Annotated in this window: 49 protein-coding genes and 2 tRNA genes (1 of these 51 running past the window's edge); 33 read left to right on the top strand and 18 right to left on the bottom strand. The window is 59.2% G+C overall.

From position 1 onward, the window contains the following. Nucleotides 1-99: 99 nt before the first annotated feature. Nucleotides 100-174, bottom strand: a tRNA-Gly gene (locus tag HMPREF2920_RS09330). A gap of 563 nt (nt 175-737) precedes the next feature. Between HMPREF2920_RS09330 and HMPREF2920_RS09335 the strand changes: the two genes are divergently transcribed. From HMPREF2920_RS09335 to clpX, 5 genes are all read left to right on the top strand, one after another. Beyond that, nucleotides 738-814 (top strand) — tRNA-Pro (locus HMPREF2920_RS09335). After that, nucleotides 787-2,250 (top strand): trigger factor, encoded by a 1,464-nt coding sequence (tig, locus tag HMPREF2920_RS09340; RefSeq protein ID WP_083295680.1) that lies wholly within the window; start codon nt 787-789, stop codon nt 2,248-2,250. Before HMPREF2920_RS09335 ends, tig begins: the two co-directional genes overlap by 28 nt. Before the next feature lie 140 nt (nt 2,251-2,390). Further along, nucleotides 2,391-2,963 (top strand): ATP-dependent Clp protease proteolytic subunit, encoded by a 573-nt coding sequence (locus HMPREF2920_RS09345; protein ID WP_016422302.1) that lies wholly within the window; start codon nt 2,391-2,393, stop codon nt 2,961-2,963. A gap of 46 nt (nt 2,964-3,009) precedes the next feature. After that, nucleotides 3,010-3,633, top strand: a complete 624-nt coding sequence (locus tag HMPREF2920_RS09350) for an ATP-dependent Clp protease proteolytic subunit (protein ID WP_369707172.1) — start codon at nt 3,010-3,012, stop codon at nt 3,631-3,633. 173 nt (nt 3,634-3,806) lie between these two features. Continuing rightward, nucleotides 3,807-5,069 carry an ATP-dependent Clp protease ATP-binding subunit ClpX gene (gene clpX, locus HMPREF2920_RS09355; RefSeq protein WP_048735141.1) on the top strand — a complete coding sequence of 421 codons (1,263 nt, stop codon included), beginning with the start codon at nt 3,807-3,809 and terminating at the stop codon, nt 5,067-5,069. 62 nt (nt 5,070-5,131) lie between these two features. Here clpX and HMPREF2920_RS09360 read toward each other — a convergent pair whose 3' ends face one another. After that, on the bottom strand, nt 5,132-5,917 hold the full coding sequence (locus HMPREF2920_RS09360; protein WP_049190863.1) for a TetR/AcrR family transcriptional regulator: 786 nt from the start codon (nt 5,915-5,917) through the stop codon (nt 5,132-5,134). A 230-nt stretch (nt 5,918-6,147) separates the two neighbouring features. Here HMPREF2920_RS09360 and HMPREF2920_RS09365 point away from each other — a divergent pair, with 230 nt between their 5' ends. The 20 genes from HMPREF2920_RS09365 (at nt 6,148) to holA (ending at nt 31,343) form a co-directional block, all read left to right on the top strand. Next, complete coding sequence (locus HMPREF2920_RS09365) at nt 6,148-7,131, top strand: malate dehydrogenase (RefSeq protein ID WP_016422306.1); 984 nt, start codon at nt 6,148-6,150, stop codon at nt 7,129-7,131. A 213-nt stretch (nt 7,132-7,344) separates the two neighbouring features. Then, nucleotides 7,345-10,080 carry a valine--tRNA ligase gene (locus tag HMPREF2920_RS09370; protein WP_070595798.1) on the top strand — a complete coding sequence of 912 codons (2,736 nt, stop codon included), beginning with the start codon at nt 7,345-7,347 and terminating at the stop codon, nt 10,078-10,080. A gap of 209 nt (nt 10,081-10,289) precedes the next feature. Continuing rightward, nucleotides 10,290-11,795, top strand: a complete 1,506-nt coding sequence (locus HMPREF2920_RS09375; RefSeq protein WP_231367219.1) for a bifunctional tetrahydrofolate synthase/dihydrofolate synthase — start codon at nt 10,290-10,292, stop codon at nt 11,793-11,795. Next, nucleotides 11,792-12,307 (top strand): DUF4233 domain-containing protein, encoded by a 516-nt coding sequence (locus HMPREF2920_RS09380; RefSeq protein WP_070595796.1) that lies wholly within the window; start codon nt 11,792-11,794, stop codon nt 12,305-12,307. The genes HMPREF2920_RS09375 and HMPREF2920_RS09380 overlap by 4 nt, the downstream gene beginning before the upstream one ends. A gap of 84 nt (nt 12,308-12,391) precedes the next feature. Next, entirely contained in the window at nt 12,392-12,802 is a 411-nt protein-coding gene (ndk, locus tag HMPREF2920_RS09385) for a nucleoside-diphosphate kinase (protein WP_038629458.1), read from the top strand. A 571-nt stretch (nt 12,803-13,373) separates the two neighbouring features. Beyond that, nucleotides 13,374-17,459, top strand: coding sequence for a translation initiation factor IF-2 N-terminal domain-containing protein (locus HMPREF2920_RS09390; protein WP_070601628.1), 4,086 nt, complete (start codon nt 13,374-13,376; stop codon nt 17,457-17,459). Between the two features lie 383 nt (nt 17,460-17,842). Further along, the gene (gene rplU, locus HMPREF2920_RS09395) at nt 17,843-18,151 is read left to right on the top strand and encodes a 50S ribosomal protein L21 (protein WP_005511541.1); all 309 of its coding nucleotides are present in this window, start codon (nt 17,843-17,845) and stop codon (nt 18,149-18,151) included. Between the two features lie 40 nt (nt 18,152-18,191). Continuing rightward, the gene (gene rpmA, locus HMPREF2920_RS09400; protein ID WP_016422312.1) at nt 18,192-18,449 is read left to right on the top strand and encodes a 50S ribosomal protein L27; all 258 of its coding nucleotides are present in this window, start codon (nt 18,192-18,194) and stop codon (nt 18,447-18,449) included. Nucleotides 18,450-18,706: 257 nt separating this feature from the next. Further along, complete coding sequence (obgE, locus tag HMPREF2920_RS09405; RefSeq protein ID WP_069359626.1) at nt 18,707-20,221, top strand: GTPase ObgE; 1,515 nt, start codon at nt 18,707-18,709, stop codon at nt 20,219-20,221. Nucleotides 20,222-20,319: 98 nt separating this feature from the next. Beyond that, a complete protein-coding gene (proB, locus tag HMPREF2920_RS09410; RefSeq protein WP_016422314.1) occupies nt 20,320-21,669 on the top strand; it encodes a glutamate 5-kinase in 1,350 nt (449 codons plus the stop codon). Between the two features lie 174 nt (nt 21,670-21,843). Next, complete coding sequence (locus HMPREF2920_RS09415; protein ID WP_070601630.1) at nt 21,844-22,557, top strand: class E sortase; 714 nt, start codon at nt 21,844-21,846, stop codon at nt 22,555-22,557. Further along, nucleotides 22,558-22,710: a hypothetical protein gene (locus HMPREF2920_RS10815; RefSeq protein WP_049190848.1), complete on the top strand. Its 153-nt coding sequence runs from the start codon at nt 22,558-22,560 to the stop codon at nt 22,708-22,710. Nucleotides 22,711-22,724: 14 nt separating this feature from the next. Next, nucleotides 22,725-24,068: a glutamate-5-semialdehyde dehydrogenase gene (locus tag HMPREF2920_RS09420; RefSeq protein ID WP_246816333.1), complete on the top strand. Its 1,344-nt coding sequence runs from the start codon at nt 22,725-22,727 to the stop codon at nt 24,066-24,068. 21 nt (nt 24,069-24,089) lie between these two features. Continuing rightward, nucleotides 24,090-24,845, top strand: a complete 756-nt coding sequence (nadD, locus tag HMPREF2920_RS09425) for a nicotinate-nucleotide adenylyltransferase (RefSeq protein WP_049171017.1) — start codon at nt 24,090-24,092, stop codon at nt 24,843-24,845. An 87-nt stretch (nt 24,846-24,932) separates the two neighbouring features. Beyond that, nucleotides 24,933-25,391, top strand: a complete 459-nt coding sequence (gene rsfS, locus HMPREF2920_RS09430) for a ribosome silencing factor (RefSeq protein WP_005511538.1) — start codon at nt 24,933-24,935, stop codon at nt 25,389-25,391. Nucleotides 25,392-25,393: 2 nt separating this feature from the next. Then, nucleotides 25,394-26,101, top strand: a complete 708-nt coding sequence (locus tag HMPREF2920_RS09435; protein ID WP_069359622.1) for a histidine phosphatase family protein — start codon at nt 25,394-25,396, stop codon at nt 26,099-26,101. After that, on the top strand, nt 26,091-27,431 hold the full coding sequence (locus tag HMPREF2920_RS09440; protein ID WP_070546419.1) for a DegV family protein: 1,341 nt from the start codon (nt 26,091-26,093) through the stop codon (nt 27,429-27,431). Before HMPREF2920_RS09435 ends, HMPREF2920_RS09440 begins: the two co-directional genes overlap by 11 nt. Before the next feature lie 126 nt (nt 27,432-27,557). Further along, nucleotides 27,558-28,328 carry a ComEA family DNA-binding protein gene (locus tag HMPREF2920_RS09445; RefSeq protein ID WP_242451371.1) on the top strand — a complete coding sequence of 257 codons (771 nt, stop codon included), beginning with the start codon at nt 27,558-27,560 and terminating at the stop codon, nt 28,326-28,328. After that, entirely contained in the window at nt 28,312-30,288 is a 1,977-nt protein-coding gene (locus HMPREF2920_RS09450; RefSeq protein WP_070546423.1) for a ComEC/Rec2 family competence protein, read from the top strand. The genes HMPREF2920_RS09445 and HMPREF2920_RS09450 overlap by 17 nt, the downstream gene beginning before the upstream one ends. After that, nucleotides 30,285-31,343, top strand: coding sequence for a DNA polymerase III subunit delta (holA, locus tag HMPREF2920_RS09455; RefSeq protein WP_005511539.1), 1,059 nt, complete (start codon nt 30,285-30,287; stop codon nt 31,341-31,343). The genes HMPREF2920_RS09450 and holA overlap by 4 nt, the downstream gene beginning before the upstream one ends. Nucleotides 31,344-31,600: 257 nt before the next feature. Here the strand turns inward: holA and rpsT are convergent, their stop codons facing one another. Together rpsT and HMPREF2920_RS09465 are read right to left on the bottom strand one after the other, a co-directional pair. Then, nucleotides 31,601-31,867, bottom strand: coding sequence for a 30S ribosomal protein S20 (gene rpsT, locus HMPREF2920_RS09460; RefSeq protein ID WP_016422323.1), 267 nt, complete (start codon nt 31,865-31,867; stop codon nt 31,601-31,603). 273 nt (nt 31,868-32,140) lie between these two features. Beyond that, the gene (locus tag HMPREF2920_RS09465; RefSeq protein WP_049189284.1) at nt 32,141-32,755 is read right to left on the bottom strand and encodes a type II toxin-antitoxin system PemK/MazF family toxin; all 615 of its coding nucleotides are present in this window, start codon (nt 32,753-32,755) and stop codon (nt 32,141-32,143) included. 162 nt (nt 32,756-32,917) lie between these two features. Here HMPREF2920_RS09465 and lepA point away from each other — a divergent pair, with 162 nt between their 5' ends. From lepA to HMPREF2920_RS09485, 4 genes are all read left to right on the top strand, one after another. Continuing rightward, on the top strand, nt 32,918-34,765 hold the full coding sequence (gene lepA, locus HMPREF2920_RS09470; protein WP_070601633.1) for a translation elongation factor 4: 1,848 nt from the start codon (nt 32,918-32,920) through the stop codon (nt 34,763-34,765). A 12-nt stretch (nt 34,766-34,777) separates the two neighbouring features. After that, the gene (locus tag HMPREF2920_RS09475) at nt 34,778-35,794 is read left to right on the top strand and encodes an ankyrin repeat domain-containing protein (RefSeq protein ID WP_070601635.1); all 1,017 of its coding nucleotides are present in this window, start codon (nt 34,778-34,780) and stop codon (nt 35,792-35,794) included. A 91-nt stretch (nt 35,795-35,885) separates the two neighbouring features. Continuing rightward, nucleotides 35,886-37,469, top strand: a complete 1,584-nt coding sequence (locus tag HMPREF2920_RS09480) for a cation:proton antiporter family protein (RefSeq protein ID WP_049189287.1) — start codon at nt 35,886-35,888, stop codon at nt 37,467-37,469. A gap of 77 nt (nt 37,470-37,546) precedes the next feature. Next, nucleotides 37,547-38,119 carry a histidine phosphatase family protein gene (locus HMPREF2920_RS09485; protein WP_049189288.1) on the top strand — a complete coding sequence of 191 codons (573 nt, stop codon included), beginning with the start codon at nt 37,547-37,549 and terminating at the stop codon, nt 38,117-38,119. 279 nt (nt 38,120-38,398) lie between these two features. Here HMPREF2920_RS09485 and HMPREF2920_RS09490 read toward each other — a convergent pair whose 3' ends face one another. Continuing rightward, nucleotides 38,399-39,484: a lipoate--protein ligase family protein gene (locus tag HMPREF2920_RS09490; protein WP_070549440.1), complete on the bottom strand. Its 1,086-nt coding sequence runs from the start codon at nt 39,482-39,484 to the stop codon at nt 38,399-38,401. Between HMPREF2920_RS09490 and HMPREF2920_RS10960 the strand changes: the two genes are divergently transcribed. Then, on the top strand, nt 39,381-39,989 hold the full coding sequence (locus tag HMPREF2920_RS10960; protein WP_083308250.1) for a cation efflux transmembrane domain-containing protein: 609 nt from the start codon (nt 39,381-39,383) through the stop codon (nt 39,987-39,989). The two genes, HMPREF2920_RS09490 and HMPREF2920_RS10960, sit on opposite strands and share 104 nt — an antisense overlap. Before the next feature lie 58 nt (nt 39,990-40,047). On the opposite strand, the gene nagB is transcribed toward HMPREF2920_RS10960, so the two are convergent. The 4 genes from nagB to HMPREF2920_RS09515 all read right to left on the bottom strand — a co-directional run bounded on the left by nagB (nt 40,048) and on the right by HMPREF2920_RS09515 (nt 44,015). After that, nucleotides 40,048-40,833 (bottom strand): glucosamine-6-phosphate deaminase, encoded by a 786-nt coding sequence (nagB, locus tag HMPREF2920_RS09500; protein ID WP_049172635.1) that lies wholly within the window; start codon nt 40,831-40,833, stop codon nt 40,048-40,050. Nucleotides 40,834-40,994: 161 nt separating this feature from the next. After that, complete coding sequence (locus HMPREF2920_RS09505) at nt 40,995-41,306, bottom strand: hypothetical protein (protein ID WP_049172637.1); 312 nt, start codon at nt 41,304-41,306, stop codon at nt 40,995-40,997. Between the two features lie 65 nt (nt 41,307-41,371). Continuing rightward, the gene (locus tag HMPREF2920_RS09510; protein WP_049172640.1) at nt 41,372-42,160 is read right to left on the bottom strand and encodes a MerR family transcriptional regulator; all 789 of its coding nucleotides are present in this window, start codon (nt 42,158-42,160) and stop codon (nt 41,372-41,374) included. Between the two features lie 115 nt (nt 42,161-42,275). Continuing rightward, on the bottom strand, nt 42,276-44,015 hold the full coding sequence (locus HMPREF2920_RS09515; protein ID WP_070601637.1) for an ABC-ATPase domain-containing protein: 1,740 nt from the start codon (nt 44,013-44,015) through the stop codon (nt 42,276-42,278). Between the two features lie 142 nt (nt 44,016-44,157). Between HMPREF2920_RS09515 and HMPREF2920_RS09520 the strand changes: the two genes are divergently transcribed. Then, a complete protein-coding gene (locus HMPREF2920_RS09520) occupies nt 44,158-45,477 on the top strand; it encodes an MFS transporter (RefSeq protein WP_246816340.1) in 1,320 nt (439 codons plus the stop codon). Nucleotides 45,478-45,481: 4 nt separating this feature from the next. Here the strand turns inward: HMPREF2920_RS09520 and HMPREF2920_RS09525 are convergent, their stop codons facing one another. Continuing rightward, complete coding sequence (locus HMPREF2920_RS09525) at nt 45,482-46,516, bottom strand: NADP-dependent oxidoreductase (protein ID WP_187400067.1); 1,035 nt, start codon at nt 46,514-46,516, stop codon at nt 45,482-45,484. A 59-nt stretch (nt 46,517-46,575) separates the two neighbouring features. After that, entirely contained in the window at nt 46,576-47,172 is a 597-nt protein-coding gene (locus HMPREF2920_RS09530) for an HD domain-containing protein (RefSeq protein ID WP_070601639.1), read from the bottom strand. Between the two features lie 57 nt (nt 47,173-47,229). Between HMPREF2920_RS09530 and HMPREF2920_RS09535 the strand changes: the two genes are divergently transcribed. Further along, entirely contained in the window at nt 47,230-48,324 is a 1,095-nt protein-coding gene (locus HMPREF2920_RS09535) for a trimeric intracellular cation channel family protein (protein ID WP_049189315.1), read from the top strand. Nucleotides 48,325-48,339: 15 nt separating this feature from the next. Continuing rightward, complete coding sequence (locus HMPREF2920_RS09540; RefSeq protein ID WP_070601642.1) at nt 48,340-49,635, top strand: alpha/beta fold hydrolase; 1,296 nt, start codon at nt 48,340-48,342, stop codon at nt 49,633-49,635. Nucleotides 49,636-49,684: 49 nt separating this feature from the next. On the opposite strand, the gene HMPREF2920_RS09545 is transcribed toward HMPREF2920_RS09540, so the two are convergent. The 7 genes from HMPREF2920_RS09545 to HMPREF2920_RS09575 all read right to left on the bottom strand — a co-directional run. Then, nucleotides 49,685-51,511: an amino acid ABC transporter ATP-binding/permease protein gene (locus HMPREF2920_RS09545; protein ID WP_070601644.1), complete on the bottom strand. Its 1,827-nt coding sequence runs from the start codon at nt 51,509-51,511 to the stop codon at nt 49,685-49,687. A gap of 1 nt (nt 51,512) precedes the next feature. Beyond that, complete coding sequence (locus HMPREF2920_RS09550; RefSeq protein ID WP_246816342.1) at nt 51,513-53,231, bottom strand: ATP-binding cassette domain-containing protein; 1,719 nt, start codon at nt 53,229-53,231, stop codon at nt 51,513-51,515. A gap of 117 nt (nt 53,232-53,348) precedes the next feature. Then, nucleotides 53,349-54,374: an ABC transporter substrate-binding protein gene (locus HMPREF2920_RS09555; protein ID WP_016422345.1), complete on the bottom strand. Its 1,026-nt coding sequence runs from the start codon at nt 54,372-54,374 to the stop codon at nt 53,349-53,351. A 125-nt stretch (nt 54,375-54,499) separates the two neighbouring features. Further along, nucleotides 54,500-55,360 (bottom strand): ABC transporter ATP-binding protein, encoded by an 861-nt coding sequence (locus HMPREF2920_RS09560; protein ID WP_016422346.1) that lies wholly within the window; start codon nt 55,358-55,360, stop codon nt 54,500-54,502. Continuing rightward, on the bottom strand, nt 55,357-56,346 hold the full coding sequence (locus HMPREF2920_RS09565) for a FecCD family ABC transporter permease (RefSeq protein WP_231367182.1): 990 nt from the start codon (nt 56,344-56,346) through the stop codon (nt 55,357-55,359). The genes HMPREF2920_RS09560 and HMPREF2920_RS09565 overlap by 4 nt, the downstream gene beginning before the upstream one ends. A gap of 250 nt (nt 56,347-56,596) precedes the next feature. Beyond that, nucleotides 56,597-56,764, bottom strand: coding sequence for an antitoxin (locus HMPREF2920_RS09570; protein ID WP_016422348.1), 168 nt, complete (start codon nt 56,762-56,764; stop codon nt 56,597-56,599). A gap of 153 nt (nt 56,765-56,917) precedes the next feature. Then, nucleotides 56,918-57,671: the 3' portion of an MFS transporter gene (locus tag HMPREF2920_RS09575; RefSeq protein ID WP_070601649.1), read on the bottom strand. It continues 644 nt past the right edge of the window; 754 of the gene's 1,398 nt are visible here — the last part of the coding sequence; its start codon lies off the right edge, out of view; its stop codon occupies nt 56,918-56,920.

Below are 57,671 nucleotides of genomic sequence, written 5' to 3' on the forward strand. Positions count from 1 at the left end.
CGCCGAGCGGACACACTTTTTGCTACTTAACCCGATTTCGGGACGGATCCCGTCAAAAAGAAGAACACCCTCCGACGCTGGCCGGAGGGTGCTTTCACATGGAGGGGATGACGGGAATCGAACCCGCGTCTTCAGCTTGGAAGGCTGAGGTATTAGCCACTATACGACATCCCCATAGACAGAAATCCGGTTTAGATGCGCACTCGCCTCAACCAGACCGTGTCTTGGTACAAGGCATATTAACTCGTTAAAGCGCACATACAAAAATCGATGCCAGGTTTTTCTCGAAGGATTTAAAGAAAAGTGGCTGTGGCCGGGAAAAACAGAAAATGAAACTAAAGCAATATGGGGTATATGAAACAGGCGTATAGCCGTTGATTACACTGTCACACGACTCAACAAAGGGGCAGTCGTTTTAGGCGGCTTCTTTGGAGGGTCGGCCGACGAATGGAGTGTTTGCAGTAAACGAGGCCGCCAAAAGCAGTGCCGAGGTGATGCAAACGCCCTGTGATATGCATGGATTTCATGAAACCAGTAGTAGTTGGCAGGTTGGCTCTCGATGGCGTCGTAAAGCGTTTTCAGACAGAGTAATGGCCTGGTTGAACGCGTGGTTTTGTGATTTCGTTAATCGTCAGGTAAATCTATACGGGTCCGTTGTGGAAACGCGATTTCGCGACTATGAGGGCCCCGGTGCAGATGCTCCAAAGGGGTTTCTGCTAGGTTTCGAATGACGCATACGGGGTATGGCGCAGCTTGGTAGCGCGTCCGCTTTGGGAGCGGAAGGCCGTGGGTTCAAATCCCGCTACCCCGACCAGTATCACGGGCACTCCCGTGGTCTATGAATTAATCATCGAGTTGCAGGAGAGTGCACCAGTGAAGTCTTCCGTTGAGAAGCTCAATGAGACCCGAGTGAAGATTACCGTCGAGGTCCCGTTTGACGAGCTGAAGCCAGAGTTCGACAATGCCTACAAGGCACTGGCTCAGCAGGTCCAGATTCCGGGCTTCCGTAAGGGCAAGGCACCGGCAAAGCTGATTGAGGCCCGCTTCGGCCGCGGCCCAATCCTGGAGCAGGTGCTCAACGACATGGTTCCGTCCCGCTACGACGAGGTCGTTCGCGAGGAGGAGCTGAAGGTTATCGGTCAGCCTGAGGTTGACATCACCAAGCTGGAAGACGGCGAGCTCGTCGAGTTCACCGCTGAGGTCGACGTCCGTCCGGAGATTGGGCTGCCGAAGTTCGAGGACATCGCAGTTGAGGTTGACCCGCTGGTCGCCGACGAGGAAGCTGTTGAGGCTGAGCTGCAGAACCTGCTCGCTCGCTTCGGCACCCTGACCGGCGTTGAGCGCGCAGTTGAGAAGGATGACTTCGTCTCCATCGACCTGTCCGCCACTATCGACGGTGAAGAGCTGGAAGAGGCTTCCACCGAGGGACTGTCCTACCAGGTTGGCTCCGACGATCTGATTGACGGCCTGGATGAGGCTGTTGTTGGCCTGTCCCAGGGCGAGTCCAAGGAATTCACCACCAAGCTGGTTGCTGGCGAGCACGAGGGCGAGGACGCTCAGGTCACCGTTACCGTTCAGTCCGTCAAGGTCCGCGAGCTGCCGGAAGCTGACGACGACTTCGCTCAGATGGCTTCCGAGTTCGACACCATCGAGGAGCTGAAGGAAGACCTGGCACGCCAGGTCGAGAACACCAAGAAGGGCGAACAGGCTCAGCAGGTCCGCGACAAGGTCCTGGCTGCCGCAATGGAGCAGACCACAATCGCTCTTCCGGAGGGTGTTGTCAAGGAGCAGGTCGAGGGCCAGCTGCAGCAGCTGCTGGGTCAGTTCGGCGGCGACGAGAAGGTTCTGAACTCCATGCTGGAGGCCCAGGGCACCACTCGTGAGCAGTTCGACGAGGACTCCAAGAAGTCCGCTGAGGAAGCTGTTCGCACCCAGCTGTTCCTGGATGCACTGGCTGAGGAGATCCAGCCGGACGTTTCCCAGCAGGAGCTCACCGACCACATCCTGTTCACTGCTCAGTCCTACGGCATGGACCCGAACCAGTTCATCCAGCAGATTCAGCAGTCCGGCCAGCTCGGCAACCTGTTTGCAGACGTTCGCCGCGGCAAGGCTCTGGCCACCTCGATCCTGAAGGCTTCCGCCAAGGACACTGAGGGCAACGAAATCGATCTGAACGAGTACTTCGGTGAGGTCGAAGCTGAGGCTGAGAAGGCTGAGTCCGACAAGGCTGAGGACAACTCGGCTGAGTAAGCCCCGCCGTTAGCGCGACGCATTCCTTATGCTGCAACGCTTATAGCGAACAAGGGCCGTTCCTGAAACAAAGGGACGGCCCTTTTCGTTACCCTCTAGTGAACGACAAACTCGCACACGTACGAAGAAGGAGTACACAGATGAGCGATAACGCCCAGATGTCGACGAACACGGTTTTCGACAAGCTGCTCAAGGAGCGCATTATTTGGCTGGGTGAGCAGGTCGACGACGAGATTGCCAACAAGCTCTGCGGTCAGATGCTGCTCCTGGCAGCTGAGGACCCGGAGGCGGATATCTCGCTGTACATTAACTCCCCGGGTGGCTCCGTCACCGCCGGCATGGCCATTTACGACACCATGCAGTTTGTTCCGTGCGACGTGGCTACCTACGGCATGGGCTTGGCAGCTTCCATGGGTCAGTTCCTGCTCGCCGCAGGTGCTAAGGGCAAGCGTTACGCACTGCCGCACGCCCGCATTATGATGCACCAACCATCTGCAGGTATTGGCGGTACCGCATCCGACATCACCATTCAGGCTGAGCAGTTCGCTGCCACCAAGAAGGAGATGGCTCGTCTGATTGCGCAGCACACCGGTCAGCCGGTCGAGCGCATTGAGGAAGACTCGGACCGCGACCGCTGGTTTACCGCAGCTGAGGCTAAGGAATACGGCCTGGTTGACCACGTCGTGACCGCTCTCAAGGACACCGCACGCTAAAAGCGGACAGTAGCGAATAATTAGAGGCGATTTAATCAACATGGAGATGAACAATATGCAGATGCCGCAGTCGCGCTACGTGCTTCCTTCTTTCGTGGAGCACTCCAGCTTTGGTGCTAAGGAATCCAACCCATACAACAAGCTCTTCGAAGAGCGCATTATCTTCCTCGGCTCCCAGGTCGATGACACCGCCGCTAACGACATCATGGCGCAGTTGCTGGTGCTTGAGGGCCTGGACCCGGATCGTGACATCACGATGTACATCAATTCCCCAGGCGGCTCCTTCACCTCGCTGATGGCCATCTACGACACGATGCAGTACGTGCGTCCCGACGTGCAGACCGTGTGCCTGGGCCAGGCTGCCTCCGCGGCAGCCGTGCTGCTCGCTGCGGGTGCACCGGGTAAGCGTGCAGCTCTGCCGAATGCGCGCGTTCTCATTCATCAGCCGGCTACCCAGGGAATCCAGGGCCAGGTTTCCGACCTGGAGATTCAGGCGAACGAAATCGAGCGCATGCGCAAGCTGATGGAGGAGACGTTGGCTCGCCACTCCGGTCGCACTGCAGAGCAGATCCGCAAGGACACCGACCGTGACAAGATCCTGACCGCTGAAGAGGCCGTCGAGTACGGCATCATCGACCAGGTCTTCGAGTACCGCAAGCACAACGCCTAAATGGGGACATGGTCTCTTTGGAGTGCTGCGCACTGGCCGTCGTAAAGCACCGGGCGAGATCGCGTGAAATTCGCCTCGCCCCTGGCGTGGAAGCCGGTATTTGCGCACACTCACGGTAGGCTGGTCTGAAGCAGTTATTGGCAACGAAGCGGAAAGGCGGCGGCGGGAGCCTCATGGCGCGTATGCAAGAAAGTGCGGATTTGCTGAAGTGCTCTTTCTGTGGAAAGAGTCAGAAGCAGGTCAAAAAGCTGATTGCCGGACCTGGTGTGTACATCTGTAATGAGTGCATCGAGCTCTGCAACGAGATTATTGAAGAGGAGCTCAACACCGGCGGCGAGGCAACTGGCAACGACGACCGCCTGCCGCGTCCGATGGAAATTCGCGACTTCCTCGATGAGTACGTCATCGGCCAGGACATGGCAAAGCGCACCCTAGCCGTCGCGGTCTACAACCACTACAAGCGCCTTCGTGCTGCAGAGACCAAGTCGGACAACGACGTCGAGCTACAGAAGTCGAACATTCTCTTGCTGGGGCCGACAGGCTGTGGCAAGACCTACCTGGCACAGACGCTGGCTCGCAAGCTGGATGTGCCGTTCGCAATCGCTGACGCCACCAGCCTGACCGAGGCCGGCTATGTCGGTGAGGATGTGGAGAACATCCTGCTGAAGTTGCTGCAGGCTACTGATTTCGACGTCGAGAAGGCGCAGCGCGGCATCATTTACGTCGATGAGATTGACAAGATCTCGCGTAAGTCTGAAAACACCTCTATCACTCGCGATGTCTCCGGTGAAGGTGTGCAGCAGGCGCTGCTGAAGATTCTCGAGGGAACCGTAGCCGCCGTGCCCCCGCAGGGTGGGCGCAAGCTGCCAAACCAGGAGTTCATTCAGTTCGACACCTCCAATGTCCTGTTCATCGTCGCCGGTGCGTTTGCCGGTCTGGAGAAGGTCGTGCAGGAGCGTGTCGGTAAGAAGGGGCTGGGCTTCGGCGCAGATGTCACCTCGGCTAACGACGCGGATATGAAGGATCCATTCCGCGACGTGCTGCCGGAGGACCTCGTTCGATTCGGCCTGATCCCTGAGTTCATTGGTCGCCTGCCCGTCATCGCATCGGTCACCAACCTCGATGAGGACGCGCTGGTTCGCGTACTCACCGAGCCCAAGAACTCCCTGGTCCGCCAATACCAGCACCTGTTCGACATGGATGGTGTGCGCCTCACCATCGACGACGAGGCACTGCGCGCCATTGCTGCCAAGGCGATTAGCCGCAATACCGGCGCCCGTGGTCTGCGCGGCATCATGGAAGAAATCTTGGTTCCCGTGATGTTCGACGTACCAGAGCGTGACGACGTTGCGGAGGTCATTGTCCACAAGGAATGCATCACGGACGGTGCAGCGCCAGAACTCGTTGAACGCAGCGCGGACAAGAAGACTGCGTAAAGGTAGCTGAAAACCCGGTTAGAGCGCCTGCTCTAACCGGGTTTTGATGTCTGTGTGGAGCCCTAGTCGTCCATGCCGTAGATGTCGCGGTAATCCGGGGCATCATCAGCAGCCAAGTCCTGAGTCTCTGGGTTGGGCTGATCGCCATAGACCTCTGCGCCAAGCGCGGACGAGTTCGCGCCATGGGAGGCCAGCAAGGAAGTGTACGAGCTTCCCGGTTCGTTGCGAGGCGAGGATGTCAACAGGCTGGTCACGGTGTCCTGTGCGAACTCACGCAGCTTGTCCGACAGCACCGTCGACTGCATTTCAATGCCGTAGAGGTTTTCAAAAGTCCGTTGGTGCAGGGTGGGGAAGGTGGCCAGTGAGAGCACGAGAATATAAAGATCAAGTGCGGAAATGTCAGTGCGGAATGCACCGTAATCGCGGCCGAGCAACAAGATGCGGTCAAACTCCAAAACAATTGGGCTCTGACCACCAAGCCCAGTCACGCCTTCTAGCGGCAGGACCGGATGTAGGTTTTCCTGGATGATGAACCGCACGGCGAGCGGGTTCGCCGAGAAGTAGTCATAGATAACACCGACCACATGCTGCAGGGCTTCCACCGGCACATTGGAGTGCGGGCGCAGGTCGTCGTCGTCAGGCCTTACGGTCTCCAGCACATGTGCCCACGTCGCCCTGTAGAGTCCCAACTTGTCACCACAGTGGTAGTGAAGCATGCGCTTAGAGACACCAGAGGCGGCAGCAATGGCATCCAAACGGGCATCTGCATACCCCTTTGCGGTGAATTCTTGAAGTGCTGCCACCAAGACTGCATGGGGGATTGCATCAGAGGAGCCTGGAGACTTCATGAAAATCCTTTGCTTGGACTAGAGAGAGACTAAGGGGTTTTGGCTATCTAACGGGGGTGAAATTGGTCAGTCGCGGACTTCTTTCTAGTGAAATGAGTACACGACCGTAAGTCATGCCTAATGCTATCCGTTTTTCAGAAATGGCCTGAGCGCATCGCCCCCGTCTGCGCCAATTCTGTAGTCGCATTAGAGTGGGCAGCGAATTGATTCTCTCTCGAGAAAGGCCTGAAGTGAACAAGACTCCCGTAAAGGTTGCAGTTACCGGCGCCGCCGGACAGATCGCTTACTCCCTGCTCTTCCGCATTGCCAGCGGTTCGGTTTTCGGCCCTGAGACCCCGGTTGAGTTGAACCTGCTGGAGATCACTCCGGCGCTGCACGCCACCGAAGGCGTCGCCATGGAGCTGTTTGACTCCGCCTTCCCGCTTCTGACTGGCATCAACATCACCGATGATCCGGCAAAGGCATTCGACGGTGCCAACGCCGCCTTCCTGGTCGGTGCAAAGCCGCGCGGCAAGGGCGAGGAGCGCTCCGCACTGCTGGGCGCCAACGGCAAGATCTTCGGCCCGCAGGGTGCTGCACTGAATGATCACGCAGCAGACGACATCAAGGTTCTGGTTGTCGGCAACCCGGCCAACACCAACACCATGATTGCCGCATCCCACGCTAAGGACATCCCGGCAGAGCGCTTCACCGCCATGATGCGCCTGGACCACAACCGTTCCCTGTCTCAGCTGTCGGAAAAGATTGGTGTTCCGACCACTGAGATCAAGAACATGATTGTCTGGGGTAACCACTCCGCAGACCAGTTCCCGGACATCACCTACGCCACCATTGCAGGCGAGAAGGTCTCCGACAAGGTGGACGCTGCGTGGGTCGAGCAGGACTTCATCCCGCGTGTCGCGAAGCGTGGCGCAGAAATCATCGAGGTCCGCGGTTCTTCCTCCGCAGCTTCCGCTGCAGCTGCCGCAGTTGACCACATGCGTGACTGGGTCACGGGTACCCCAGAGGGCGAGTGGGTCTCTGTCGCACTTCCGTCCGACGGCTCCTACGGCATCGACGAGGGCCTGGTCGCTGGTGTTCCGTGCTACGCCAAGGACGGCGAGTGGGTTCGCGTTGAGGGCCTGGATCTCTCCGAGGTTCAGCGCGCTGGCATCGAGCGCAACGTCAAGGCACTGCGCGAAGAGCGCGAGGCTGTTAAGGACCTGCTGGTCTAAGAGCTGTTCAACGGCCGTTTAGAGGCGCTCTCTTGTGATGATTTCACAAGAGAGCGCTTTTATTTTGCGCGGTAATCACGGTTTGGTTCGGAGCGAGAATAAGGCTTGAATTCGGCGGTGCATAAGTCGCTGATAGCAGATATGGGTGGGGCGCAAGGGCCGTCGTAAAGCCCCTGGAAAACCAAATCCGGGCAAGGCGCTAAGATGTGACGCGTGACTGAGAACAACGTGGACCTAAACAGAGCAGATAAGTTGCCCAAGTCGTGGAACCCGGCTGACGTGGAGTCGGACCTGTACCAGGGCTGGGTAGACGCTGGCTATTTCGAGGCTGATCCGTCTAGCTCCAAGCCGGCTTACTCTATTGTGCTGCCCCCGCCGAATGTGACGGGTCAGCTGCACATGGGCCACGCACTGGACCACACTTTGATGGATGCGCTGGTGCGCCGTAAGCGCATGCAGGGCTACGAGGTGCTGTGGCTGCCGGGTATGGACCACGCGGGTATCGCAACTCAGACCAAGGTCGAGGCGATGCTGAAGGAGTCCGAAGGTAAGGACCGCTTCGATTACGGCCGCGAGGAATTCGTGGAGAAGGTCTGGGAGTGGAAGCACGATTACGGCGGACGTATCGGCAACCAGATGCGCCAGATTGGTGACTCCCTGGATTGGTCACGTGAGCGCTTCACTCTGGACGAGGGCCTGTCCCGTGCGGTTCAGACGATTTTTAAGGAACTGTTTGACCGCGGCCTGATTTACCGCGCCAAGCGCATGGTCAACTGGTCGCCAGTGCTGCAGACTGCAATCTCGGATATTGAGGTCAAGTACGAGGACGCTGAAGGCGAGCTCGTGTCTTTCCGCTACGGCGATGGGGAGGACTCCATTGTTGTGGCGACGACTCGTGTGGAGACGATGCTGGGTGACGTGGCAATTGCCGTGCACCCGGAGGATGAGCGCTACACGCACCTGGTGGGCAAGGTTCTGGACCACCCGTTCCGCGAGGACCTGAAGATTCAGGTCATCGCCGATGACTACGTGGACCGCGAGTTCGGTACCGGCGCGGTGAAGATCACGCCGGCGCACGATCCGAATGACTTCGCTATGGGCCAGCGCCACGACCTGGATATGCCGGAGGTCATCGACACCACTGGCCGTATCTTCAACACTGGCACGCGTTTCGACGGCATGGATCGTGCGGAAGCCCGTACTGCGCTGACGGAGGCGCTGCGTGAGCAGGGGCGCATTGTCAAGGAGGTCCGCCCGTACGTTCACTCGGTCGGCCACTCGGAGCGCTCGGGTGAGCCGATTGAGCCGCTGCTGAGCCTGCAGTGGTTCGTTAAGGTCGATGAGCTGGCCAAGATGTCCGGCGATGCTGTTCGCGAGGGCGACACGGTTATTCACCCAGCTTCGCAGGAGCCGCGCTGGTTCGATTGGGTCGATGACATGCACGACTGGTGTATTTCCCGCCAGCTGTGGTGGGGCCACCGCATCCCGATTTGGTACGGCCCGAATGGCGAGGTCGTCTGTGTCGGCCCGGATGATGAGGTTCCGACGGGCGAGGGCTGGACGCAGGATCCGGACGTGCTGGATACCTGGTTCTCGTCTGCGCTGTGGCCGTTTTCCACGATGGGTTGGCCGGAAGCCACCCCAGAGCTGGAGAAGTTCTACCCGACATCCGTACTGGTTACCGGCTATGACATTCTGTTCTTCTGGGTCGCGCGCATGATGATGTTCTCGACCTTTGCTGCCACCCTGGCTGATTCACCGCTGGGTAAGGGGCGCGACGGTCGTCCGCAGGTGCCGTTTAAGGATGTCTTCCTGCACGGTCTGGTCCGCGATGAGCAGGGTCGCAAGATGTCGAAGTCCCTCGGCAATGGCATTGACCCGCTGGACTGGGTCCGTGACTACGGTGCGGACGCACTTCGCTTCACGCTGGCGCGTGGCGCTAACCCAGGCTCTGACCTGCCGGTCGGTAATGACGCCGCTCAGAGCTCCCGTAACTTCGCCACCAAGCTGTTCAACGCCACCCGCTTTGCGCTGATGAACGGGGCCCACGTGGGCGAGCTGCCGGACCGCGACCAGCTCACCGACACCGACCGCTGGATCCTGGACCGCCTGGAACAGGTCCGCGCCGAGGTTGACGCTGCGCTGGATAAGTACGAGTTCTCCAAGGCCAACGAGGCCCTCTACCACTTCGCATGGGACGAGGTCTGTGACTGGTACCTGGAGATGACCAAGGTTGACTTCCCGCGCCTGAACGACGGCGAGACCATGACCGAGGAGCAGGCCGCCCGCGCCGCCTCCACTCGTCTGGTTCTCGGCCGCGTGCTGGATACGCTGCTGCGTCTGCTGCACCCGTCCATGCCGTTCGTCACGGAGACGCTGTGGAAGGCGCTTACCGACGGCGCGGAGGGCTTCGAGGATTCTCTGGTTATTTCCGCCTGGCCGGATGCAACCATGACCACCGACAGCGCTGCTGTCGACGAGGTTGCCGCACGTCGTATTGCCGATGCCCAGAAGTTGGTCACCGAGCTGCGTCGTTTCCGCAATGACCAGGGTGTGAAGCCGTCGCAGCGCGTGCCGGCACGCATGAACCTGGCGGATGCTGATCTGACTGCTCAGGAAGAGATGATTCGTTCGCTGGCTCGTGCTGAGGCGCCGGAGGATGGATTCACCGCTACCGCTTCCATTGAGGTGCGCCTGTCTCAGGCCACTGTCCTGATCGAGCTGGATACCTCCGGCACCGTCGACGTGGCCGCTGAACGCAAGCGCCTGGAAAAGGACCTGGCCAAGGCAGAGAAGGAACTGGCCGGCACCGAGAAGAAGCTCGGCAACGAGGCCTTCCTGTCCAAGGCTCCGGAGCAGGTCGTGGAGAAGATTAAGACTCGCCACCAGTTCGCACTGGAGGAGATTGACCGTATTAAGGCTCGTTTGGAGGGACTTCCGCAGGCATGACCGATCCACGGGATGCTGAACCACGTGATGAGGCCGCAGGCGAGATTCGTTTGAATCTTGGCGGCGGCGACGATTCGGTGACGCAGGAAGAGTCTGCGATGCGAGAAGAGTCCACCGCAGCGCGTGAGTTCGAATTCGATCCGGCTGACTCTCAGATCGTCGAGGACCTCGAACCTCGTGAAATCGCCGGTGTGATGGCTGATGGCCGCATGCCCGATGACATGCGCCTCGGTGAGGTCTCCGTGTCCGAGGAAGGCCTGAGCCTGCCGGTGGATGTGGATCGCCCAGTCAACGAGCCGGCTCCGCTGGAGGCCACCGCAGAGGAACTGCGCGAACTCGCAGAGGTGGAAGCCGAGCTGGATCAGCGCTGGCCGGAGACCAAGATTGACCCGTCGCTCGAGCGAATCGAGATGCTGATGGACATCCTTGGCCATCCTGAGCGTGCCACTCCGGTCATTCACGTTGCCGGCACGAATGGCAAGACTTCCACTGTGCGCATGATTGAGTCGCTGGTGCGCGCTCTCGGTCGTCGCACCGGCCGCACCACCAGTCCGCATCTGCAGCTGGTTACCGAGCGCATCGCCATCGATGGCCAGCCCATTCATCCACGCGATTACGTGCGCATCTGGCGCGAGATTCAGCCCTACGTGGAAATGGTTGACGCCAAGTCCGCCGAAAAGGGCGGCCCGCAGATGAGTAAGTTCGAGGTCCTCACGGCCATGGCCTACGCTGCCTTCGCCGACGCTCCTGTTGATGTCGCCGTGGTGGAAGTCGGCATGGGCGGCACATGGGATGCGACCAACGTGGTGGAGGCCGACGTGGCAGTCATCTGCCCAATCGGTCTCGATCACACGGAGTACCTCGGCGATACCCTGGCTGAAATCGCTTCTGAGAAGGCCGGCATCATCAAGTCGCGGTGGAACAAGGACGACTTGCTCACGCCACCGGACAATGTCGCCATTGTCGGCGAGCAAGAGCCGGAAGCAATGGACGTCGTTTTGCGCCGTGCCGTGGAAATGGACGCCTCCGTCGCCCGCGCTGGAGTTGAGTACGGCGTCGTCAGTCATCAGCTGGCGGTCGGCGGGCAGAACCTGACGCTCAAGGGCCTGGCCGGCGAGTATGACGACATCCATCTGCCGCTGCACGGTCCGCATCAGGCGCGTAACGCAGCCACAGCACTGGCTGCGGTGGAGGCGTTCTTCGGCGCAGGTCCGGGGCGTCCGCTCAACATTGATGCGGTTCGCGAAGGCTTTGCGACGGTCGCATCGCCCGGCCGCCTGGAGCGCGTGCGCTCGACCCCGACGGTGTTCATCGATGCCGCCCACAATCCGCACGGTGCCCGTGCGCTACGCACGGCCCTCTCCGCTGAGTTCGACTTCCGCCGTGTCATCGGTGTGCTGTCGGTGCTGGGGGAGAAGGATGCTCGTGGGCTGCTGGTTGAGCTGGAGCCCTACTTCGAAGAAGTGGTTATCACCCAGAACACCTCGCCGCGTGCGCTGCACTACGACGACCTGGCTGACCTCGCGGAGGAGATTTTCGGCGAGGAGCGCGTGCATCGCGTGCCAACTCTGCCGTCCGCCGTTGAGCTAGCTGTCGCACTGGCTGAGGAAACCGACACCGGAGACGGTATTGTCTCTGGTTCCGGTGTGATCGTCACTGGATCTGTTGTCACTGCGGGCGAAGCCCGGACACTATTTGGAAAGGACCCGCAATGAGCGAATCTCAGGCGAGCCAGCCACAGGGCAATAGCGCGGAGGACTACACCGCTGCCGACCGCGAGGCCCTGCGCGCCTACCGCGAGGGGCGTGACCTGAGTGAGGGCGGCAAGTATGGTCCGCTCGGTGCGGGACACGATCCGGCTAAGGACCCGCTGAAGGGTCTGCGTGGTGTTATGTCCGGCACGCTGATTATGCAGGCTATTTCGGTGCTGCTTGGTCTGACTGTGGTCACGCGCATTCCCGACGGCCAGATCAACCAGACCTTTTCGGTTACGTACATCACCATCCTGGGCCTGGCTCTGATTGCGATGGCCTTCCTGCAGAAGCAGCCCTGGGCCCTGAAAGCCAACATTGTGCTGCAGGTCTTTGGTGTGCTGGCTATCTTCACGCATGTGTCCATGGGCGTGGTGGGTATCTTCTTCGCACTAGTGTGGGCCTACATTCTGCACCTGCGGAAGAACCTCCTCCAGCGTATGGAGCGCGGTCTGTTGACCACCCAGCACTCGTAAGTCTCCCGCGCTCGTAGTCGCGACTTTCACCCCGCTGCACCACCACTCCGGTGTAGCGGGGTTTGTCATAGTAAGATGCTCACCATGACTGAACGTACTCTTATTCTGATCAAGCCGGACGGCGTTTCCCGCGGTCTGGTCGGCGAAGTTATCTCCCGCATCGAGCGCAAGGGCCTGAAGCTGGTCGCGCTTGACCTCCGTGTTGCTGACGAGGCAACTGCGAAGGAGCACTACGCAGAGCACGTCGATAAGCCGTTCTTTGGTGAGCTGGTTGATTTCATCACCTCTGCACCGCTGGTCGCTGGTGTTATCGAGGGCCCGAACGCAATCGCTGCTTGGCGTCAGCTCGCTGGCGGCACTAACCCGGTTGAGGCCGCAACTCCGGGCTCCATCCGCGGTGACTTCGCACTTGAGGTTGCTAACAACGTTGTTCACGGTTCCGATTCCCCGGAGTCCGCTGAGCGCGAGATTGGTATTTGGTTCCCGAACCTCTAAACGTTGACGGTTCAGCATTGACCCGTGAGCGTTGAACTGGCGCCGAACTGAGCAAGCAATTGTTTGCCGGTTCGGCGCTTTTTGCTTGTCGACGACCGTGGGGCGGCCCTTCAGCGGGCTGCACGTGTGAATGCGGGCACGGGCTGCAAATGTGAAACTGTAGGAGTTTATGACACTTTCCGGCAATTTTTCAGGCCATTTCTGTCATAAACGCAGTCAGTAACTCGGATTGGCCCGCCGCCACCAATGTCGGTGCGCGCCACCTGCTCGATATGTGCGACAATGGACAGCAGCAGTAGTGCCCGGGAGTTCGCTCCGGCGGATGAAATATGCCGCATGTGATCGCTGAATCCCCGAGTCAGCCGGTAGGCCTGCCAATAAGACTTTCATAATTGTTCATCGTTTTCGGCCCTCTATCTGCGCATTTGGCGCAAATGAAGTGGCTGTCGCAACATCGTTGCTCCGCCTGGTTTCCAAGGCCACAACGGATGTAGGCGCACATGGAATGACAAAGAGTGTGCTTCCTGTTGTCGGGTTTTGCGTGGTGGGGTGTCAAGGAGAAACAAATACAGTGGCAAATTTCAGCCAGGATGTTGTCGCTAAGGCACGCGAATTTGATCGTGAGTCAGCGGCTCTGAAAACCCGAGTCCACCACCTGGCCAAGAGCTTGGGGTTGACCTCGAAGGAAACCATCGAAGCACTGGGGCACGCGGGGATCGTCGTAAAGTCCGCTGCGTCCACCATTAATCAAAATCAGCTCGACGCAGTGCTGAATTTCATCGGTGATCATCCAGAGGATGCCTCGCTTGACGACGGATCCGCTGCGACCAAGCCAACCGGCGAAAAGCCAGCCGCGAAGGAAAAACAGTCGGCAGGTAAGCCGAACGCGGCAGATGAGAAGTCGGACGAGCAAACTGCAGCTAAGTCCGAGAAGAAGCCAGCTGCGAAGAAGAGCGGCAAGAAGTCGGCTGCGAAGAAGGACACAAAGAAGGCTGCGCCGAAGGCAGAAAAGAAGGCCGACCAGAAGGCAGCTCAGAGCGAAGCGGAGTCGGACGCAGCGCCTGCCGAGGAAGTGACCGAGAAGAAGGACACCAAGAAGTCCTCGGCTAAGAAATCCTCGGCAAACCAGAGCGCAGAGAAGCAGGCTGAAGAGAAGCAGAGCGCAGAGAAGAAGAGCACGACTAAGAAGCGAGCAACGCGTAAGCGGGCTGTGAAGAAGACCGCTGGCGCTCCGGAAGAAACCGCTGCGAAGGACGAGCAGAAGGACTCGAACTCGGTCGTCGAGGAAGCTGTTGAGGCTGTCGTTCAGTCGTCGTCGAAGAAGGCTGCAGACAAGAATGCTTCCGATAAGAAGGCTGCCGACACCGTAGCCGAGACCGCTGAGAAAACCTCCGCTGAGGAAGCTTCCGCCGAAGCACCTGCTGCAAAGAGCGCTGCAGTGACCACACGTCGTGGTCGCCGAGTTCGCCGTGCGGTCCGCACGACCAGCGCTCCAGTGGCAGAGGAAGCTCAGGAAGCGCAAGAGCCGCAGAAAACGCAAGAGCCGCAGGATACGCAGGCAACTCAGAGCGAAGCCCTGCAAGACATCGAGCCGCCGGTAGTCCCGGAGCCGCCGGTTGCGGAAGAGCAGACCGCGTTTGCGCCTATCTTCCTGGCGCCGCAGGCTGTCCCGGCTACGGCCAAGAATTCGGCCACCGAGGATGCAGCTTCAGCTGACAACGGGGCCTCCAACCAGGGCACCGATGACAACGCGGGGGAGGGGCAGGACGGCTCGTCGTCAAGCGAAACGGAGCGTCAGCCGCGCCCGCGTCGTCGCCGTCGTGGACGTGGGCGTCGTAATGATGACGCGCAACAGGCGGAGAAGACCACCGAAAACACAGAGCGCGAGGAAGAGGAAACCCGCGAAGAGGTCGAGGAACCGCAGGCGATTAAGGGATCGACTCGCCTGGAGGCGCAGCGACGTCGCCGTATCGAGCGTCGTGAGGAATCGCGCAAGCGCCATGTAATCTCGGAGGCGGAATTCCTGGCTCGTCGTGAGTCGGTGGAGCGCACGATGGTGGTGCGTGAGCGCAAGCGCCATGACCACGCGGGCATTGTCACTGAGGTGGGTGTGCTGGAAGATGACCTGCTGGTCGAGCACTTCGTTACCTCTGACACGCAGACCACGCAGATCGGCAATATCTACCTCGGTCGCGTGCAGAACGTCCTGCCCAGCATGGAAGCGGCGTTCATCGATATCGGAACCGACCGCAACGGTGTCATTTACGTAGGTGACCTGAACTGGAAGCTGCTGGGCACGAAGTCGCGTTCGCGCAAGATTGAACATGCGCTGAAGGCCGGCGACCAGATTTTGGTCCAGGTGTCCAAGGACCCGATTGGTCACAAGGGTGCGCGTCTGACCACCCACATTTCGATGGCTGGTCGATTCCTGGTGTACGTGCCGGGCGGCCGGAGCGCGGGTATTTCCCGCAAGCTGCCGGAGCCGGAGCGCAAGCGCCTGAAGTCGATTCTGAGCGAGGTTACGCCGGAGGGCTCGGGCACGATTATCCGTACCGCAGCCGAGGGTGTGTCCAAGGAGGCCATCGAGGCCGACATCAAGCGCTTGGAGTCGCAGTGGCAGGAGATCTGGGAAGCCTCCGAGGCAGCGAAGGCGAAGCGTGGAGCAAAGCCGATTGCGCTGTACGAAGAGCCAGACATGCTGGTCAAGGTCGTCCGCGACGTCTTCAACGAGGACTTCTCGCGTCTCGTGGTGGAGGGCGATCGCCCGTGGAACACAGTGACGGACTACATCGGCGACCTGGCACCAGAGCTGGAGCCGCGACTGCAGCGCTACTTCGCCAAGGAGCACGGCGGCGCTGATGTCTTCGAGCACTTCCGCATCGATGAGCAGCTGGCCAAGGCACTCGACCGCAAGGTCTGGCTGCCTTCGGGCGGCACGCTGGTCATCGACCGCACCGAGGCCATGACGGTCATCGACGTCAACACCGGTAAGTTCACCGGCGCTGGCGGAAACCTGGAAGAGACGGTCACTCGCAACAACCTGGAGGCCGCTGAGGAAATCGTCCGCCAGATGCGTCTGCGCGATCTGGGCGGCATGATTGTCGTCGATTTTATCGACATGGTGCTGCCGGAAAACCAGGACTTGGTGCTGCGCCGTCTGAAGGAGGCCCTGGGCCGCGACCGCTCGCGTCACGAGGTCTCCGAGGTCACCTCGCTCGGCCTCGTCCAGATGACTCGCAAGCGTCTGGGCACAGGCCTGCTGGAGACCTTCTCCACGCCGTGTAGCTGCTGCAATGGCCGCGGTCTGATTATCCACATCGATCCGGTTGAGCAGGACAATCAGGGCCGTGGCCACAAGAATGGCCGTCGCAACGACGAGCAGGACAAGTCCAAGCGCCGCAACAAGTCGCGCTCGGAGCACAATCCGGCCAACCACCCGGCCGCGCTAGCCATGCACCGCGATCAGGGCGACCAGGCAGGCTCTTCCAAGGCAACGCGTGACGACGACGCGGAGACCAACCAGCGCGACAAAGACGCAGCCGACAAGCGTGTCGCAGCTGCTGTCGAAGCTGTCATTGTCTCTTCTGAGAACGATGAGCCGAAGCCGCCGCGTCGTCGCCGGGTTCGTAAGAGCCAGGGCCGAAACGATGAGCAGCGACAGAACGGCCGTGGCCGTCAGGAGCGCCGCGAGCGTACTGAGCAATCGGAGAACTCCAATGACCTAGCTGCTCTGGCTGCCGCAGCTGTTGCGGAAGCCCGTGAGAAGGACCCAGAGGAGCCGTCGGATGACCGTTACATGCCGCAGGAGGGGCAGCGCCGCCGCCGTCGGGCTACGCGTCGCAGGGTAGCGGAGCATGTTGCCGTTGATTCGGCTGCACGCGACGCTGATGACCGCGACGAAGAATATGGTGATCGTCGCAAGCGTTCGGAGCGCCCGACCCGTGCTGAGCGTGCCGAGCGCACCGATAACGGTGGCTCCGGTGGAGGCCGTGGCGAGGCTGAACGCTCCAGCAGCGCTAGCGCTCGACGTCGCCGTCGTCGCGCTGTGCGTCGTAGTGCTGTGGATGAAACCACTGCGCCTCAGGCTGAGTCTCAGGCAGCTTCCACCACAGATGTGAGGGAGCCAGCCAAGGATGGCAAGAGCGGCAACGCTAACAAGACCGGTAAGGCTGTGGCCGAGGAGTCCCAGACCTATGAGGAGGCGAAGGAGGCGTTCGAGCGTTCTCCACGCCGTCGTCGTCCGACGCGCGGTAACTCCCGCTCGGATCGCGCACCGCGTCGCGAGGACTTCGAGTCCACTAAGCCAAAGGCGGACGCTGAAGGCAGCAAGGGTGGAGATCGTGCGAAAGACAACCGCGATGACAGCAACCGCAGCGCCAACCGCAGTGGCGGTGGACGCCGCTCGGGCAAGTCACGGGTTGAGGTCGTAGCAGTCCAGGGCACGGGAGCTCGCCGTAATCGCCGTCGGGCGGTGCGCAGGGTCTCGTCGCAAAGCGATGCCGAAGCGACTGCGCCGAAGCAGCGACAGGGCGCTTCAAACCGCGCTACTAAGCCAGAGCAGAAGCAGGCTAATTGCGGTGCTGCGGCGCCGGAGACGAAACCGGCCAATCGTCGTCGCCGCGTGCGTCGTGCGGTGCGCCGAAGTGGCCAGAACTAGAGATTGGAAATCTGAAATAAGGCCAGATAGAAGGTTGTTTTCCGTTCCCTAAAGCAGGGGGTGGAAAGTGGCTTCGGAAACTGCCCGGGAAGACCGTGAAAACCGATGGGGGACAGGGTCTTACTCGGGCAGTTTGTAATTTAGGGGGATTTTTCGCTACTCTTGACCAGTCGCTGATTAGTAGGCGTATCTGGTCATGCCCACTGGTGCTTGAGGTGCTGGTGGTAAGGAAACGGCCAGAGCGGGGAAATCTACTCGGATTTGGCTTTCGGGTATGTCCCTGAAGTGTTCTGCACACGCAACTAATCGCAATTCCATTGTCCAGTCAAGGAATTACAAAGATTCCTTGAGTCGAGTTTCTCAGATAAAGGGGTAGCCCTCCTATGTACGCGATCGTCAAGACCGGCGGCAAGCAGTACAAGGTTGCCGAAGGTGACCTCGTCAAGGTCGAGAAGATCGAGGGTGAGCCGGGTTCGTCCGTGGCTCTCACCCCGGTTCTGCTCGTCGATGGCGCAGATGTCATTGCGGATGCCGACAAGCTTGCCAACGTTACCGTTAACGCAGAGATCGTCGAGGCCGCTAAGGGCCCGAAGATCCGCGGCATGCACTACAAGAACAAGACTGGCTACAAGCGCCGCTACGGCCACCGTCAGCCGCTCACTGTTCTGAAGATTACCGGCGTCTCCAAGTAAACCGCCGAAATTCCAATTAGCTTTTCCCTAGGAGAAAATCATGGCTACTAAGAAGGGTGCATCCAGCACCAGCAACGGCCGCGACTCCGAAGCTAAGCGCCTCGGCGTGAAGCGCTTCGGCGGCCAGCAGGTTAAGGCAGGCGAGATTCTCGTTCGTCAGCGCGGTACCTCGTTCCACCCGGGTGAGAACGTTGGCCGTGGCGGCGACGACACTCTCTTCGCTCTGAAGGCAGGCGCAGTCGAGTTCGGTACCCGCCGTAACCGCCGCATTGTCAGCATCGTTGAGAATAACTCCTAAGAACAACCCTCGGTTGTCCACATAGGATTACTGCAACGTTGAATTTGAGGCAGGTTTAACTGCCTTGCAGAAGAGCCGATTCCTTTCCCACTGCGAAAGGTAATCGGCTCTTTTGTTGTTTATGTACTGTTTCGCGCTTTTAGGTTGCGAGGCAGCGTTTTGTTACCGCCTAGACTTCTGCCCGTCGGCTCGCTTAAATTAGGGCATTACTCCAGGCACTAGATGATGGCTCTCCGCTCGGAAGTGTGTGTGATTTTATGTCTCGTTTTGTAGATCGTGTCGTACTGCATTTGCAGGCCGGCGACGGTGGTCACGGCTGTAACTCGGTGCTGCGTGAAAAGTTCAAGCCACTCGGCGGTCCCGATGGCGGTAACGGCGGCCACGGTGGCGACATTGTGCTGGTCGTCGACCCGCAGATTCACACTCTGATGGACTTCCACTTCCACCCCCATATCAAGGCTGCCAACGGTAAGCCGGGCGCGGGCGATCACCGCAACGGTGCTCGTGGTGAGGACCTGGTTCTCGGAGTGCCGGAGGGCACGGTTGTCATGACCGAGGATGGGGAAGTGCTCGCGGACATGACAGGTAAGGGTGCCCGCTTCATTGCCGCTGAGGGCGGTTACGGTGGCCTGGGCAACGCAGCGCTGGCGAACAAGAACCGCCGTGCGCCGGGCTTCGCTCTCCTCGGTGAGCCGGGTGAGGCCAAGGACCTTGTCTTGGAGCTCAAATCCATGGCAGACGTTGGACTGGTGGGCTTCCCGTCAGCCGGAAAGTCCTCGCTGGTCAGCACCATGAGCGCTGCTAAGCCGAAGATTGGTGACTACCCATTTACCACGCTGCAGCCGAACCTGGGTGTAGTCAACGTTGGCTACGAGTCCTTCACCATCGCAGATGTGCCGGGTCTTATCCCGGGGGCATCTGAAGGCCGTGGTCTTGGGTTGGACTTCCTGCGTCACATTGAGCGCTGCGCTGTGCTGGTTCATGTGGTTGACGCTGCTGCGCTGGAGGGCGACCGCGATCCGGTCTCTGACATCAGGGCGTTGGAGACGGAACTCGCCAACTACCAGTCGGTGCTGAAGGCCGACGTGGGGCTTGGGGATCTCGCAGAGCGTCCGCGCGTCATCGTGCTGAACAAGATTGACCTGCCCGATGCTCGCGAGATGATTGACATGCAGCGCGAGGAGCTGGAGAAGTTCGGCTGGCCGATTTATGAGATCTCTACGGTGACGCACGAGGGGCTCAAGGAGCTGACCTACGGTCTGAAGGATCAGATTGCCGCCTATCGCAAGGCGCATCCGTTGCCAACAGAGCAGGAGCCCCGTGCGGTCATCCGTCTGGAAGGTGTGCGTGGCAAGAAGCGCGAAGGTGCGGACTTCACTATCGAGCGCGATCCGAATACCCCAGATGGGTTCATTGTGCGTGGCCGTAAGCCGGAGCGCTGGATTAACCAGACGGACTTCGAAAACGACGAGGCAGTCGGCTACTTGGCTGACCGCCTGGCCAAGCTTGGTGTCGAAGATGCCCTGGCAAAGGCTGGGGCAACGGTTGGCTGCCCGGTGACGATTTCCTATCTCACCTTCGAGTGGTACCCGCAGCAGGTCGCGGGCACCGATGACTTCGTGCCGAGTGGCCGTGGTACCGACGATCGTCTCTACGTCAACGAGCGCACTAGCGCCGAGCAGCGTAAGCGTGCATCGCAGGCCCGCCGTGGTCTGATTGACGAGTACGATTTCGGGGATGGCGAAGAGGCTATTCGCGACCGGTACTCATAGTCGCGGGCGACAGCGTCGTCGGCAAGCGAAGACTTCAAACTTGCATTTTGCCATTGATTGTTTAAACAATTATATAGTCAGAATTACGTTAGACCGTCGTGTTTTCCATTAGTGAAATGAGTGAGTCAGTTATCCCTTCCGACACCGTTGCCAACGATGTTGACGTCACTGGAGCAGATGCATTAGATGCCCCGGTAGCTACCGCGCCGAAGTCTGAATCGGACGCGCCGATTTCCCGTGAGGAGGTCGACGAGCTGCTTCACAACAATCCTGAGTCCACCGTCGCTGAGATTGAAAAGGCGACTGAGAATTTATCTCCGGGAACCAAAGGCGGTTTCGATTCCGAGACTCGTGAGGCAATTCGGACCGCGAAGCGTGTCGTGGTGAAGATTGGTTCTTCCTCGTTGACCGGATCTGACGGTCGTACCGATCCCGAACGCATCGACTTCATTGCCGATGCCCTGGAAAAGCGTATGGGCTTTAGCGATGTCATTGTCGTGTCCTCCGGCGCGGTGGCATCCGGAATGGGGCCGCTGGGGCTGACTTCGCGTCCCACTGATTTGGCGACCAAGCAGGCGGCTGCAGCTGTGGGGCAGGTGCGCCTGGCACAGGAGTGGGGACGCTCCTTCCTGCGGTATGGTCGCACTTCTGCGCAGGTGCTTTTGACCTCGGACGATGCAGGTGTGCGTTCGCGTGCCCGCAACGCTCAGCGCACTATCGACCGCCTGCGCCAGCTGGGTGCAGTGCCAATTGTCAACGAAAATGACACGGTCGCGACCTCGGAGTTCCGCTTCGGCGACAACGACCGCCTGGCCGCCCTGGTCAGTCACCTGGCGTACTGCGATGCACTGATTCTGCTTTCCGACGTCGACGGCCTCTACGACCGTAACCCGGCCGATCCAGGTGCAACCTTTGTGCCAGAGGTGCGCAGCGGTAACGACTTGCGTGGTGTTATCGCCGGTGACGGTGGAGCACTGGGCACCGGTGGAATGGCCTCGAAGGTGTCTGCCGCACGCCTGGCTTCGCGTGCTGGGGTGCCGGTGCTGCTGACTTCGGCGTCCAACATTGAGCGAGCACTTGACCAGGCAGACGTGGGAACCGCTTTCGCCGCGAAGGACAACCGCTTGAGCGCCTGGAAGTTCTGGATGCTCTACGCAGCGGATAGCTCGGGCCTGCTTCGCCTGGATGCCGGTGCGGTTGACGCCGTAACACGCATGCGTAAGTCGCTGCTCCCGGTCGGTATTACCTCGGTTGACGGTGAGTTCTCCGCTGGTGACATCGTTGACCTGATTGGCCCGAGCGGTGAGGTCATCGGACGCGGCGAGGTCAACTATGACTCTGAGGAGCTGCTGGGCATGATCGGCTACCACACCGAGGAATTGCCGAATGACATGCAGAAGCCTGTCGTCCATGCCGACTACCTGTCGGATTTCGCCTCCCGCGCTTAGGAGAGCGTTGCGCTGAGAGCTGCAGCGCTTAAAGACGCGCACCTGGGCGCCCCCGGACAGAGGTGCCTCGGCAAAGACCGGCTGAGTGGGGACTAGCTGAGTGCGGACTGGCTGGGGGAGGAGTGCCTGAGCGCGGACTGCCTGGATGAGGAACTTTCGGGCATAATCCTAAGTGTGTTATCGAAAATTATTGGCGTCATCGGCGAGTTGCTCTTGACCGCTGGAGTGCTGGTGGCGCTCTTCGCCTTTTATCTGCTGTACTGGTCTGGTCTTGAAACCGGGAAAGCTCAGCAGCAGGCTCGTGATGAGCTGCGGCAGGCATGGTCCGCACCGGCATCGGCCCCAGCTCAGGCGCCAGAAGGCACGGAGCCAGCTGTTGAGGGCTCCTGGGTGCCTGGCTCTGCGGTGGCGATGATTTCCGCTCCTAAGGCCGGTTTTAGCGACTTGGTCGTATTCGAAGGTGTCTCTCAGGAAGTTTTGCGCGGTGGCCCCGGCCATTATCCGAGCACAGCCCTTCCGGGGCAGGTGGGCAACAGCTCTTATGCCGCCCATCGTGACGGCCACGGAGCTCCCTTTGACAACATTGACCGCCTGCAGACGTGCGATGACATCACTGTAGAGACGCGTGATGCTATTTACCGCTACAAGGTATTGCCGGTCGACGGTATGGCTGGCGCAGGGGAAAGCTTCGACTGCGTGCCAGAAGGAACTAACGTCCCCGAGATTCCCGGCCAGCACATTGTCACTCCAGACCGCGCCGATGTCCTCAATCCGGTCGGTGACGCGACTCTACTTACGCTGACTACCTGCCATCCGCAGTGGGACAACACTCATCGGCTCATTATTCACGCGGTTCTCGCCGGTGTTGAGACCAAGGAGGTCAACTAGATGTACGCAGCTTTTTGGCGATCCCTGCCGGGTCCGTGGTGGGTGAAAGCGACCATCACCATCGTGATTGCCGTCATCGTGTTCCTGCTGTTGATGAATTACATCTTTCCTTGGGTTGCTGAGCTAATTCCCTCAAATGATGTCTCACTCTAGTTATGCTGGTAGGCATGACTGCTCAAACGAACGAAACTGCTAACACCAATCAACAGGGCATTGCCGAGGATTCGGCTCTTAGTCCGGAGCGTGCTGCTGAGCGCGCCGAGGTTTTAGATAAGGCACAGCGTGCCAAGGCTGTCGCGGGAGAGCTGGCTCGCTTTACGTCGGCACGCAAGAACGGGCTCCTGCTGGCCGCAGCAGATGCGCTGGTCGCCCGTACTGAAGAGATTCTGGTAGCCAACGCCAAGGACATCGAGGCCGGTAAGGCCCGTGGTTTTAGTGACTCCCTGCTGGATCGCCTGCGTCTTGACGCCGATCGTGTTGAGGGTATTGCCGGTGGGCTGCGCCAGGTTGCGGCCCTGCCGGATCCGGTAGGCGAGGTGCTGCGGGGCAGCACTCTTCCTAACGGCATTAAGCTTTCCCAGGTCAGCGTTCCGCTGGGCGTGATGGGCATGGTCTACGAGGCTCGCCCGAACGTTACTGTCGATGCCTTTGGTCTGGCGCTGAAGTCGGGCAACGTGGCCTTGCTGCGTGGCTCCAAGTCCGCCGTCCACTCCAACACGCAGCTGGTCGCGGTTTTGCGTGAGGTGCTGGCCAACCACGATGCACCGGAGGACCTTGTTCAGCTGCTGCCGTGTGAGACCCACGATTCCGTGCAGGATCTCATCACTGCCCGCGGCCTGGTTGACGTAGTGATTCCGCGCGGCGGTGCCGGTCTGATTGAGGCCGTCGTGACGAAGGCAACGGTGCCGACCATTGAGACCGGTACCGGTAACTGCCATATCTACATCGATGCTTCCGCCGATATCGACGAGGCGATTGCGCTGATGATTAACGGCAAGACCCGCCGTCCGAGCGTCTGTAACGCCACTGAAACGGTTCTCATTGACTCGGCGCTGTCCGCGCAGGATCAGGTCCGCATTTTGGACGCGCTTGCCGACGCGGGCATTGCGGTCCACGGCGATGTCGATAATCTGGCGGCCTCTGGGTGGACCGGTGAGGTCATTCCTGCGACGGAAGAAGACTGGTCGGATGAGTACCTTTCGCTAGACATTGCCGCACGCATTGTCGACGGTGTGGTGGCCGCGACGGATCACATCACTGAGTACTCCTCGGGTCACACGGAAGCTATCTCTGCACGTGACTGGGGCGTGTGCCAGGAGTTCGTCGACCGTGTTGATGCTGCCGCTGTCAGCGTCAATACCTCCACTGCGTTCACCGATGGTGAGCAGTACGGTTTCGGCGCAGAGATTGGTATTTCCACCCAGAAGCTGCACGCCCGTGGGCCCATGGGGCTGCCGGAGTTGACCAGCAGCAAGTGGGTTCTGGCTGGTCGTGGACAGACTCGTCCGTAGTGCCCGGGTAAAGTGCCAGTCATGATTAAGCGCAAGAAAAGTGTGCGGTCGCGAGTACACGCCGCGTTGACAGCGAAGTCGGCGGAAGCGCCCCGGCAGCGCATTGGCGTAATGGGTGGCACTTTTGACCCCATTCACAATGGTCACCTGGTTGCCGCGAGCGAAGTGGCAGACCGTTTTGACCTCGACTTTGTGCTTTTCGTGCCCACGGGTGAACCGTGGCAAAAACGCGGCCGGAAGGTCTCTCACAGCGAAGACCGCTACCTGATGACGGTCATTGCCACTGCGTCGAACCCGCAGTTTTCGGTCTCGCGGGTTGATATTGATCGGCCGGGTGCGACCTATACCGTCGATACGCTGCGGGATTTGAAGGTCATCTATCCCAACGCGGATCTGTTCTTCATTACCGGTGCCGATGCGCTGCAGAAGATTATGACGTGGCGGGACTGGGAGGAGATGTTCGACGCAGCAACGTTCGTCGGTGTCACTCGTCCAGGGGTTCACCTGCGGGCAGAGGACCTGGAAGGAATCGACGCTTCACGGTTGCACCTCATCGAGATTCCCGCCATGGCTATTTCTTCTACCGATTGTCGAAAGCGTGCGGAGGCAGGACGCCCTGTTTGGTACTTGGTGCCGGATGGCGTGGTGCAGTACATCGCTAAGCGGGGTCTGTACCAGTCTGCTGAGGGCACGGTTGGTTCTGTGGGCCCCGCATCGGTGAACTCGACCTCCGAGGATGCGGCATCGGTGGATGCGAAGTCCGATACCGCGGACTGAAAGTTAGCAGAATCCCGCTGAGACGGTAAGTTACAAGTACAAACGCTGTTTTTCACGACTTTTAATCACAAGGAGCTGAAGTCTTTCGTGACTGCACAACCACGCGCCATTGAGCTGGCGACCGCCGCGGCGAAGGCCGCCGATAGCAAAAAGGGTGAGGACGTCGTTGTTCTCGATGTCTCTGGCCCGGTGGTGATTACGGACGCATTCGTCCTGGTCAGTGCTGACAATGAGCGTCTGGTTGCCGCAATCGTCGACGAAATTGAGGACGATCTGCGTGACCTCGGCGCAAAGCCGGTTCGCCGCGAAGGTGTCCGTGAGGGACGTTGGGCGCTGCTGGATTACGGCGACATTGTCGTGCATGTCTTCCGCAGTGAAGAACGCGACTTCTACGGCCTGGATCGACTGTGGCGCGATTGCCCGCGCATCGAGGTCGAGGGCATCGAGCAGCCGAGCAACGAGGACGGCGAAGATTCCGCCCGCAATGCTCGTTCTATCGACGAGATTCCGCTGGCTGCCGAAAACCCGGACACGGACGAGTTTTAATTGTGGCGGGCTCACGCGAGGCACATGTTGCCGCTCGACGTCGCCTGATTATGCTGCGGCACGGGCAGACCTCGTATAACGCTACCGGCCGCATTCAGGGACAGCTGGACACGCAGCTTTCCGACGTTGGTCGCGAGCAAGCCCGTACTGCGGCGCAGTACCTGGCGGAGGCTGAACCGCGAATCACAAAAATCGTGTCCTCTGACCTGACCCGGGCAGCCGACACCGCCCGCGCGCTAGCCGAGGCCACCGGTGCAGAGTTGAGTTTTGATAAGCGCCTGCGTGAGACCAACCTCGGTGAATGGCAAGAGCGTACCTACGACGAGATTGACTCCGCGTTTCCCGGTATGCGTGACCACTGGCGCCATAATCTCAACTGGGCACCCAAGGGTGGCGAGACCCGCTTTGAGGTCTCCAACCGAATGCTGGCGGTCATTGCTGAGCTAGCGGCCAACCCCGATTGGGAGTCGGATACCTTTGTGCTCGTGTCCCACGGTGGTGCCATTGCTGCCGCTACCGCAGCCCTGCTGCAGATGCCGCGCGACTACTTCAGCACGTTCAACGGCCTGGGCAACACTGCGTGGGTCGAAATGGAGCAGCGCACGCGCGTCAATGGTGAGACCTCCTGGTACCTGAATGCTTTTAACGCGAAGGTCCGCGAGCGGGAGTCGCAGGTTTCTGATTCTTCAGGAGGCCGCCATGCCCGGTGACGGTCGCGTTCGCATTGTTGTTGATGACACCGCGTGCTTGATGCCCGAGGTTGCCCGCAAGCTCGACATCACCGTGGTTCCCATCGGCCATGACATCAATGAAGACGCCGTCACCACGTCGGCAGTCAGTCCACTGAAGCTGTGCGCCGCATATGCGCGTGCGCTGGAACGCTCCAACAAGGATGGTTCTGACGCTGGCGTTGTCGCCCTGCATCTTGGCAAGGGAATGTCCGCTACCTGGTCTAACGCTGTCACCGCTGCTGGTGCGCTGGACCGTGTGACCGTCATCGATACCGACACCGTCGGAGCTGGAGTCGGTGCCGCTGCCATCGCGGCGGCCAAGGCTGCGAGGGCCGGGGCCAGTCGTGATGAGGTTGCCGATGTAGCGCGTGATGTGCTGCAGCGCTATCGACTCTGGTTGTTTGTACCAAAGCTTGATTCGCTACGTCGTGGCGGTCGCATCTCCGCGGGCCAAGCGATGCTTTCTACGGCTCTCGCTATCAAGCCCATCGTCGGCATCAAAGATGGCTCACTAGCGCTGGTCGCCAAGTGTCGGACAGAGGCGAAGGTCAAGCAGCGCATGGTGGATTTTGCCACGAAGATGGTGCGGTCCGCGTCATCGGCGAACCGTCCGCCTGCGGTATTGCTGCATCATTCCGATGCGCTTGACGACGTTCACGAGCTCCAGGCCATGCTTGCCGAAGAGCTACCCGACGATACCCGGTTTAGAATCCTGGATTTGCCGGAGTCTCTTACCGCTCATGTCGGGCAGGGAGCCTATGCAGTTGGCATGGTCTCCGGTGGCTCGATTGATTCGAATGCCATGGATTTTGAAACAGAGATGGGCGTGACAGCGCTGCTCCACAGTGTGGAGGAGAGTGACGCGCCTGCTGTTGATGCTGTGGCTGCAGACGCGGTAGACGACGATTCCGGGAACATAGACAATTCCGGTGACTCTGCTGACACGGACGGTTCGGCTGAAAACGCTGGCACCACAGACCCAGGTGAGCCGATCACCGATCAGGCTGCGGTGAAGGTAGTTGAGAATCCGGCTGCCAGTCGCAACCGCAATAAACGAATCCATCGCACAGTAGTGACTAATGAACAGGGAATTCCGCTTTTCACCACGGCGGTTTCTAAATTGCCAACGTGGAGTGAGAATCGCCAAGCAGCTCTGGATAAAGCTGAGCGTCTGGCGAAGGCTATCTCTGATTTGGCGCTGCGCGATAAGTCCGATCCCGAGGGAGCTGTATTTGGCACCGATGGGGAGAAATCGCGGGAGTCGTCGTCAAGCGACAAGCGTGATGATGACGGCGACGAGAAGAAGTAGCGGCTGAACTGCGAAGATGATCTGGCCTGTGGATAACCTCCACAGGTCATTTTTTATCCACAGATGACGCCTTGATGAGTGCTTTCGTCAAGGTGGGGTGTGGTGCGGGGCGCTAGGGTGCGCATCGTGACGAATTTGCGGAATCGGCTGGCGGACTATCTGGAACCGATTGATCAAGACAAGCGCATGGCGGTGGACTTTTCCACGCGCCGGGCGGTGGTGACGCCGCGGGTGGCGATGGCTGCGTGCCTTGTGATTGCGGTGTTGGCTGTTGGAGCAATCGCTGCGGTGGTGTGGCCGTCGACGCCGCAGGTGGAGATGCCTGCGGTGCAGGACGCGGCTGTCGCGGGGACGACACCGGAGACGACCGAAACCCCAGCGGAGGCGCCTGGCGGTCCGGGGCAGGAGACTAACGCTCAGGCACAGGTGGGGCCGTTGATTGTGTCGGTGGTGGGGTTGGTTGTGAATCCTGGCGTGGTGGAGGTGCCAGTGGGTGCGCGGGTGGTGGAGGCAATTGAGCGTGCGGGTGGGCTTTTGCCGGAGGCTAATCCTGCCAGCGTGAACCTGGCGGCACCGTTGGTAGATGGTCAACAGATTGTGGTCGGGACAGAGGCGCTGCCAGCAGGGACGGCGGAGGGCGGTTCCGATGTTTCTGGCGGTTCTGGCGCCGGTGCTGCAGGCGGGGCTGACCCGGGTGGCTCTGACGGAAAGATCAACATCAACACCGCCACTGCTACGCAGCTGGAGGAATTGCCCGGAATTGGACCCGCAACAGCGACCAAAATCATTGACTTTCGTGAAAAGAACGGGCCTTTTGCGAGTATCGACGCACTTGAGGAGGTACCGGGAATCGGCCCGGCGAAGGTAGAGGCTCTGCGCGATGCCACCACCGTCTGACCTGCGCGCTCGTGCTGGGCTCGATGTGCGGCTAGTGCCAGCAGCGGTGTTGGCGTGGGCGACTGCGGTGGCGGTGATCATGCGCCCAGAATGGGCGATAGTTGTGGTACCGAGCTCAATCGCGACTGCGGTGGCGTTGCCGTGGGCGTGGCAGCGTTGGTCGTGGCGATGGGGCAGAGGTGCGGTGACCTCCGGCTGGCGAGCAATCGCCACTATCGTGGTGCCAGCTGTGGCGGTGGCCAGCGTTGCGGTGGCCACGCGAATCCGCATAGCGCAAGCCCGAGCCCATGAGCTCTATGAGGACATTGGTGGGATGGCGAAAGTGCAATTGCGCCTCGTCACCGAGCCGAAAGCAACCGAGTTTGGGGCCAGTGCGAAGGCCCGCATCGAAGGTCTTCCGGGGCAGGTGACGGCTTTCGGCGACGAGTCACTGTTGGCTATCACGAGAGACACCGTAATTGAATCCACAGCCGGTATACGTGTGGCCAGCAAGCCCTGCATTAGTGGTATCCAGCTGAATCTGCGCGGTGATGTTGAGGTCATCGCGCCACCACAGGGGCTGGCAGCTGACGTGAGGCAGCAGCTCTTTGACTCGGCGCAGAATCTCCCCGTTGGTCCCGACCGCCTGATTCCCGCCATGGCCATCGGCGATGAGCGCGGCTTTAGCCTCACCGATGGCGATGTGATGACTGCTTCTGGGCTTTCACATCTATCAGCGGTCTCTGGAGCGAACGTTGCGCTTGTTGTCGGGGCTGTTGTAGCCGTGTTTTCGTGGGCTGGACCGCGGGTGCGCGTCGCAGTCGCCGCGCTTGCCCTGTATGGCTTTGTGGCAATTGTGGGTACAGAACCGTCAGTGCTACGCGCGGTGGTCACCGGCTGCATTGGGCTGTTGGCGATTCTTGTAGGACGAGCTGGCCAGGCCATCGCGGCGCTGTCGGCTGGCATTATTGGGTTGATTCTCCTGGCTCCAGACCTATCGGTATCAGTGGGCTTCGCCCTCTCGGTCGCAGCCACCGCCGGGTTAGTCCTTCTTGCCGAGCCCCTTGCCAGACGCCTGTCCGCCACCACCGTTATGGGTACCTGGCCCGCCCCAGTAGTCCGCGCCGTCGCCGTATCGATTGCCGCACACGTGGTCACCATGCCCGTGTTGGCGCTCCTTATCGGCGAAATTAGTCACGTCTCACTGCTCGCCAATCTCCTCGCCGCGCCCGCCGTCGCACCGGTTACTATCGCTGGTTCGCTCGCTGCCGTTGCCGCCGCACTGCATCTCAATTGGCTGGTCAGTGCGCTGCTCTGGTGCGCCGCGCCGTGCGCATGGTGGATTCATCAGGTCGCACGCCTCGCTGCGGGAATCGTCGCGCCCGCCACTGGGACGGTCACGTTGGTCATCTCCTGCACGCTCACGTTCGCATGCTTGACGGCGCTCTGGGCGTGGCCCCGTCTTGCGCTCCGCGCTGGTTGCTTCGCAGTGGTACTTGCCGTCTGTAGTTACGCGGTTATTTGGGTGTTCGGGCTGGACATTGCGCGTGCCCCACAGGGGTGGAAGGTTGCGGCCTGTGCGGAGAAGAACCAGGTTGTTCTCATTCACGCGGAGGCTGTCGGAGAACCCGCCAACCATGTGGCATCGGTTGGTTACCCTGCACCGACCTCGCTCAGCCGGCAGTGCCGAATTGCACTCGGACTCACCGAGGAAGAGGCGGGGTACGTCCAGGTGCTCGATGACACCACCAATAACCCCACGACAGAAACCGTGGCGGTGGAGTCCCCGTCGTACATCGCTGAATCCGTGAGCGGCCAACCGTCCCAATCAGGCCGCTCACCCCAGTGGTTTATCGCTCGCGAGTGTGGTCCGCGCGTGCGAGAAACCGTAATGACACCCGAGCAGATTCCTGTGGTGTGCCCGCAGCGAGATGGGCCGCAAGCCCTGTATTCCAATGGTGAAGTCTGGCGAGGAAGGTGAAATCCGGGCTGTCCCGTAGGCTAGAAACAACAGTCGCAGGAATTAACGCGGAAAAGAGGTCGGGATTGAGCGCCGTCGCACCCGTGAATTTGATTGTGGGCAAAGAGGAGCTGCTGAAAGACCGCGCCCGCCTCGCCATTGTCGCTGCCGTCCGCGCGCAGGCAGCAACGGAGTCCGATCCGGGTGGACGCTCGGTGCCTGTGACCACCATCCGCGCAGGGGACATGACCACTGTCGATGCCGTGGAGCTCTTCAGCCCTTCGTTGTTTGGAGATGACCGGATCGTGGTTGTCACCGACTGCCAAGACGCCGGCAAAGAGCCTGCCAAGCTGTTGATGGATTCGGTTAAGGATCCCGCGCCGGGCATCACGTTGATTCTCCTTCACAGCGGTGAGGGGCGTCAGAAAAAGATGGTCGCTGACCTGCGCAAGTTGGGGGTCCGCTTTTTCGAAGCTCAACCGCTCAAGCGAAACGACTTGCCCGGTTTTGTTGGCGAAGAGTTCGCCTCACACGGGGTTAAGGTGCGTCGCGACGTCATCGATACCGTCCTGGATGCGGTCGGTTCAGACCTCCGCGAACTGGCGACCGCCATTTCCCAGCTGTGTGCGGATACAGCGGGCAAGGTCACCTCGGAAGCAGTGCGCACCTACTACGGTGCTTCGGCGGAGGTCTCGGGCTTTGAGATTGCCGAGCTCGCACTGCGCGGTCGGGGCGGGGAAGCGTTGGCCAAGATGCGCCGTGCCTTGCAGCTGGGAATGGCACCGGCACTGCTGTCGGCTGCAATCACGGGAATGGTTGGTGATGTAGCTCGGCTCCACGGTGCACGTGGTGTCAATGCGCGTAGAGATGCCCACCGCTATGGCATGCCGCCGTGGAAGTTGGAGAAAACTCAGCGGTTGGCATCTGCCTGGTCAACCCCGGCGGTTGCTCGCGCTGTGGTTGTCGCGGCACAGCTGGATGCAGACACCAAGGGAGCCTCATCGACGCCGGAACTATCGCTGGAACAGTCGGTGCTTCGTATCGCGGAGCTGGCCCATTCGTCCCATCGGCGTTAAAATTTCCGGGCTGCAAATGTGAAACTGTGTGAGTTTATGACACTTTCAAGCCATTTTTCGGGCCATTTTTGTCATAAACGTAGTCAGTAACTCGCATCGCCCCACCGCCGCCAGCCATAAACGCAGCCACTAACTCGCGTTGGGGTTAAATAATAAAAACCGCCTCCCGCCACATCCGAAATGAAATCGGAAAATAGCAGGAAGCGGTTAATTTCACGGCACAAGCGCCACAAGAACGGCACAGCGCCAAAAGGGAATTAGCCCTCCAGCTTGTTGAAAGCCTTAGCCATACCGGACTTCTTGTTAGCCGCAGTGTTGCGGTGGAAGACGCCCTTGGTGACAGCCTTGTCCAGCTTGCGGGAAGCAACGCGCAGCTGAGCCTCAGCAGCAGCCTTGTCGCCAGCCTCAACAGCAGCCTGGAACTTGCGGATCTCGGTGCGGACTGCAGAGCGGATAGCCTGGTTACGCAGGCGAGCCTTCTCGTTGGTCTTGTTGCGCTTGATCTGGGACTTGATGTTTGCCATCGTGAATACCTCTTGTATCCGTAGTAGTTGGAATTGCTACCGCCCGCCACCAAGAAAACTCCTGATCACAGTGCAAATTTCGGGGTCGAACCTCTGCTGGTTAAAACTCTTTAACCAGCGAGTTAAAACCACCCACTGCGCTTATGCGACGATGAAAACGCGAACCCAAGGTCCTGTCCGCGCTCGCCGCAAAGGAACGCAACGGTAAACAACTTGCAGAATCTTAGCAAACAGCGCTGCCTAATACCAGCCGCTGCCTAGTTCCAGCTGCGGCTAATTCCAGCCGTAATCTCCGCGCAACCGGGCGGCGATGAGCTCGAAGCGCCTGCGGGGCATCATTGCGCCTGCGCGGCGAATACCCGATTCTGGAATGAGCAAGATACGGTCCATGCGAACCCACGATGGCTTGGGGTCTTCATTCCAGAACCCACTACCGATAAACAGCCACTCCGGGTGCTCACTGTGCTCGGTGCGTGTGGAAATCAGCATGCCCAGAAGATACTGGTCGTGGCGACCAACCACGACCACAGCGCGCTCACGCAAAGCGGCATTTTCACCTTCGAGCTGCAGCGGAATCCACACCACTTCGCCGGGGTCGGCCTGGCCATCCATGTCGGGGCTGTAGACGATTGTGCGGGCCAGCTCCGCGGTTGGGCGCGCGATGGTCACCGAATCTCGCAGTCGAAGTAGGGCCTCCTTGGACTCGTCGGAAAGCGAGGTGTCCTGGGCGAGTCCTAGCTGCATGTTGAGCTTAAACAGCGCCTCGTCGAGTGTGTCGGGGCCACGGAACCACTCGGTACCGGCGAAAAGACGCGCGCTGATGCGATTACGCAGGCGGCGTGGCCAGCTTTCGCGTTCATTTTGATCGGTGGACGAAGTGGAGCTCATAGAAACTAAGTCTAGAGGTTTAGTGCGGAGGGAATCGATAGGTAAGATTGTGCGTGATTGTATTTAAGCCCGGCTGGTCGGTTTTCGAGGCCGGCGCATATGGGTCGGCCAACGCCGCGCCCCAATGCCCATAACGTCTTTATTTTTCGGAGTAGACCCAACGTGACCAAGAATTTTGCGGAGCAGACTTTTACGGACCCCTCACGGATTCGAAATTTCTGCATTATTGCGCACATTGACCACGGTAAGTCCACCCTGGCGGACCGAATTCTGCAGCTCTCGGGCGTTGTTGAAGCACGCGATATGCGCGATCAGTACCTCGACAACATGGATATTGAGCGCGAGCGCGGCATCACCATTAAGGCTCAGAACGTGCGCCTGCCGTGGGTTCCGCGCACCGGCGAGCACGCGGGCGAAGAGATTGTCCTGCATCTGATTGATACGCCTGGTCACGTCGACTTCACCTACGAAGTCTCGCGTGCGCTAGAGGCGTGTGAAGGCGCGATTCTGCTTGTCGACGCTGCTCAGGGCATCGAAGCGCAGACGCTGGCCAACCTGTACCTGGCCATGGAAAACGACCTGGAGATCATTCCGGTTCTGAACAAGATTGACCTGCCGGCCGCGGATCCGGATAAGTACGCGGAGGAAATCGCGCACATCATCGGCTGTGAGCCGGAGGATGTCATGCGTGTGTCGGGCAAGACCGGTGAGGGCGTTGCGGAAATGCTCGACCGAGTCTGTGAGCTCGTCCCGGCACCGGTCGGCGATCCGGAGGCACCTGCTCGTGCGCTGATTTTTGACTCGGTCTACGACACCTACCGTGGTGTGGTCACGTACATCCGTGTTGTTGATGGGCAGCTCAAGCCGCGTGAAGTCATTCAGATGATGTCCACCGGAACTAAGCACGAGCTGTTGGAAATCGGCATCGTCTCGCCGCAGCCGAAGAAGTGTAAGGGCCTCGGCGTCGGCGAGGTCGGTTACCTCATCACCGGTGTGAAGGACGTCCGTCAGTCCAAGGTCGGTGACACCGTCACGCTGAACGCCACGCCGGCGGAGGAGCCGCTGGAAGGCTACGAAGAGCCGAAGCCGATGGTCTACTCCGGTCTGTTCCCAATCTCTCAGCAGGACTATCCTGACCTGCGTGATGCGTTGGAAAAGCTCCAGCTTAACGACGCTTCGTTGACATTCGAACCGGAGACTTCGGTTGCCCTCGGGTTTGGTTTCCGCGGTGGCTTCTTGGGCTTGCTGCACATGGAGATTACCCGTGCCCGCCTCGAGCGCGAGTTCGACCTGGATTTGATTTCGACGGCTCCGAACGTTGTCTACCGCGTTGTCATTGAGGACGGCACCGAGGTCACTGTTCACAATCCGAGTGACTGGCCGGAGGGCAAGCTCCGCGAAATTTACGAGCCGATGGTCAAGTGCACCATCGTTGTGCCGAGTGAATTCGTTGGCCCCACCATGGAGCTGTGTCAGCAGAAGCGCGGTGAGATGGGCGGTATGGACTACCTGTCGGAAGACCGCGTGGAGCTGCGCTACAAGATGCCACTGGGCGAGATTATCTTCGACTTCTTCGACATGCTGAAGTCCCGTACCAGGGGGTATGCCTCGCTGAACTACGAAGATGCCGGCGAGCAGCTTGCGGATCTGGTCAAGGTGGATATCCTCCTGCAGGGCGAAGCAGTCGATGCTTTCTCCGCTATCGTCCACCGCGACAACGCCCAGTGGTACGGCAACAAGATGACCAAGAAGCTGCGCGAGCTGATTCCTCGCCAGCAGTTCGAGGTCCCGGTTCAGGCTGCAATCGGTTCGAAGATTATCGCCCGCGAAAACATCCGTGCACTGCGCAAGGACGTCCTTGCTAAGTGTTACGGCGGTGACATTTCCCGTAAGCGCAAGCTGCTGGAGAAGCAGAAGGCCGGTAAGAAGCGCATGAAGAACATCGGTTCGGTCTCGGTGCCACAGGAGGCATTCGTGGCTGCGCTGTCCACCGACGAGGGCGGTAAGTAAAGGGGAAACTGCATGCCACGGAAGCGGAAGAAACTGGTCGAGAACTTCGAAGAGCTGCTCGAAGCCGGTGACATGGATGCACTGAAGGCCGTCTATGACACTTGCGCTCTCGACGCAGTCTTTGGCTACAGCAAGGACACTGCACTGGCGCTCCGTGGCACCCCGCCAGAGCTCATGCGCTGGCTAATCGACCAGGGGATCGACGTCAACACCGAGAACCGCTTCGGTAAAACCGCCCTGGCAGAGCACGCAAGCCGGGGCGACATCGACAAGATGAAGCTCCTGCTCGAATGCGGTGCCGACATCGAAGCCGGTAAGTATCCTCCGCTTTTCATGGCAGCGAAGAGCCATCAGCCCAAGGCGATTGCGTTGCTGTTGGAAAATGGTGCTGACCTTCACCGCGAGAACCGCCTCGGTCACGGCCGGACAGCGTTCAAAGAGGCGGTTGCTGCTGCCGATACCGATTCCCTCAGTCGAGTCCTAGACAGCATCGAGGTGCTTCTGGACGCTGGTTCGGAAATCGACGACGAAGTGCGCGAAGAGTTCACCAAGTTCGGTCGCCGCTACAACCGCATGTCAGAGAAGCAACGCGACAAGTACCAGCCAGTTATGGATCGCCTCTACGAGCGCATCGGTGCGGAACGTCCGGACGTGATTACACCTCACGATGGCCACAGCGACATCATTGTCCCCGCAGGCAAGTCGACCAACGGTCAGTTCCGATACCTCTGGAACTACCTGGTGCCGGGTGGTGGCGCAGCCGCGACTGTGCAGGGCGAGGTTATTCGCATCGTGGGCCGGCTCGGGTACGAGGCCCTGGAGATGGGCTACGTCAACTGGGACGAAGACTTTGTCGCGATGACCGACTTTTGGCTGGAGACGGTTGGGGCTGCCGAGGATGCAATGGCCGTCGTAAAGCAGCGCAAAGCTGGTGAGGCGGACATTGATGCGTTGACGGCAGCGGCGGTCGCGTGGGTGGCAGAGCACCCGCAGCCGATTGCATTGGGCGAGGTTCCGTACCGACGCTAGCTCCCAAGACGCTAGCCCCAGTCGGGTGGCAAAGAACGGTTAATGGCCAACCTCTGCATTTATCAGTTGTGTCAGACGTTATCTTTGATGGGTGGAATCCGTATACCTAACAGCAATACTGTTTTCGATTATCGGCGGGCTCGGTGCTTCGTTGCTTCGGCTGCCGCCGCTGATTGGTTTCCTTGGGGCCGGTTTTGCCGTTCATGCAATGGGACTTGAGGAAATCCCGTTTATTGATTCGCTGGCCGAGCTCGGTGTTACCACCTTGCTCTTCACAATCGGTCTGAAGCTGAATCCCAAGGATATCGTGGCGCCGCGAGTGGTCTTTTCAGGGTTGGGTCACGCATTTTTAAACACGGTGGTTTTTGCCGTGCTGTTTGGTATCGCCAGTTTCTTGCCGCTGCGTGAACTCACGGGGCTGTCGGTGACTGCGTTGATTTACATCGGCATCGCGACTTCCTTCTCGTCGACGGTGTTTGTGATGAGCCACTTGGAGGAGCAGAACCGCGGTGCTTCGGCCATCGGACGCATCGCGATTGGTGTGCTCATTCTGCAGGACATCATTGCGGTCGGTGTGCTGGTGGCATCGTCGGGTAAGACCCCGGAGCTGTGGGCGCTGGCTCTACCACTGTTGTTCTTCATCCGTCCGCTGGCGGCGCGGCTTCCCAACCGCATGTTCCGCACTGAGCTGCTGGTTCTCACCGGCATTGGTATTGCTGTGGCCGCTTACTCGGCTTTCGAGCTGGCAGGGCTGTCCGGCTCGCTGGGGTCCTTGGTTGCCGGTATTCTGCTGTCCTCGCACCCGATTTCTGACCGTCTGTCGGAAGCTCTGATTAGTATCCGTGAGCTGCTGCTGGTCGCGTTCTTTATCGAAATTGGCCTCGGTGGTCTGCCAAGTGCTGGCGGCTACGTTATCGCCGCGATTATGGTCCTGTTCCTGGTGTTCAAGGTCACTATCTTCATCGGGATTCTCAAGCGCACCGGACTGTCCCTGCGCACTAGTGCGTTGGCGGGTCTGACGTTGAGTAACTACTCGGAGTTCGGCCTCATTGTCATGGCTGCGGCGACGCAACAGGACATTCTGCCCGATGAGTGGACCTCGATTATGGCAGTCGCCGTGGCGGGTAGCTTCATTGCCAGCTCGCTGATGGTCCCGCATGAGGACAAGCTGGTCAGCTTCCTGCAGAAGTTCGTCCCAGAAACCCCAGAGGACCGCCTGGTCCCAGAAGAGGCAACGGTCATTATTGATAACGCTGATGCCCTCATCATGGGTATGGGGCGCGTCGGCGTCGGTGTCTACGGCAGGTTGGTTAATGAGTACGGCATGAACGTCTTTGGCGTTGACTTCGATGAGGATCGCATCGAAGAGCTGCGTGAGCAGGGCTACCAGGTTATCCCGGGTGATGTGACAGACCCAGAGCTGTGGCACCACATCGAGTTGGAGAAGAAACCAGCGCTGTACGTGTTGGCGCTGTCTGAGCACGCTGAGACCTACGCGATGATTCAGAACATCCGTAAGCAGGACACCGAAGCCGTGGTTGCTACCACCACTAAGGTGCAGAGGTTTAAGGATCAGCTTCTCAACGTTGGTGCCGACATGGCCGTCTACCTTTATGACGGTGCTGGCGAGGAGCTTGCCGACCGCGCAGTGGAAACACTTCAGCAGCGTTCGTAGTCGGATCCGTGACCCCGTGATGGGCTAGCAGGGCTGCCGCGGCTAACCGCACTTTCAGATAAGCCTAAGCTGGAACTATGACTGATTTATATCTCGTGCGGCACGGCGAAACTGAGTGGTCGCGCACTGGGCAGCACACATCGGTAACTGATCTTCCTCTGACTGACAACGGTAGGGAAGAAGCCAAGGCCCTCAACGGCTGGCTGGATCCGAAGGACTTTGGGCTAGTGCTGGCATCACCCCGCCAGCGTGCCCAAGAGACCGCTCGATTGGCAGGATTCCACGACTTCGAAGTCGAAGAGGATCTCGCGGAATGGTTCTACGGCGACTACGAGGGGATTACCTCGAAGGAAGTGCAGAAGACTGTTCCCGACTGGCAGATTTGGACTCACGGTGTGCCCAATGGCGAAACCGCGGAGGAAGTCCGTGAGCGCGTTGAGCGCGTGGTCAAAAGGGTTCGTGAATCGGGTGAAGACAAGGCGATTTTGTTCGCACACGGTCACTCGCTGCGTGCGCTCACTACGGCCTGGTTGGAACTGCCCATTGAACTTGGCCAGTCCTTCCCATTGAATACTGCGTCCCTGTCAGTGCTTGGTCGCTACCATGACCGGCCTGCGGTTCTGCGCTGGAACCTCTCGCGGGGGCTGTAGCGGCGTTGTGGCCGGTGCCTCAGTGAATTCGCCGACACCGTTCAAGCTCTGTAGTGGGCGCCCGTGAATCACAATTCCGGTGCCTTCGATATCGGGGAGACCACCACGGCGGTGTTGTTACGGCGCGCGCCGAACCCTTCACCAGGTTTTGGTGCATATTCGCAGGATAGGACCCAATTGCACGCTCGCCGCTCACGTCGACTCTCCTTTGTTTACTTGTCTCCTTTAGTTAACTCCTTTTCCCGACCAGCTGTCGTATACAAGTAAGCAGTGCGACGTTTAGGGGACTCGGTGAGTCCAGCCCTCCGTGCCGTATTTGGTGTCAATAAGATGCTGCGCCGCAGCGAAGTCCTCGTCGGAAAGCGATACCTCGGCGGCGCCGTAGCGGTTGATGAATGTCTGCTTCATCGCGTCAATGACTTCGGCGCGGCTGGCACCCGTCTGGCGGCGGAGCGGATCGACGCGCTTCTTTGCGCTGCGCAAGCCCTTGTCGGCAATCTTGGCCTTGCCAATGCGCAGGACTTCCATCATCTTGTCAGCGTCGATGTCGTAGCTCATGGTGACATGGTGGAGCACCGTCGAACCACGGCGCTTCTGCGCGGCACCACCAATCTTGCCGCCATCGGAGGTGATGTCATTGATGGGGACATACCACGCATTGACGCCGAGCTGCGCGAGCGCAGCGATGACCCAGCGGTCGAGGAACTCATAGGATTCGACGTAGCTGAGGCCGGCGACCAGCTTCTCCGGAACATAGATCGAGTAGGTGACGCAGTTGCCACCCTCCATGAACATCGCGCCACCGCCGGAGAGACGACGCACCACTTGCACATCGTGCTTCTCTACGCCCTCGGGTTCGAGTTCATTAACATAGGACTGGTAGGAACCGATGACGGTGGCACGATCATCCCAATCCCAGAAGCGCAGAGTTGGTCCGCGCTGTCCGGAATTGACTTGGTCAAGGAGGAGTTCGTCGAGAGCAACATTCATCACCGTCGGCAGGACTCCCGGCTGCAAAACCTCCCACTCCAAATCAGTGAAGTCGACAGCCTGTGTCAGTGCACGTCGAACGACCTGCGCAATGATGTGGGTATCAAAACCGTGCAGTCGCACCTCGCGACCAGACTGATCCTCAAAATCCTTCAGCGCCGCATCGAGGCGAACCTGTAAACGCTCCGTATGGTCTCCCGCAGGTGCACCGAGCAGAGCGTCATTAATAATGTCGTAGGCTTCATCGGGCTCGAGGAAAAAATCGCCCGAAATGCTTATCGACGAAATCGTGTCACCGGTGGTCTCACAATCGGCAACAACCAATTTGCCGCCGGGAACCTTCATTTCTGAGTGGAACTTCTGCGGGTGCGTCATAGGATTCGATGGTACTCGCGCCGAGCGTTACGATGTCCCCCGTGTTTACCTCATCAACCTGCTGGTTCTCACCGCATTGGGGTGGTCGCTGGCGAGCCGTCGTAAAGCAAGTATCGGCCTTGCCGGGCTGATTCTGATTCCGGCGATTGCGGCGTTCGGCACCGCCATTTGGAAGATGATTAGCGGTGAGCCGCCAGAGCCACTAACGCTGTCGGTGACGGCAATTATCGCGATGGTCATCAACCTGGTCTGTGCGATTTTGCTGATGAACCTGCGCAAGGCCGACAGTGCGCTCATGCGCGGCGCGTGGTTGGCGGCGCGTAACGACGTCCTGGCGAACCTGCTCATTCTCGCCGCCGGAGTGGTCACCATTTTCTGGTTCAGCGCATGGCCGGACATCGTCGTGGGACTTGTCATCGGCGTCATTAATCTCACGGCAGCGAAGGAAGTTTACGAGCAGGCGCGTGCCGAAGACCCCGAGCTGGAGATGGATGATGACGACTAGCGCTGACTAGTCCGGGGGTGGGAGCGAAGGTTGGGAAGGGGCCGGGGAGGGCCGGGGCCTACTTCCACATATCCTTCTGCCACTGCGGCTTATGGGCGTAGGTGAACTCGTAGTATTCCTTGTTCTTCAGCTCACTGGCTGCGGCCTGGTCAATGACAACCGTGGCCCGTGGGTGCAGCTGCAATACGGACGCAGGCATCGACGCGCTCAGTGGGCCCTCGATGGATGCGGCAATAGCGTGCGCCTTTGCGGTGCCGGTGGCCAGCAGCAGGAGGTGCCCCGCACGTGAAATGGTGCCAAGCCCCTGGGTGACCACGTGGTACGGCACATCGTCCGCGGAGTCGAAGAAGCGGGCGTTATCCAGCACGGTCTGCGGGTGCAGCGTCTTAATGCGAGTCAGAGAGCCAAAAGAGCTGGCGGGCTCGTTAAAACCAACATGCCCATTGGTGCCGATGCCCAGCAACTGAATGTCAATGCCGCCGGCCTCGATAATCTTTCGCTCGTAATCCTCGCAGGCCGCGCCGATATCGTCCGCGAGGCCATCGGGAATATGGACCCTCGCCGGGTCAACATCCACGTGATCGGAAAACTCATTGTGAATCACGTGGTAGTAGCTCTGCTCATGCTCGATGGGCAGTCCCACGTATTCGTCGAGTGCGAAGAAACTGCAGTCCTTAAAAGTGACTTCACCAGCCCGATGGCGACGAATCAGTTCCCGATACGTCGCAAGCGGAGTCGATCCTGTCGCTACACCGAGGTTTCCACCTTTGTTGGCGTAGTGAGCGAGGTAGTCCGAAGCGATGCTCGCGACTTCGGCCTCAGAATCGACGATGATGATTTCCATGGTGGAACACTCCTGAAAACGAGGGCTCGTGGCAGAAATTGCAAAAGGTGCGAGACAGAGTACCAGTGACTCCACAACGCTAAGCGCTATAGCCCTATTCAGATGAGGTTAATCTGCCACGGGGTGAGACCTGTAATTGAGCCCTGTTTTTCCTGCGTAGGCTACTTCACCCAGAAGTTGCCGTCTTCATCCTTGTAGATGATGTCGCCAGCGTGAGCGACCTGGGTGTCGTTAACCTGAAGCTCAACCAAATCCAGCGTTTCGACGATTGGTTCAATGTAGACGCCACCGTTAAACCAAACCTTGAAAGCATCTGCTGAAGTCGAAGAACCGGAGAAACGGTGTTCTTCATACTTGTGCACTGGTGCAAAGGGGCAACCAATAGCCTGTGCGACAGCTGGAGAGGCAGCAACAGCGCCCAGCACAGTAGCGGCACCGATGGCGACAGCGGCGATAGAGCGAGAGAATTTCATGAGGCAATTCTATGCCGATTCAGTCCCGGATGGGAAGGCCGGGCTGAACGGCTGCTTCCCTGTATTTACCGCCACTCGGCAGTTGCCGGGTCAATGCCTTCCTTACGGGCCTGAGCTTCAATCAGCTCCAGCAGGTAGCCAGCATTGCCGCGGTAGTACCGATCAAACCGGGAATCAGCGACGTACATGCGAGCCAACAGAATCTGCTTTTCTCGACCAGCCTCGTAGAAGCGAGTAATAGAGGCCAAGTGACGGTCAACTAGCTCGGCCGCCTCAGCGGAACCGGGCTCGACGTGGCGCTCGGCGGCGTCGGCAAGCGCATCGGCAAAATCCTTAGCCTCTGCTTCAAGCTCGGCCCAGTCGCTGTCCTTCATCTTTTCCTGAGCCTGCTGAGACTGCTCCCACTCAGTGGTGTCGCCCCAGCGCTCCTCAGCTTCGGCTTCTAGATTCTGCCAGTCGCGGCCCAAGAGCTCCGCTTTCGTCTTTGCTTTCATGGTATTTCCTTCCTCAATCAGTTTGTCCAAGGACTGCACCATGTGGTGCAGGTCAGCGATCTTCTCGGTGAGAACAGTTCGCTGTGCGAGTAAACGATCTTTCCGACTTCTCGGGGAGGAATCGCCGTGGATGAACTCCTCGATAGTCTTCAACGGCACACCGGCGGCGCGGTAGACCAGAATCTCCAGCGCGGTGTCGATGTCCTCATCGGTGTAGAGGCGGTAATCGGACCACGTGCGATACTGCGGGCTGAGTAGTCCGATGGCATCCCAATGCCTCAGCGTGCGCGTGGTAACGCCCAGGAGCTCGGCTGCCTCGCCGATGGTGTACTCGTTGTCGTTGTTGCTCACGGGAATCATCTTTCTGTTTGACGCCGCGTCAAGGTCAAGACCTGACGCCGAAATCCGTCGAGGAAGTTAGCTGGGGCAGCCGCAGGGGAGGGAGCGGGGCCGGGGTCCGCCAATCTTCGAGGCTCTACCGCAAGAGCCGAAGCCGATTGATTGCCGCTGCGACCTCCTGGACGCGAGGCTCGGCCAGATGACCAGAGTTGGTGAACTCAGCTGTCACATCGAAGAGTGAATGACAAAAGTTGTCGTACTCGCGCTGGATTAGGTCGGTGAGGTCAGTACGCCCATCGAACTGCTTTACGACGGCGCCCAGAATCCGGGCAATTGCTTCTGTTTGGGAGGAGTCCATCAATTGGCTGACAGCGCGCAAATCAAGATTGTCCTTGCCCACCTGAATCAGCTCTAGACCACGAGCACGCGGTGGCTTAGGTGGTTTCGCACCGCCACCGCGCCCACCGCGACCGCCGCCGCGGCCGCCATGCCCACCACGGCCACCACCGGTAGGGAAGTCAGCCTGCAGAAAACGCTCACCGATCTGCGCAAAAGCAGGCGAAGGCTCAGCCGGAGTAGCCGATTCGCGAAGTTCACGGGCGCGCTCGGTGACGTCGTAAGGCGTGTACGCATCCATAGCAATCACGGTGTCCGCGACATCGATGAATGCGCCGGACCCACCAGCGACGATGACCGTGGAGATTCCGTGGTTTTCCCAGAGCTCGCGGACCCGTGCGACCAGTGGAGTAATCGGCTCGCGGTCATCGGGGATGAGGCGGCGCATGCGCTCATCGCGAATCATGAAGTTGGTTGCGGAAGTGTCCTCGTCGATGAGCAGCACGCGCGCACCGGAACCTAGCGCCTCCATCAGGCCCGCAGCTTGGGACGTCGACCCCGATGCATTCGCGGTGGAAAATCGAGTCGTGTCATCACCGGAGGGAAGGCCGTTGATAAACGGCGAGATATCCACACCAGTGATGGCTCGGCCGTCCTCGGCACGCAGCGCAACCGCAGTCTCGTCGGCGACTACAAACTCGCGGCCATCGCCAGCGACATGGTTATAAACACCCGTGACCAGGGAGGACAACAACGTGGACTTGCCGTGATAACCGCCACCGACAATCAACGTCACGCCCCGCGGAATACCCATGCCATGCACGGTTTTTCCCGATGGCAGTTGAAAAGTGTGCTGCAGCGATTCCGGCGAGGTAAACGCAGTCGCGCCGGGCTTCGGCAGCTGGCTATTGCCCGCCTGACGAGGCAACACCGACCCGTCTGCCACAAACCCAATCAGGTCCGCGCCCGCCACTGCACGGCGCAAAAAGAGCTGGTCATACTCCAATTCCGCGGCTGCCTCGAGCGCATCGATGGGTGCGTTCACGATGGCGTCGTCAAGCGCGTCAAACAGATCCTCACAGATCAAGCGCGCCGCCTCACGCCCGAGAATGCGTCGGCCGCGGGCGGGCAGTTGGATTTCTAGGCAGATTTGTAGGGCATCGCCATGCTTATCGACGTCGTGCGCATCCGCACGGAGCTCAGCGACAGCTGCTCGGCGCAAGACCTGCTGACCTGGAGAATCAATGAATAGCCCGCGACCATACTTCTTCAAAGCGCGCACGAGACGGCGGTTCAGCAAATCGAGCTCCGCCGTGCTGAACCTGCCGGGCTGTGACCGGGAGGCGCCGCGATAGTCCAGTACGGACAGCGGAATATGGACGCGTGCCCGTGATGCCGGGGCATAGGGGTCGGATTGGACCTTGTCGATAAACAGCGTCGCGTCCAGATCCGGCAGGTCGTGGGAGCCACGCAAAGATTTGTATGCACCGTAGCTCTTGCCATCGAGGTTGGAGAGACGCCGATAAAGGTCAGCGGGCATATTTCTACTTTCGTTGAAGCTGTTAGATGTTCTTCCCGCGAGTGTAGTGGCTGAGGGGACAAGCGCGATTCGGTCTTTGACTGGCCTGGGCAGACAGCCACGTGCGGTAGCGCCGTTGCTACAGGCAGGTAGCGTAAAAGGTATGACTGATAGCTCGGAAGCTGCCAAACCCGCAGGGGAGAACCCAGAGTCGGTGCAAAAACACGCCAGCGCCAACGCCAAGCGCTACGTTTGGGCGCACGGTTTGCAGAATATCGGCGATCAAATCGTTGCGGCAAAGACGCTGTTGCCATGGTTACTTCATTCGGCTGGAGCGCCGGGCTTCTTCATCGCCATGCTTGTGCCGGTGCGTGAGTCTGGTTCGATGCTTCCGCAGGCAGCGCTGACACCGTGGGTAAAGTCTCGCCCGCGCCGCACAACCGTCTGGATCGCTGGTGCTTTGGGGCAAGCCATCGCGGCGGTGCTGATTGGTCTGGCGGCATTGTTCCTGGAAGGCACCGCGCTCGGCGTCGCTGTCATCATTGCACTTGCAGGCTTTGCGACGGCACGAGCCCTGTGCTCGATGGCCTCGAAGGATGTTCAGGGACGCACGATTCCGAAGGGGCAGCGCGGGCAGATCAGCGGCCGAGCTGCGATGTTGGGCGGTGTCGCCGCAATTATCGTTGGTGCGGTGTTGTGGATCATCCGCGACAACGTCACCAAACCAATCGTGGCGGGGCTCATCTTTGTTGCGGCGCTGTCGTGGGTGGCAGCGGTTTTGATCTTCCGCGGAATTGTCGAGCCCACCAATGAAGATGACAAGGACGAGCCGAATAAAACCTGGTGGCAGGACACCTGGCGGCTATTTGCGGAGGATAAGAACTTCCGTGACTTCGTGATTGTCCGTAGCTTGTTGCTGGTCACAGCACTATCCACGTCGTTCATCGTCACGCTAAGTGCACAGGTGGGTGCTGACCTGGAAGCCTCTGACGGTAGTGGCGGGGGAGTGAGCGCAAACGTCGGCATCTTCATGCTCGCCGCCGGGTTCGCGTCGCTCATTGGCGGAAAAGTCGCCGGAATCTGGTCTGATAAATCCTCGAAGAAGGTCCTGACCTACTCTTCGCTGGTCGGTTCGATTGTGCTTTTCCTGCTGGTCGCCAGTTCACACTGGCTTTCCACCAGCACCAATGCCTGGATTTTCCCACTCGGCTTCTTCGCAATGTCGGTCGTCCACGCCGGTGTTCGCGTGGCTCGGTCGACCTATGTCGTTGACATGGCAGAAGGAGACAAGCGCACCGAGTACGTCGGAGCGGCCAACACCATCATGGGCGTTGTCCTGCTCATCGTCGGTGCGTTGTCAGGTGTTATCGCTAGCTTCGGTCCCGCGGCAGCTTTGATCTTCCTGGCGCTGATGGGATTGGTTGGTGTCGCGATGTCCAGCAGGCTGAAGGAAGTCTCGGTTCCGCGCAAGGCAGGTCTTTAGTTCGTTAGAACTCTACGACCATCTTGCCGGTGTTGCCTCCGCTAAACAGCTCGAGGAATGCAGCTGGCATGTTCTCGATACCGTGGCGAGTGGTGACATCGTAAGCGACCTTACCGCTGACGACCAGCGGAGCCATTCGCTCCTGGAATTCACCTGCCAGGTGCAGGTACTTGCCCAATACGAAGCCGCGCAACGTAATGCACTTGCCAATGGCCAGAGCTAGGTTGCGTGGTCCGGTCGGAGCTCCGGTGTTGTTGTACTGGGAGATTGCGCCACACATAGCGACACGGCCAAAGGTGCGCATCGCGCCGATGGCTGCCTCCAGGTGGTCTCCACCAACGTTGTCGAAGTAGAAGTCAATGCCCTCTGGTGCCGCCTTTGCTAGCTGCTCTGCAACCGGGCCGTCGTTGTAGTTAAAAGCGGCATCAAAGCCGAGTTCGAGCAGGCGCTTAACCTTCTCGTCCGAGCCGGCGGAGCCAATGACGCGGGAAGCGCCCATCTGCTTGGCGAACTGACCAGCAGCCGAGCCAACTGCGCCAGCAGCGCCAGAGATAAAGACGACGTCGCCTTCCTTCATCTCTCCGACGGCACTCAGACCAACGTAAGCAGTAAGGCCAGTAAGACCAAGGATGCCCAGGTAGGCAGCAGCTGGAGCAACGTTGAGGTCAACCGGAGTTGCTTCGGAATCGGCAATAACAGCGTTGGTCTGCCAGCCGTAAGAGTGGCGGACAGCGTCGCCAACCTGGAACTTATCCGACTTGGACGCAAGGACGGTGCCTACAGCACCGCCAGTCATTGGCTGGTCGAGCTGGAATGGTGGGATGTACGACTTGGTGTCGTTCATGCGGCCGCGCATATAGGGATCAACGGTAGCGACCGAGTTGGCTACCAAAATGTCGCCGTCGTTAAGCTCAGGCAAATCGACGGTCTCGAGGCGGAAATTCTCGTCAGTTGGCAGGCCGGACGGACGAGACGCTAAAACCCATTGCTGAGTGGTGGTGGGCAGTTCGGCTGTGGACGAAGCATTAACCGAAGTCACTATTATTCTCCTGTCGTGTATTCCTGGATTAATTGTCGGTTTAATTGTTGACTCGCAGGTTACGCCTCTTGTACCCAGGAATCGAGGCGCTCAATAAGAACGCCCAGGTCCGCTAGCAAAGGCAAGTCGGGCAGTCGTTCGGCAATCACGTTGCGGACGCTTGTGTACCACCACAGTTGCTGGCTCGGAGTTGAACGAAAGCGTTCCCACAGAGCGTGGCCATCGCGGTCTAAATCCTCCAGAGTCTGGCTGAGATTGTGGAACTTATCCGCAGCGGCCACGATGACAGATTCCTCGCTGCCATGAGAAAGCTGCTCCAGGTAGGCATCGGCACGCTCCTGCCACGAGGGCAGGGAAGAGTCTTTGGTGACGCCCTCGACGATCTCAACCACGCGAGGCCCGAACTCATCTTCCATCTCGGCACGTGAGTAGTTCTCCGGCACGTCTTCCAAAATGTCGTGGAAGAGGGCTGCCAACAGCACGTCTTCGTCATTAGTCACGCTCGCCGCAATCAACATCACCGCCATCGGATGGCTGATATAGGGAACGCCAGAGCCCTTTCGGTAGTGCCCATCGTGCGCGCGGGAAGCAGTTGCGATGCCGCGCATGAGCCTGTCGCTAGGGCGTGCCGAAGCAAAGGCGTCAGCGTTTTCCATGGGTATCCCGACCTTTCGTTGATGCTTGAAAAATAGCAGCGTCTAAGCTTGAACATCATGAACGTCGCAGAAGTAGATCCGCTCATCGAGTCGATGTACCGGTGGTCCGATGTCAGTGGTGTCCTGCTCATGGGCATCATCGGTGGCACCATCGCCCGGCAACGAGGCTACGACATCATCGGGTTCTTCTTCATTGCGCTGTTCTCCGCACTGGGCGGCGGCATGATTCGCGATGTTCTGATTAACCAAGGCACCGTCGCCGCAATGAGCCAGCCGGAGTATCTAATTCTGGCGTTCACCGGTGCGCTGATCGCGCGATTCTTCTATTTCAAGGGAAAGACCTGGGAATACGTTCAGGTCCACGGTGACGCTGTGGTCTCGGGGCTCTGGGCTGCCACAGGCACGGTCAAAGGTGTCACTTATGGCTTGCCTATTCTGCCGTGCATCATGATGGGCGTTTTCACTGCCACTGGTGGTTCCATGATCCGTGACATTGTGACCGGGCGGGTACCCGCTGTTTTCGGCGGCAACCAGCCCACGGTCATCCCCGCCGTGGCTTGTGCGGTCATTGTCATCGGAGGCCACCATTGGGGATTTATGGCCGTATCTATGGTCATTGGTCCTATCGTCAGCATCCTGCTTTCGCTGCTGGGGTACTGGGGTAATTGGCGAGTGTCGGCACACTCGGAGTGGGCGCCACTGAACGATACCGCGGCGCAGATTGCGGTCCTCGCACGTCGAGCAGAGGGCAAGAGTCGCGAGGTTGGTCGACGTTTCGAGCCCGCACGCCTCCGCAGCTGGCGTCACCGTCAGATGGAAAAGGCGCTGCAGCGTCGCATTCAGGCTGAGGTTGATAGGGGAGTGTCTCGTTCCGACGCCGAGGCCAGCGCGGAGGAATTCCTGGAGGAGTTCAATGCGGACTTTCCAGCGGATCTGCACATGCCGACGGCACAGCAGGAGACAGTGCAGGATGACAGCGACGAATCCGATTTCGGTGTGGACCTATCCGGTGATTCCTATGATGACTACGGAGAAGATACGGCACTGCGGCAGCGGGAATACCGGGAGATGTTGGATCAAATTCTTGCGGACGATGAGGCGACCGATTTACTCGTCGCAAAGCTGATGAAGAAATACGAGCAGCGGGATTAGAGGAGCGGTAGAGACATGGCATCGACGAGTACTGCAAGCAGGCATTTTGGGCACATTATTAAGGAACACACCGTTGAGGTGCCCTGGGATCCTTTTACCGAAGCTGCGAATGCCGCGACATTTGAGCTTTTCGCCAGGGAAATCTATGCGCCAGGAAATGAGGATGCGCCGGCAATTGTCTATTTGCAGGGCGGCCCGGGATTTCCGGCACCGCGTCCGATAGGTGCCAGCGGAGTAATCGGTGAGGCGCTGAAGGAATTCCGCGTCATCCTGCTGGATCAACGTGGAACAGGACGCTCGCATCGAATTGATGCGGCCAATATTGCGGATATTCCGGCTGAGCGGCTTGCACAATTGCGTCAGGAATACATCGTCGAAGACGCGGAAGCATTGCGAAAGCATTTGGGCATTGCCAAATGGTCGCTGTATGGCCAGTCTTTTGGCGGGTTTTGTATTACTTCGTATCTCAGCCGCTATCCGGAATCCGTGGAGCACGCTTATCTCACAGGCGGTTTACCTGTTCTGGACCGTGGTGCTGACGACCTTTATCGCACGACGTATGCGAAGCTGCGCACCCGTCACGAGCGTTTTTATCGCGAGTATCCGTGGGCCGAAAACCGAATTCGAGAAATCTGCGCGCACCTCGAGCAATCTGCAGAAACTCTCCCTACCGGTGAGCGACTGAGTTCTCGCCGATTCCGCACCATCGGAATTGAATTGGGCCGCGGAGATGGATTCCACAATCTGGCGTATTTGTTGGAAGAGCCATTCCACATTCGCAATGGCGAAAAGCAATTGCGCACCGATTTTCTGGCCGATGTAGGGGCCCGCGTGAGTTTCGCCGATGGCCCGTTATATGCCGCGATTCACGAATCCATTTATGGTGGCGTCGGAAACCAGCCCACAACTAATTGGGCAGCTCACCGTATTCGCAAGGAAATCCCAGGTTTTGAAGAAAACGCCAATCCTGCAGGAGACGAGCCGTTTTATCTCACCGGTGAGCACGTTTTCCCCTGGCAATTCGACGAAGACCCCGCGCTCATTCCTTTCAAGGAAATGGCCGAAGAATTGGCACAACATATCTGGGAAAGCTCACCGTATGATTCCGCGCGTTTGCTTGCCGACGCCCCAACCTCGGCAGCCGCGGTTTACCTCGACGATATTTTCGTGCCGTTCGAGTACTCCATGGAGACAGCCAACTGCTACCGCGACCTGCGACCACATGTGACCAATGCGTTCCAGCATGACGGTATTCGCCACGACGGCGCGGCCATCTTCGCGCGGCTCCGCGAGCTCGTCGAGGATCACTAGGCGAGTATCCGGGTGCTGCGGAAGACCTGCGCGGAGAGCTAGAAGGAGCCTAGACCTCGGCGCGCGCAAGTCGAGCAAATGCGCCGTCTGCGTTCAGGAGGTTGTCATACGTGCCGCGTTCGATGAGCTGGCCGTTTTCGATGACCAGGATGTCATCGGCCTCGGCCAGTGTCTGAAGTCGGTGCGCAATAAAGATGCAGGTCGCTCCACATGCGCGGGCATTGTCTACGATACGAGCCTGCGTCAGTGGATCCTGGTGGCTGGTGGCTTCGTCGAAAATAACAATCTTTCCGGCGAGGTGTGCAGCGAGGTCATTGGGCTTAGTGCCGTCGGCTAGTACCGCGCGTAAGTAGGTGCGGGCCAGCGCCAGACGTTGACGCTGACCACCGCTGAGCCGCTGCGCGCGGCGGCCAATGGGCCTGTCCAGCGGCATCTCAGCAGGGTTGATGGCGGCGAGTTCGAGCGCCCAGTGCATCAATGATTCGGGAACCTCGCAGCCATCAGGCGCGCCGAGACATAGATTCTCAGCGATGGTGGCCTCCATGAGAAAGGGATTCTGATCTGCGACAACAACCGTTCGGCAGACATTGGTTGAGCCGAGGTCACGGGCATTGTGGCCATTGATGATGACCTCGCCGACATCCGGATCGACATGCCGCTGGATTAGCCGGGAGAGTGTGGACTTGCCCGAACCAGTTGGGCCGACCACACCGATGAACTGGCCTGAGGCAATGCGCAGATTGATCTTGGTCAGTGCAGGGTTATCGGCGCCAGGGTAGCGGTAGCTGACATCGCTCAGTTCGAGGGCAGGGACTGAGTCGCCGGAGTTGGCCCTCGCGGTCTGCGCGTGGTGCAGGTCCAGCGACTCCGGCTGCTTCGGCTCTTCCACAGTCGGCGGCTGCGCGGCCAGCTCCCTGATCCGAGTGACTGCATTGAGTCCTGCTGGCAGAGAAGATGCCAGGCGCTCGATCGAATCCATTGATGAAGCAGTTCCCGCCACCAGGGACGTCGTCACCAAAAAAGCAGGGAGCATACGGTAGTCGGCTGAAAGCGCCGGGATACCAGCACAAAAGACGGCAATGCTGCCACCCCAAATCCGAAGTCCGGTCGCGCCAGAGCGCAGTCCAGCCCGCTTGCCACCTGCACGCATTTTCTGAGCAAGCTGTTCATCGAGCTCACGCAATCCCCGCAGCCGCTGCTCGGCTGCGCCGTAGATGAGGATTTCCTCCCGAAGGCGCAGCGTATCGGCAATGTACTGTGCAATGTCCGTGCGTGTGGAGTTCGTTGCGGAAGCCTCCGCAGTCGCCTTCTTAGAGCCCGCGAGTGCAATCACAAAGCCAACCGCGAAGGTCAGCGTCAGAGCAATCGCAGGCAGGGCTCCAGCAGTCAATGCCGCTGTCATGACCGCCATAAGCGGAATTAGTACGGCCGTCACCGCGGGCGCAATTGTGTGCGCGAAGAAGACTTCCACACGGTCAACATCACGAATCGCAATCGTGTGGATTCTGGCAGTACCCAGCCCATCGGTTACCGCGGGCGCCTGCGGGATAAGACGCTCGACGATCCACAACCGCAGCTCACCAAGCAGCCGAAATGCAGCCAGATGCCCGAGGTACTGCTCGACATACCGCAGAATCGCTTTCAACAGCGCCAGCCCTGCAACCACGCCAATGACCGCCCACGTCCACTGCATGCCCATGCTTTGCGACGAGTCGGTTGCGTCCCACCTCGACAGCGCAATTGTGGCAATTGCCCAAGCGGGCACAGCCAGTATCAATGCGCCCAGTATGTGCCCAGCCACGCGTGCGAGGATAGATGCACTGAGCGCCCCGCGAGCCTGTGCGGAAAAGCGCAGCAACCAGATGATGTTGTTCATGTCAGCTCTCCTCAGTCAGTGCCCGTGCGTAGTACTCATTGCTTGTGCTCAGTTGGTCGGGTTTGCCCGCAGCCACGATCCGGCCTTCAGCGACGACAATGACCAGGTCAACGTCCGATAGTGCTTCCATTCGGTGAGCGACCATGATGCTCGTGCGACCTTCAGTAAGGCGGGTCAAGGACTCCTTGATGAGACCTTCTGTCCGACGATCGATGTCCGCTGTCGGCTCGTCGAGAAGCACAATCGGAGCGGCGCCGAGCAGACCACGCGCAATGGCCAGGCGGCGTCGTTGCCCGCCTGAGAGCCAATTGCCCTGATCACCGACCTCCGAATCGAGACCACCAGGGCGCTGTTCGATTTCGGCGAGTAAGTGCACGTCGCGAAGTGCTTTTCGCATATCGACGGCCGTTGCGTCCGGGCATGCGATGCGAAGATTATCCGCGACGGTGGTGCCGAAAATGGCTGGCTGCTGGGAGATGAGCAGCGAGTTGGCGAGCAACTCCGGGGTCGAAAGCGCGTCGCCGTCAAGGCAGACTTCCCCGGAATGCGGCTGCAGACCTGCGAGTACACGCAGGAGCGTGCTCTTTCCGGAACCGCTGGGGCCAACGATGCCGACTCTGCTGCCGGCTGGAATTGTCAGGTTGATATCGGAGAGAATGCGCTTTTCGCCGACGTCAACGCTCAGATCGCGGAGAGCAACTTCCGGTGCCTGCGGTGCGGTGGCCTTGGTGGAATGCGCTGTTGCGGCTGTGGACGCTTCAGCTGCAGGCTCGCCGAATACCTCCACAATTCCATTTCGATGCGTGCGACCGCCGAGTCCGATATAGAAAGTGCGGCCGACGCGATTCACGGGCTCATAGAGCAGAACGGATAGGAAAACGCCTGCGAGAGCTGTGCCAACGCTGATTGCATCTGCCTGCAAACGCAGCAGGACAAGGCCGATTGCTGTAGTCGACATTGCAATGCCAAAAATCGCGTCGTTGACAATGATCATCAGCTGATTGCGGGCGAGCAGGGCGGTGAGCTCAGACATCGCAGTGCGAGTTTGTCTGGCAAAACGTGCCATGACTCGATCAATTGCTCCAAGAACTTTGAATGTTCCCAGCCCTTCGAGCATCTCCAAGTAGGCATGCGTGGCCTTCGCTTGCTTTCGGCGATACGTCGCATTGGATTTCCGCAGAATCTTTCCCGCACCAATAATAATCAACGGCGTGGAAATGAAAAATAGTGCCAACCACAAGGCGGTTTTCGTATCCACCCACAAAGCCCACACCGCCAAAATGATCAGTGGAGCACTAAACGAGGCCAACGTGGGAGCGAGAAATGTCGCTCGATAATTCGCGGTCTGTTCGACGCTTGTGGTCGCGGCATCGAAGAGTAGGCCCTCGCCAGTGTTGGAGGCGCTTCGGTGTGCGTGACCAGCTTTCCCGGAGCCGTGCCCTCTTCCATGCGCCTGCTTTGGGGCCTGTTCAGGAGCGGAAAACTCCGGCTTCAGCACACTGCCAACCACATGTGAGCGCCACAGCTTTTCCTGCTCACCAGCAAGCCGTGGTGGCAATGCCTCCGTGACAAAAGCACAGAGGCTTCCCAGAATGACCGCCACAATTGCAGCGGACAGGGATTCATGAAGTCCCCACTGCCCAAACCAGTTGCCGCCACTGGTGTCTGCGACACCGCCGTACAAACTGCTTAGAGCATCGAGCGCGTGTCCAAGAGACACGGCACTGAGAGCGAAGAAAAAGCTGCGCCCCCAGCTGGATAACAAAACCCAGTGCATTCGGCGGGGTGGGGAAGTCAGTGCTTCATGAATCCACATAGCGACGTGAAAACCTATTTTCTATTTAGCCAGCGCGTCAGCGATCTCACGCAGTCCATCGGGCATGTGCATTCCGGCGGTGCCAGAGGTCGTCTTCGCATCAATCAGTTGCACTCGATCATTCTTGACCGCAGCGACGTCGGCAAGCGCCGGATTATCCAGCAATTCCTGGAATGGAGCCTTGCCCTGGCCGTGGAAATCCTGGATCAAAATGACATCCGGATTGAGCTGCACAATTGTTTCCGGATCAGCGGGAACGGCACCCGGGCGCTTGCCCTTTGGCGAAATCGGCTCGCCACCGGCCAGCTCAACGAGATTCGTCGTCGCCGACTGCATGCCCATAATCATCTTCTGACCACCGCGGGCAAACAGGACCAGCGTCTTTGGCTTAGTTGTGGAATCAATTTCCGAGAGAATCTCTTCGGTTTCCGATTCAATCTTGGCAACCATCTCGGCCGCCTTGTCTTCGGCTCCGAGCAACTTGCCGAGCTTGGTCACCGACTCCGCCAGCGCCTTCGGCGAGGCGAAATCACTGCTGGCAAACGCCGCGGTCGGGACATCGCTGGCACCCAGCAGCTCACTTGCCGACTGCTCCTGATCATGGCGGCTGGTCATCAACACCATGTCCGGCTCATAGGACAGAATCTGCTCCGGATCCGGCTTCGTGGAGTTGGCAATCGCGTTAGGCACCTGACGCGCCAGCTCAACCTGATTACCCGAGCTCTCATCGAGCGCATTCTTCGTCACGGCTACGACACGCTCCGGCCCAACCAGTTCCAACGCCAGATCCGCAACCTCGGTCGACAGTGCAACGATGCGCTTCGGCTGGCTCTGCACCGTAACGTCGTGGTCGCCGACGGGCACAGTACGCGGCCACTGCGCCTGCTGGTTTGTCGAAGTTTCGCTTGACGACGGCTGCTGCGCCGTCTCCTCCGAAGTGGAACAAGCGACCACCGCTGCGAGGGGGAGTGCTGCAATCAACGGCAGAGCGAAGGTCTTTTTAGAGTTTCGCTTCAAGGCCGAGATAGGAGAAGTTGGTGAAAACACGAAAGTACTTCCTTGAGTGTTGAGTTTTGATTGTTGGGGAATTTTCGGTTGCGTTGGTGCTAGCTGGAAGCAGACAGTCTGAATCAGACAGTCTGAATCAGATAGTCTGAAACAGCCAGCCGCAATCAGTCAGCCGGGCGAGCCCGAGCCAACGCCGTCACTCGCACCGAACCGGTATGTGGATCGGTATCGACAGCGCTGGAGATGCGATAAATCGCATCTATTCGGGGAGGCGTCAGCACTTCTTCGGCGGAACCAGTGACTTCCAATCCGCCGTTGTGAATCACACTGAGCCGGTGGCAGCTGCGGGCCGCGAGGTTGAGGTCATGAAGGACGACTCCGATACCGTGGCCCTCGTCGGCAAGCTCGCCGAGGAGCTCGAGGATTTCCAGCTGAAACCCGATGTCCAAGGCCGCAGTGGGTTCGTCGAAAAGCATGACCTTGGCCTGTTGTGCCAATAGCTTTGCGATGAACACCAATTGCCGCTGCCCGCCGGACAGAGCCGTGATGGGACGGTCGGCGAGTGCGGTGACACCAACGCGGTCGAGGGCATAGGCGACGATGTCGTGGTCCGTGGAGTTCAGTGAACTGCGGAAACGGTCACGCCGACGGTGGTGCGCGTACCTGCCGAGTGCCACGACAGTTCGAACGTCAATAGCGGCATCGGCCGGTGTGTGCTGCGGCAGGTACGCCAACCGGGTGGCGCGTTCGTGGGCACGAAGCTTCGTCAGCGGCGCACCGAGGAGCTCAACCTGCCCCGAACTCGGTGTCACAATGCCCGCCATAGCACGGAGCAAGGAGGATTTTCCGGTGCCATTGGAACCGATGATGCCGTGGACCTCGCCAGGTCGAATAGCGAGGTTCACGCCACTTACGACGGTCCGATTGCGGTAACCGACACTGAGGTCGGTAGCCCGCAGCAGCGCGGTGCTATCGGCGTCTGGCTTAGTGACGTGGTCGCTGAGGTTTTGTGTCTGCTGACTCATGACTGGCGGCCACCTTGCCGAAGAATCAACGCGAGTAGCGCCGGTGCGCCAAGGAACGCGGTGACTGTGCCAGTTTGCAGAGCAACTGGGGAAAAGAGACTGCGGGCGACGAGGTCGGCGAGAATGAGAAACACTGCGCCGAGGCACATAGAAATGGGCAGCAGGCTGCGGTGATCGGGGCCGATGGCAAGGCGAATCAGGTGCGGGACGACCAATCCGACAAAGGAAATAACGCCAGTGACAGCGACGCCCGCTGCCGTGACTAACGCAGCCAGGGCGAGCAGCAGTTGCCGGATCCACACTGTGCGCATACCAGTGGCAGCGGCCTGTTCTTCGCCGAGGAGGAACAGGTTGAGTTCGGGAATGAGCATCATCAAGATAACCGTGCCGACGGTAATGGGGCCGACTGCCAGTGCAATGTCCTGCCAATTCGAAGCAGTTAAATCGCCGTTGAGCCAGAACATGGCCTGTTGAGCGTCATCGCTGTGTGGCGCGTTCGCGATGGTGGCGGAGATGACTGCGCCGAGGAACGCGTTGAGTGCAATACCGACGAGCAACAGGGTTGCTCCACTGCCGCCATTGAGACCGGCGACGATTTGGACAAATATGACAGCCAGCAACGCGCCTATGAATGCGCCAGCCGAAAGAACCCACGGTGCTTTCGCGGCCACGCCAGTGACGATGAGAATGACGGCTACCACTGCTGCACCGGAGGAGACACCGGTAACACCGGGTTCGGCCAGCGGATTGCGAAAAACTGCCTGCATGGTTGCACCTGCGACAGCGAGCGAGGCACCGACCAGTCCAGCAAGGAGGACACGGGGCAGCCGGATGCTCCAGACAAGTGATTGCGTGGCAGGGGATATCTCTGGCAGAAGGTGGTTGAGAGCCGGGAGGTCGTCGGAAAGCGTCTTGATGAGCGGGGTGAGCAGCGCGACGATGCCGTTGCTGAAACCTGTTCCCGCGGGGCCTATGGAGATCGCCAAGAGGATTGTGGCGGGGACGGCCAGGAAAAGTAGAAAGCCGAAGAGCCGGGCTCGAAGTTTTTGTTTTCGAGTGCGCGGAAGAGAAGCTCTATCGACAATAGTTTTCACTTGGTTAATGATGGACAATTTGAAAATAATTGTCAATAAAGGCGTGTCGGTGGGGCTGTGGGGTCCCCTAAGAACAGCAAAACCCCGCACCAGCTCCCTTGTGAAAACAGGGTGCTAATGCGGGGTGAAGAAGCTCTGTAGCTTACTTCTTGTCGCCCAGGCGCTCGTCTGCCATGTCGCGAACCTTCTTGATCTGGTCGGCCTTGTCCTCGCCGAGCTTGTCCTTGCCCAGCTGCTCAGCCTTGTCCAGAACCTTGTCGGTGTTCTCTTCGTTGCTCAGTGCTTCCTTGGCCTTGTCCATAAGTCCCATGGTGAAGACTCCTTCCATTTTTAATGTCTATTCGCGTTTTTTCGTTTGCGGCATAGAGTGTACCGATGAATTGGCGACGTTGCGACCGTTTTGGACTCACGGAGCGAATCCGGGATTCGACTGGCAACACCGTGACTGACGGCTATTGAGTGGCTATTGAGCTGTCTTGGTGCGGGCTTCATCTGCCTTGTGCATGACTTCGCGCTCGTACTTGCCGACGAAGATCATGAGGACAAACGCAATAGCGACAACTCCAATGAGGGTTGCGAATGTGACATTCCAGCCTGCGAAGTCGATCAAGAGACCGACACCAGTGGAGGCGAGTGTTGCGCCGAGAAGGTATCCAAACAATCCAGTGAAACCAGCTGCGGTTCCCGCAACATACTTAGGCGAGAGGTCGATGGCCTGCAGTCCGATGAGCATGATTGGACCGTAAATGAGTGCGCCGATCAGAGAGATGAGCACGTAGAACATCCACAATGGTGCCGTAGCGGGTAGCTGCCAGTACGCGAAAATGGTGATGCCGGTGCCGACCAGGAAGAGCATGCCGGCGCCTGAGCGCCAACCCTTGAAGACCTTGTCGGAGACCCATCCGCACAGCAAGGTGCCCACAATTGCTGCGCCCTCGTAGAGCATGAATCCGATGATTCCGCCCGTGACGTTGGTCTTGTGCAATTCGTTTGTCAAGTAAATCGGAATCCAGTTAAGAACTCCGTAACGGAGTGCGTAGACGAACACATTGGCCAGCGCCAGCATGACGATAACCGGATTGGTAAGAACATGGTTCTTGACGATTGTGAACCAGGGTTCTTGTGCCTCGTCATTAGTTCCTTCGACCTTGTCCGGGTCGTTCCGGTATTCCTCTACCGGAGGCAGACCCATGGATTGCGGGTTATCTCGAATCAGC

Origin of the sequence: Corynebacterium sp. HMSC075F02 (assembly GCF_001838335.1) — a bacterium.
In the GTDB taxonomy this organism is placed as follows: domain Bacteria; phylum Actinomycetota; class Actinomycetes; order Mycobacteriales; family Mycobacteriaceae; genus Corynebacterium; species Corynebacterium jeikeium_D.

Coding starts and splice junctions, on each gene's coding strand:
- HMPREF2920_RS09345 (WP_016422302.1), top strand. CDS start 2,391: ATGAGCGATAACGCCCAGATGTCGACGAACACGGTTTTCGACAAGCTG.
- HMPREF2920_RS09350 (WP_369707172.1), top strand. CDS start 3,010: ATGAACAATATGCAGATGCCGCAGTCGCGCTACGTGCTTCCTTCTTTC.
- clpX (WP_048735141.1), top strand. CDS start 3,807: ATGGCGCGTATGCAAGAAAGTGCGGATTTGCTGAAGTGCTCTTTCTGT.
- HMPREF2920_RS09360 (WP_049190863.1), bottom strand. CDS start 5,917: ATGAAGTCTCCAGGCTCCTCTGATGCAATCCCCCATGCAGTCTTGGTG.
- HMPREF2920_RS09375 (WP_231367219.1), top strand. CDS start 10,290: ATGCCCGATGACATGCGCCTCGGTGAGGTCTCCGTGTCCGAGGAAGGC.
- HMPREF2920_RS09380 (WP_070595796.1), top strand. CDS start 11,792: ATGAGCGAATCTCAGGCGAGCCAGCCACAGGGCAATAGCGCGGAGGAC.
- ndk (WP_038629458.1), top strand. CDS start 12,392: ATGACTGAACGTACTCTTATTCTGATCAAGCCGGACGGCGTTTCCCGC.
- rplU (WP_005511541.1), top strand. CDS start 17,843: ATGTACGCGATCGTCAAGACCGGCGGCAAGCAGTACAAGGTTGCCGAA.
- rpmA (WP_016422312.1), top strand. CDS start 18,192: ATGGCTACTAAGAAGGGTGCATCCAGCACCAGCAACGGCCGCGACTCC.
- obgE (WP_069359626.1), top strand. CDS start 18,707: ATGTCTCGTTTTGTAGATCGTGTCGTACTGCATTTGCAGGCCGGCGAC.
- HMPREF2920_RS10815 (WP_049190848.1), top strand. CDS start 22,558: ATGTACGCAGCTTTTTGGCGATCCCTGCCGGGTCCGTGGTGGGTGAAA.
- HMPREF2920_RS09420 (WP_246816333.1), top strand. CDS start 22,725: ATGACTGCTCAAACGAACGAAACTGCTAACACCAATCAACAGGGCATT.
- nadD (WP_049171017.1), top strand. CDS start 24,090: ATGATTAAGCGCAAGAAAAGTGTGCGGTCGCGAGTACACGCCGCGTTG.
- HMPREF2920_RS09440 (WP_070546419.1), top strand. CDS start 26,091: ATGCCCGGTGACGGTCGCGTTCGCATTGTTGTTGATGACACCGCGTGC.
- HMPREF2920_RS09450 (WP_070546423.1), top strand. CDS start 28,312: ATGCCACCACCGTCTGACCTGCGCGCTCGTGCTGGGCTCGATGTGCGG.
- rpsT (WP_016422323.1), bottom strand. CDS start 31,867: ATGGCAAACATCAAGTCCCAGATCAAGCGCAACAAGACCAACGAGAAG.
- HMPREF2920_RS09465 (WP_049189284.1), bottom strand. CDS start 32,755: ATGAGCTCCACTTCGTCCACCGATCAAAATGAACGCGAAAGCTGGCCA.
- HMPREF2920_RS09475 (WP_070601635.1), top strand. CDS start 34,778: ATGCCACGGAAGCGGAAGAAACTGGTCGAGAACTTCGAAGAGCTGCTC.
- HMPREF2920_RS09485 (WP_049189288.1), top strand. CDS start 37,547: ATGACTGATTTATATCTCGTGCGGCACGGCGAAACTGAGTGGTCGCGC.
- HMPREF2920_RS10960 (WP_083308250.1), top strand. CDS start 39,381: ATGCTTATCGACGAAATCGTGTCACCGGTGGTCTCACAATCGGCAACA.
- HMPREF2920_RS09490 (WP_070549440.1), bottom strand. CDS start 39,484: ATGACGCACCCGCAGAAGTTCCACTCAGAAATGAAGGTTCCCGGCGGC.
- nagB (WP_049172635.1), bottom strand. CDS start 40,833: ATGGAAATCATCATCGTCGATTCTGAGGCCGAAGTCGCGAGCATCGCT.
- HMPREF2920_RS09505 (WP_049172637.1), bottom strand. CDS start 41,306: ATGAAATTCTCTCGCTCTATCGCCGCTGTCGCCATCGGTGCCGCTACT.
- HMPREF2920_RS09510 (WP_049172640.1), bottom strand. CDS start 42,160: ATGATTCCCGTGAGCAACAACGACAACGAGTACACCATCGGCGAGGCA.
- HMPREF2920_RS09515 (WP_070601637.1), bottom strand. CDS start 44,015: ATGCCCGCTGACCTTTATCGGCGTCTCTCCAACCTCGATGGCAAGAGC.
- HMPREF2920_RS09520 (WP_246816340.1), top strand. CDS start 44,158: ATGACTGATAGCTCGGAAGCTGCCAAACCCGCAGGGGAGAACCCAGAG.
- HMPREF2920_RS09530 (WP_070601639.1), bottom strand. CDS start 47,172: ATGGAAAACGCTGACGCCTTTGCTTCGGCACGCCCTAGCGACAGGCTC.
- HMPREF2920_RS09535 (WP_049189315.1), top strand. CDS start 47,230: ATGAACGTCGCAGAAGTAGATCCGCTCATCGAGTCGATGTACCGGTGG.
- HMPREF2920_RS09540 (WP_070601642.1), top strand. CDS start 48,340: ATGGCATCGACGAGTACTGCAAGCAGGCATTTTGGGCACATTATTAAG.
- HMPREF2920_RS09545 (WP_070601644.1), bottom strand. CDS start 51,511: ATGAACAACATCATCTGGTTGCTGCGCTTTTCCGCACAGGCTCGCGGG.
- HMPREF2920_RS09560 (WP_016422346.1), bottom strand. CDS start 55,360: ATGAGTCAGCAGACACAAAACCTCAGCGACCACGTCACTAAGCCAGAC.
- HMPREF2920_RS09570 (WP_016422348.1), bottom strand. CDS start 56,764: ATGGGACTTATGGACAAGGCCAAGGAAGCACTGAGCAACGAAGAGAAC.